Raw genomic sequence first — 49,870 nt, 5'->3', positions numbered from 1 at the left:
TCGCAGCTCGGACTGCGTACGTGGTCGTGGCGCTGCCGTGGAGTATCTGGCCCATAGTGCCTCCCGGAATGAAGGATCAGCTTGACTGATTCCCCCACACTCCGGGACAGAACACCTAGACTGGTGCCACAATTCCGCTCGGGCGGATCGCTCTAACTTCGGCCGTCCCTGGAGATCGCCCATGCGCCTGCCCGTCCTGTTTTCCGCCCTGGCCCTTGCCGTCGCCCTGCCCGGCGCGGCCCTGGCACAGACCCCGCCGCCGGCGGTGGTCCAGACCACAGGCGTTTCGGTCGCCGATGCCAAGGCCTGGCTGGCGGGTCTGGGCGGCAATGTCAGGGAACCGGTTCTGCGCGACGGGGTGACCAGTCTGCACATTGCGGACGAGCCCCTGCCCTGGAACCTGACCTTCTACGCCTGCGGCCCGAGCCTGTGCGACGACATCCAGTACAGCGCCATCTTCTCGGGCCCGATCACCCCCGACCAGATCAACGCCTGGAACCGCGACAACCGCTTCCTCAAGGCCTACTTCATGCCGGCCGGGCCGGGGAGCGCGGCAGGCGCGGTAGTGCAGTACGATGTCGTCCTGACCAACACCGGGACCGAACAGCTGCGGGAGCCGACGGTGATCTGGCTACAGATGCTGCGGACATTCGCCCAAGGGCTGGCGGCAGCGCCCGCCCAATAGCCGGAAAAAAGGCCGCGGATCGCTCCGCGGCCCCTTCGTTTCTTCCAAGGCGCTCAAGCAGCGAGCGACCGCGTCGCGCGCGATGGCGGCCTAGACGAGGCTGCCGTCGATGTCCTTGCAGGCCTGGATCAGGCCCTGGACCGACTCCACCGACTTGGCGAACATCGCCTTCTCGTCGTCATTGGTGGTGAATTCGATGACCTTTTCGACGCCGCCGGCGCCGATCAGGGCGGGGACGCCGACATAGAGATCCTTCAGGCCGTACTCACCCGACAGCCAGACGGCGCAGGGCAGGACGCGCTTCTGGTCCAGCAGATAGGAACGGGCCATGGCGATGGCGCTCTCGGCCGGGGCGTAGAAGGCCGAGCCGGTCTTGAGCAGGGCGACGATCTCGCCGCCCCCCTTGCGGGTGCGGTCGACGATGGCGTCCAGCTCGGCCTGGGTCAGCATGCCGGCCTTGACGGCGTCGGGCAGGGGCAGGCCGCCGACGGTCGAGTGACGCACCATGGGGACCATGTCGTCGCCGTGGCCGCCCAGGGTCCAGGCGTGGATGTCCTGGATGGAGACGCCGGTCTTCTCGGCGAGGAAATACGCGAACCGGGCCGAGTCGAGCACGCCGGCCATGCCGACGACCTTCTCCTTCGGCAGGCCCGAGAATTTCTGCAGGGCCCAGACCATGGCGTCGAGCGGGTTGGTGATGCAGATGACGAAGGCGTCCGGGGCGTGGGCCTTGATGCCCTCACCGACGGCCTTCATGACCTTCAGATTGATGCCGATCAGGTCGTCGCGGCTCATGCCCGGCTTGCGCGGCACGCCGGCGGTGACGATGCAGATGTCGGCGCCCGCGATGTCGGCATAGTCATTGGCGCCCTTGAGAGCGACGTCGGTGCCGAACACGGCCGTGGCCTCGGCGATGTCCAGCGCCTTGCCCTGGGGCGTGCCCTCGGCAATGTCGAACAGGATGATGTCGCCCAGCGCTTCGCGCGCTGCCACGTGGGCCAGGGTGCCGCCGATCATGCCGGCGCCGATAAGGGCGATCTTCGCGCGAGCCATCAGGTGTCTCCGTTGGCCTGTCGCGCCGGGCGCTGTTTGAGGCCGTGTATGGGTGGGGGAGGGAAAGCGATGGCGGCGGTCTAGACCCGCTCGCTTTCCCCTGCAACCGTCACCCTGCGTCCGCCGGAGCCGTCATGGCCAGTCTGCCCGAAATCATCGCCCCCGAGGCCGTGCCAGACGACCTGATCACGGTCGTGGATGAGGCGACGGTGCGCGCCGAGGTCGCGGCCTGGCGGGCGAAGGTGCTGAAGCCGCCCGGTCTGTGGGACCGGGCCACGCGCGGGACCCAGGACCGGATCAACCGGATCATCCCCGAACGGGTCCACGCCATCATCACCTCGGGCGTCGAGGCGATGACGAAGGGAATCCTGTTCGGCTCGGACCTGATCCCGGCCCGGGCCATGGCGGACGGCTCGCTGGCGGCGCGGGAGTTGCGCGCGCGGGCCAGGATCAAGGCGTACCGCACCACCGCCAGCGTCGAGGGCGGGGTCGCAGGGGCGGGCGGTTTCGTGCTGGCGGCGGCGGACTTCCCGGCCCTGATGGCGATCAAGGTGCGGATGCTGGGCGAGGTCGTCGGCGCCTATGGCTGGGGCGGCGATACGGTACGCGAGCGGCTGTTCCTGCTGCACATCTTCCACCTGGCCTTCGCCAGCGCGCAGCGGCGGCCCGGGGCCCTGGCCGAGCTGGAGCGCTGGATCGCGGACGTCGACCAGCCCGACGCCATCACCGAATACGACTGGCGGCGCTTCCAGATCGAGTACCGGGATTACATCGACCTGGCCAAACTGGCCCAGCTGATCCCGGTCGTCGGTGCCCCGATCGGGGCGGTGGTCAACTGGCGACTGGTGGACCGGCTGGGCGAGACGGCGATGATGGCCTGCCGGATGCGGTGGCTGGGGGAGAGTTGACGTTCCGGTTTTGTTCGTATTTGTTGGGCTGACGGATCAGCCAGAGGAAGGATTTCCACATGATCGGCTATGTGACGCTGGGCACGAATGACCTCGAGCGGGCTGCCCAATTCTATGACGCCGTCGCGGCGGAACTGGGAACGTCGCGGATGATGGAGTGGCCGGGGGCGATCGCCTGGGGCACGCCGGGCGGCGGGGCCGGGATCGGGCTGACGAAGCCGTTCGACGGCCAGGCGGCCAGCGTCGGCAATGGGGTGATGGTGGCGCTGGAGGCGTCTTCACGCGAACAGGTCCATCGGCTGTATGACATCGCCCTGGCCCACGGCGGGACCTGTGAGGGCCCGCCCGGACCGCGCGGGGACAGTTTCTATGCCGCCTATTTCCGTGATCCGGACGGCAATAAGCTGAATGCCTTCCTGATGACGCAGGGCGCAGCGGCCTGATCCGGCGCGTCGATAGATTTTTCTGTTCCTGCAAACAGGGTTTATCGATTTTCCCTCCGGAGGCGAAAGGTCTAGGGTCCTAGCGAACACGCGCAGACGCAGCGCGCCCAGCTTCAGGAGACCATCATGGACGGAAACGCCGGCGGACCCGCCCCCCTCAATGATCCGAAAAAGACCTCGGCGGCACAGCGCTCGCTGATCGGACGGACCAACCGTGACTGGTGGCCGAACCAGATCGCCGTGGACATCCTGCACCAGCAGGGCCGGACCGGCGATCCGATGGGCGAGGGCTTCAGCTATGCCGAGGCGTTCAAGGCGCTGGACCATGCCGCGGTGAAACGCGACCTGACCGCCCTGATGACCGACAGCCAGCCCTGGTGGCCGGCGGACTATGGCCACTACGGCCCCTTCTTCATCCGCATGGCCTGGCACTCGGCCGGCACCTATCGCACGGGCGACGGCCGCGGTGGTGCGGGCGCGGGCCAGCAGCGGTTCGCCCCGCTGAACTCCTGGCCGGACAACGGCAACCTCGACAAGGCGCGGCGCCTGCTGTGGCCGATCAAGCAGAAATACGGGGCCAGCCTGTCCTGGGCCGATCTGATGATCCTGGCCAGCAATGTCGCCATCGAATCGATGGGCGGGCCGGTGTTCGGCTTCGGCGGCGGCCGGGCCGACGTCTGGGAACCCGAGAAGGACGTCTACTGGGGCACGGAGGCGAACTGGGTCGCCGCCGAGGAAACCCGCATCCAGCCCGACAAGGGACTGGAGCTGGAAAGCCCGCTGGCCGCCATCCAGATGGGTCTGATCTATGTGAACCCCGAAGGCCCCGGCGGCGTGCCGGAGGCCCTGCTGTCGGCCCGCGACATCCGCGAGACCTTTGCCCGCATGGGCATGAATGACGAAGAGACCGTCGCCCTGACGGTCGGCGGCCACACCTTCGGCAAGGCCCACGGCGCGGGCGACGCCTCCAAGGTCGGGGTCGAGCCCGAGGGTGCGGACATCGCAAAACAGGGCATGGGCTGGATCTCGACCCATGAGAGCGGGATGGGTGACGACACCATCACCTCGGGCATCGAGGGCGCCTGGACGCCGACGCCGATCCAGTGGGACATGTCCTATTTCGACATGCTGCTGGACCATGAATACGAACTGGTCCGGAGCCCGGCGGGTGCCAAACAGTGGCAGCCGGTCGGCAATCCGCCGGAGACTCTCGCCCCGGCCGCCCATACGCCGGGCAAGCGGGTTCCGACGATGATGACCACCGCCGACATGGCGTTCAAATTCGACCCCGAATACCGCAAGGTGATGGATCGTTTCCGGGCGGATCCCGCCTATTTCGGCGACGCCTTCGCCCGCGCCTGGTTCAAGCTTTGCCACCGCGACATGGGGCCCAAGGCCCGCTACCTCGGGCCGGACGTGCCGGCGGAGGACCTGATCTGGCAGGACCCGATCCCGGCCCATCAGGGACCCTTGATCGGCACGGCCGATATCAAGGCGCTGAAGGACCATATCGCAGCCTCCGGCCTGTCGGTCTCCGAACTGGTGAAGACGGCCTGGGCCTCGGCGTCGACCTATCGCGGCTCGGACCATCGCGGCGGGGCCAACGGCGGCCGCCTGCGTATGGAGCCGCAGCGCAGCTGGGACGTCAACGAACCGGGCGCGCTGTCGAAGGTCCTGCAGACCTATGAGCGGATCAAGGCAGACTCCGGCCTCAACGTCTCGATCGCCGACCTGATCGTGCTGGGCGGCTCGGTCGGGGTGGAACAGGCGGCGAAGGCCGGCGGTCATGCGATCGAGGTTCCCTTCACCCCGGGCCGCACCGACGCCTCGGCCGAACAGACGGACGTTGCGGGCTTCGCCGTGCTGGAGCCCCGTGCCGACGGCTTCCGCAACTATCTGCAGGTCCGCTTCAATGTGCCGACCGAGGAGCTGCTGGTTGACCGGGCCCAGCTGCTGGGCCTGAACGCGCCCGAGATGACGGTGCTGGTCGGTGGCCTGCGCGTTCTGGGTGCCAACCACGGCGGATCGAAGCATGGCGTGCTCACGGACCGTCCGGGACAGCTGACCAACGACTTCTTCGTCCATCTGCTGGACATGCGGACGGCCTGGAACCCGGCCGACGACAGCAGCGACGAGACCTTCGTCGGTTCGGACCGCCAGTCCGGTGCGGCGCGCTGGACGGCGACCCGCGCCGATCTGGTGTTCGGCTCCAACTCGCAGCTGCGGGCCCTGTCGGAAGTCTATGCCTCGGCCGATGCTGGCGCGAAATTCGTCAAGGATTTCGTGGCCGCATGGACCAAGGTCATGAACGCCGACCGCTTCGACCTGGCCTGAGAGAGAGCATCCGGGGCGTATGGCGGCCTGAGCTGAATGGAAGGTTCATCACGACGGACACAACGAAGGCACAACGAGCACGACGGGAGCGGTGGTGGATCACCCAGCGCCGCTTCTTCCGGGGTCATGAGATCGCGGCTTCGCCGCCTTGATTGATCCATGCCCTGGACAAGCGCCGGGATCGTTACCCCGGACCCCGTTGTGACTTTCGTTGTGATCGTTGTGATGAACCTGCTTCCCTTTACGGCATAAGGCCGTCTGATTGACTTTGGCCAAACGATAGCAGGTGCCTATATGTCGGCCGTGCTCCCCACCCTGCGACAGCTCCAGTATCTCAAGCTTCTGGCCGAGCATGCCTCGTTCAGCCGCGCGGCAGAGGCGGCCCATGTCAGCCAGCCGGCCCTGTCGGCCGGGGTTCAGGAGCTGGAGAAGATTCTCGGCGCGCCGGTGGTCGAGCGGACCCGCGGCAACATCCAGCTGACCGCGGTCGGGGCCGAGGCCGTCCGACGCGGCGAGGACGTCCTGGCCCGAACCGAGGACCTGGTCGAGGCGGCGCGCAATGCGGGCAAGCCGCTGTCGGGCCGGTTCCGGCTGGGCGTGATCCCGACGGTCGCCCCCTTTCTCCTGCCCGCGAGACTGCCGGGCGTGAAGGCGGCCTGGCCGGCCCTGCGGCTGTTCATACGCGAGGACCTGACACCGCGGCTGATCGCCGGGCTGAAGTCGGGCCAGCTGGACGCGGCGGTGATCGCCCTGCCCTATTCAGCCCCGGGCATCGACCACGCCCGGATCGGCGATGACGAAATCATGGCCGCAGCCCCCGCCGGTCACCCCCTGGCGGGAACCGGGCCGATTCCGGCCGGGTCGCTGAAGGCCGAGGACCTGATCCTGCTGGAGGACGGCCACTGCCTGCGCGACCATGCCCTGGCCGCGTTCGGAATCGAGCCGCCGCGGGGTGAGGACGTCTTCGCCGCAACCAGCCTGCACACCCTGGTGCAGATGGTCTCGGCCGGGCTGGGCGTCAGCTTCCTGCCCGAGATGGCGGTGCGCGCCGGGCTGGCGGACCTGCCCGGGGTCGTGGTCCGGCCGATCACGGCCCGTGCCCCTCGCCGCGAGATCGTGGTGGCCTGGCGTGCCGGCTCGAGCCGGTCGGCCGAGGCGAGGCTGCTGGCGGATGCCCTCAGGCAGGACTGAGCGTCCGCTTCATTACGACTCCGTAAGGTGCACCGGATTTCGGCCCTGATAGGGTTCGCGCGCCCGCACATGCCGGGCGATCCGGAGCCCTGCCCCATGAAGTCCCGCCTGTTCGCCGCCGCCTCGATCGCCGCCCTGATGATGGCACTGCCCGCCTGCGCCTCCGTCGGAGATGGCTCGAATGCGGCCGGGCCTGCGGCGGCGGTCAGTGAGATGGGGCAGGCCAGTGAAACGGCCGACGCGGTCGTCGTCCCGCCGCTGGGCTTCCAGGAGCGGACCCTGGCGAACGGCCTCCGGGTCTTCACGGCGCGGGACACCTCGACCTCGAACGTCACCGTCCAGGTCTGGTACAAGGTCGGCTCCAAGGACGATCCGCAGGACCGCTCGGGCTTCGCCCACCTGTTCGAACATCTGATGTTCAAGGCGACCGAGAATTTCCCGGACGAGACCTTTGACCGGCTGACCGAGGACGTGGGCGGCAACAACAATGCCTTCACCTCGGACGATGTCACCGCCTATCACGAGACCGTGCCGGCCAATCACCTTGAACGGCTGATCTTCGCCGAGGCCGACCGGCTGGGGTCGCTGGTGGTCAATGAAGCCGTGTTCGAGAGCGAGCGCGACGTGGTCAAGGAGGAGTACCGCCAGGGCGTTCTGGCCAGCCCCTATGGCCGGCTGTTCAGCCTGTTCGTGCCGGCGACCGTCTATCAGGACCATCCCTACCGCCGCTCGACCATCGGCTCGATCGAGGACCTCGACGCCGCGACCATCGAGGACGTGCGCCGCTTCCACGCCACCTACTATCGCCCGGACAATGCCTATCTGATCGTGTCGGGCAATTTCGACCAGGGTCAGCTGGACGGCTGGATCGACCGCTATTTCGGACCCCTGACCAATCCGGACCGCGCCCTGCCCGCCAATGATGTGCGCGAGCCCGAGCCGACCGGCCCGCGCGAGGCCACCTTCCACGCCCCGAACGTGCCCCTGCCCGCCGTGGTGCTGGCCTGGCCGACCGTACGCTATGACCATCCCGACCGGGCGGCCCTGACCGTGCTGGACGGCATATTGTCGACCGGGGAGTCCAGCCGCCTGTACCGGTCGCTGGTTTATGATCAGCAGCTGACGGCCCAGACCAGTTCGAGTCTGGACGCCAGCCAGCAGGCCGGGGCCCTGACCGCCTATGCCATCATGGCTGAAGGCCGGACGCCCGAGGAAGGCCTGGCGGCCCTGCGCGCCGAAGCGGCCCGCCTGCGTGACGCGCCGGTCACCGAAGCCGAACTGGCCGAGGCCAAAAACGAACTCGTCGCCTCGGCCCTGCGCCAGCGCGAGACGGTCGAGGACCGCGCCAATGCGCTGGGCTGGTCACTGATCAACACCGGAAACGCCGCGGCGGCCGACCGCGAGATCGCCGACCTCCAGGGCGTGACCGCCGCCGACATCCAGCGGGTGGCGCGACGCTATCTGACGGACCAGCGCAGCATCGCCATCCGCTATCTGAACGCCGATTACGCCAACCCCGCGACCGTGCAGGCCGTCAATGTCACGGCCCCGGTCACGGTCGCCGACCTGGCACCGGTCGGCCGGATCTTCGAACTGCTGCCCGAGGACCAGCGCGAGCCCCTGCCGCAGCCCGGTGCCGCCGTCGAGCCGGCCACCCCGGCCATCCAGTCCTTCACCCTGGCCAACGGTCTGGAGGTCTTCGTCGCCCGCAAGCCGGGCCTGCCGCTGGTCTCGGCCCGCCTCAGCCTGCCCGCCGGTTCAGCCCATGACCCCTCGGGCAAGGCGGGGGTGGCCAATATGACCGCCGCCCTGCTGACCCAGGGCGCGGACGGCCGGTCGGCTCCCGAGATCGCGGCGCAGATCGAGCAGCTGGGGGCCGACATCGGCGCCTCCTCGGGCGCGGACTTCACCACCATCTACGCCAATGCCCCGGCCGACGTCTTCCCGCAGGCGATGGAGATCCTCGCCGACCTGGCCCGCCGCCCCGACTTTGCCGGAGAGGAACTCGAGCGCCAGCGCGATCAGGCGCTGGACGGTCTGCGCATCCAGCTCAGCTCGCCCGGCCCGGTCGGGTCGGCCGCCGTGGCGCGTGTGGTCTATGGCGATGCGCCCTATGGCGCACCCGGCGGAGGGACGCTGAGCTCCCTGCCGGCCCTGACCCGCGAGGATGTGGTCGCCTTCCACACCGGCCGCTATTCGCCCGTCGGAGCCAAGCTGGTCTTCTCGGGCGACATCACCGCCGATCAGGCCCGCGCCCTGGCCGAACAGACTTTCGGGGACTGGAATGCCTCGGCGGCCGCCCCCGCAATCGCGGCCCGCGCCGGCGCGGCGCCACCGCCCCGCGTGGTGGTCATCGACCAGCCCGGTGCCGGTCAGGCCGCCGTATTCGTCGCCCGGCGCAGCATCGCGCGCGATAATGCGGACTATTTCCCCCTGACCCTGGGCAACACCCTGCTGGGCGGCAGCTTCACCTCGCGCCTCAACCAGGAGATCCGCATCAAGCGCGGCCTCAGCTACGGCACCCGTTCTGGCCTGGGCGTGCGGCTGGATACCGGGGCCTTCACCGCCTCGGCCCAGACCCGTAATGATGCGGCCGTCGAGGTCGCCGGCCTGATCCTGGCCGAACTGACCCGGCTGGCCACGACCCTGCCGACCGGGAGCGAAATGACCACCCGTCAGGCCATCCTGACCGGCGCCTTCGGCAGTTCGCTGGAGACGGTCGACGGCCTGGGGTCCCTGGTCGCCGGTCTGGCGCTCTACGACCTGCCCATGAGCGATCTGGCGGCCTATGCGGGCCGGGTGCGGGCGATCACCCCCGAACAGGTCCAGGCCGCCTTCGCCGAACACCTGCCGGCGTCCGAAGCCAGCCTGGTGATCGTGGGCGATGCCGCCACCTTCATCGAGGCGCTGCGGGCCAGTTATCCGAACGTCGAGGTTATTCCCCTGACCGGGCTGAACCTCGACTCGGCAACCCTGCAGTAGGGCTCAGACCGCCAGGCAAACGACCTGGGCCACCCGGAGCTCGCGGCGCAGGTCGTCGGCGACGAGGCCGTAGTTATCGACCGTGATGAAACGCCGGGTCAGGGGCTCGTCGGCCTTCTGCACGCCCCGGATCGCGGGGCCGAAGGTGTCGGGCGCGGTGGTGTAGATCCGGCCCCGTCGCGGGCTTTCGGCGATGGTCACCCCGATGGCCCGGCCCTGACGGTCCAGAACCGGCGCACCGGACAGGCCGGCCAGGGTGCCGCCCAGGCCGTCGGTACGGCCGACCTCGGCCCAGGCCAGCACCGGCTCGTCACGCTGTCCCCGACCCCGGACCTGCAGCGTCTCGCGGCCGAGCAGGCGGGAGGCGACCTCGCCGGCCTGCGCCTGGGGGAAGCCCGGATGGAACCCCCGCTGGCCGGAGCGCAGCTCATGCGTGGCCAGCACCGGGACAGCGTCGGGTCCGCCACGGGTCAGCAGGACCGCAATGTCGGCGCGGGAGGCCAGCCGGACATCGGCGGCGACGGCCCGGCCGCCGCCGACCAGAATGGCCGGGCGACGGCAGCCCTCGACCACATGGCGGGCGGTCACCCAATAGCCGTCACGCGAGATCGAAAAGGCCGTTCCCGAGCTGGGCTGGAAGGGAATATCCGGCGCATTGACCGTGACGGCCGGATCGAACGGGGTGATCGGACCCAGCAGCGCACCCTCGACCTCGTCCGGCGGAGGCGGTGCCGGAGGCGCGTCAGCATTCTCCCTCAGCCGCAAGGACCAGATGACGAGGGCCGCGACGACTGCGGAATAGAGGATCCAGTCGGGAATACGCATCAGCTTCGAGGGTCGAAAGCCAGGGTGCGGGTGGCCCGGTCATCGGGTTGGGGCGAAGCAGGCATGATCGTCGCTCCGGACCTCTCCGCTCTGCGCACGCGACCCATCTCCCTCATCCGGCAACCCTATCCCGTCAGGGCGGCGGCGAGGATCAGGGCGGTCGCGAGCTTGGCACCGACCAGGAGAACGGCCGCCGCGATCTCACCCTCGCGGATTCGCTGGGGCAGGCCGGTCAGGAGCATGTCGACCAGCCGAAACGCCAGCAGTTGCAGCACCACGGTCGCGACGCCCCACAGGACGATATCCTTGATCGAGGTCGAGACGCTGAGGCTGACCGCCAGCGGGATCGCCAGGCCCAGGAGCACGCCGGAAAAGGCTACGGCCGCCGCGGCATTGCCGTCGCGGATCAGGGATATCTCCCTCCACGGCGTAAACAGGGCGTAGAGCGTCGCGCCCGCAGCCAGCAGGGCCAGCGTCACGCCCAGGTGCGCCAGGGTCGTTGGAAACCCGGTCGCAAAGGCCTGGACCTCGGCGCTTTCGAGCAGGGTGGTGAGGGACGAGGAGTCCATGATTGTCCGGTTGCAAGAGCCCCGGAACGATTGCCCGGTTTTCGCCCCAATCCGCAAGAGGAGCCAGGACACAGTTGGTGAAGAAGTGTGTCGGAAGGAGTGGCTAGTGGTTAGTGGTTAGTGGCTGGCCGGCGGTTGCGCAGCCGCGCGGACCGCGCCGCCCTTCCGCCGTCAGAGCAGCGGCAATCACTAACCACTAACCACTAGCCACTCCCTTCAGGCGGCTTCCGCCGCCGCCTTGCGTGCCACCGAGGCCCGGACCTTTTCGCTTTCGGACTTGAGCTGGCCGCAGGCGGCGAGGATGTCGCGGCCGCGGGGGGTGCGGATCGGGCTGGCATAGCCGGCCTTGTTGAGGATGGCCGCAAACCGCTCGATCGTCTTCCAGTCCGAACACTCATAGTCCGTGCCGGGCCAGGGGTTGAACGGGATCAGATTGACCTTGGCCGGAATGCCCTCGATCAGCTTGACCAGGGCGCTGGCCTCTTCGGGGCTGTCGTTGACGCCCTTCAGCATGACGTATTCGAAGGTCACCCGCCGGGCATTGGAGATGCCCGGATAGGCGCGGATGCCCGCCATCAGCTCGGCCAGGTCGTATTTCCTGTTCAGCGGCACCAGCACGTCGCGCAGGGGGTCGTTGGTGGCGTGCAGGCTGATCGCCAGCATGGCCTGGGTGCGGGTACCCAGCGGCTCCAGCATCGGCACCACGCCCGAGGTCGAGACAGTGATCCGCCGCCGCGACAGGGCGATGCCCTCATTGTCCGAGATGATGTCGATGGCGTCGGCGACATGGTCCAGATTGTAGAGTGGCTCGCCCATGCCCATGAAGACGATGTTCGACAGGCGACGGTCTTCCTTGGGCGACGGCCACTCCTCGAGGTCGTCGCGGGCCACCTGGACCTGGGCCACGATCTCGGCGGCGGTCAGGTTGCGGACCAGCTTCTGGGTGCCGGTGTGGCAGAAGGTGCAGTTCAGGGTGCAGCCGACCTGCGAGGACACGCACAGGGCCCCGGCGCGGCCGACGTCCGGGATGTAGACGGTTTCGATCTCGATACCCGGCGCGGTGCGGATCAGCCATTTGCGGGTGCCGTCCTGCGAGACCTGGCGTTCGACGATCTCGGGCCGGGCCAGGGTGAAGGCGGCGGCCAGTTTCGCCTGGGTATCCTTGGCCACATTGCTCATGGCGGCGAAGTCGGTAACGCCGAAATGGTGGATCCAGCCCCAGACCTGCGAGGCGCGCATCTTGGCCTTTTCCGGCGGGCAGATGTCGGCGTCGATCAATGCTTGACGCAGGCCCGCGCGCGTCAGACCGGAGAGGTTGACGAGGGCCGCCGGCTTGGCGGCGGACGTGCGGGAAAGGTCGAGCGTCAGGCTCAAGGCAGCATCCTGTCGGCGCGGGAGGGGCGGCTTATACCACAGATCGGGCAGGATTTAAGGCTGACATCCTGATCCTTCTCCCATTGGGAGAAGGTGGCGCGCAGCGCCGGATGTGGGTCGGCTGTGAGAAGCGGCGAAGCCGCCCTCCGGCGGTCGACCCACACCCTTTCGCGCAAGGACGACGGCTCCGCCGTCGTGCGCTCAAGCCCTCTCCCAATGGGAGAGGGTCAGTGTTCGGCGCCCTCCACCACATCGATCCGGTCGTCATCCAGACCGAAATGGTGGCCGATTTCGTGGATCAGGACGTGGGCGATGATCTCGGACAGGCCGACGTCGCCCCGTTCGCACCATTCGTCGAGGATGGGGCGGCGATAGAGGAAGATACGCGAGGGTTCGGCCGCGGGACCGAGCGAGTCCCGGCCGCCCAGATCGACGCCGTGATAGAGGCCGGTCAGTTCGAACGGGTCCTCCATGCCGAAGCCGGCCAGAATCTCCTCGTCGGCGAAGTCATCGATCCGGATCACAACCTCGCCCGCCAGCGACCGGAACGGTTCGGGCAGGGCGTCGAAGGCCTCGCGCGCCAGCCGGGCGAAGTCGTCGAGGGAGGGGGCGGATTGGTCGGTCCAGGTGGGGGGCATCGGGCCAGACTGAGTGGTTGGTGGTTAGTGGCTAGTGGTTGGCCGGCGCCTGCGGAGCTGATGAGGCGGCGTCACCCTTCCGCAGGCCGTGAAGCTGCAATCACCAATCACTAGCCACTAACCACTCGCCACTCCAACCCCTCGCCTCACGCCCCTCATGCGGTATGGTTACCGAATCACGTCGCGGGAGCTGACACGACACCATGGCCGAGGCCGACATCGCCTATGTCGCGACCGCGGGTGCCGCGGGGCTGGCCCTGGCCCTCAGCGCCTGGGCCGCGCGGCTGCGTGGGCGGTTGGCCGCGCGCAATCAGGTGGCGGAGACGGCCCTGGCGGCGGCTTTGGTTGATCTGGCCGATCGCGACGGGGCACTGGCGGCCTTTGAGGATGTGCGTCTGGCCCTGACGCCCGATGGACAGACCCGGCGGCTGGGGTCGCCCCAGGCCTGGGCAGCCCTGACCCGTGAACTCGGCGGCGACGAAGACCACGCGCGTGACCCCGGCCTGGTCGTGCTGGACGCCGCGCGGCGGGCGGCGGGACCGCGGCTGGATGCCCTGATCGACCAGGGTGAGGCCTTTGACGCCGTGCTGGAAGGGTCCGGCGGGGCCTGGTCGGTCGAGGGCCGGTCCTCGGCGGGGGCGGCCTGGCTGAGGCTGTCGCGGCTCGGGCTGGTCGGCACGGCCACCGAGAGCGGTCTGAGCCTGCTGGCGGATTCCTATCCGGCGCCGACCTGGATCACCGACGCAGCCGGTCGGCTGGCCTGGGCCAACAAGGCCTGGCTGACCGAGATGAAGGCCGACAGCGTCGAACAGGCGCGCGAAAAGGGACTGAGCTTCGACCGTGGCGCCGACGCCATTGTCGCCGAGGCCGGCCGGACCCACCGGCATCAGGACGGCTTCCGCTGGACGACCGGTGGCGGACGGCGCCGCGCCTGGCGGATTGTCGCCGAGCCGGTCCAGGGCGGGGCCGGGACCGTTCTGGCCTTCGCCCTCGACATGACCGAGGCCGAAGAGACGCGCGACACCCTGCGTCGCCATGTCGAGGCCCATGACGAGACGCTGAACCATCTGGCCGACGCCGTGGCCATCTTCGGCCCGTCCAAGCGGCTGGCCTTCCACAACACCGCCTTCCAGACGCTGTTCAACATAGACCCCGCCTGGCTGGATGAGCGCCCGACCCATGCCGAACTGCTGGACCGGCTACGCCAGCGCCGGCTGCTGCCCGAGGTCATCGACTACGCCGGATGGAAGGCGAAGGAGCTGGACTTCTACGGCGCCCCGGCGGCCGCGCCGGACGACAGCTGGTCCCTGCCGGACGGCCGGACCCTCAGGGTCGTGCGCCAACCCCATCCGCTGGGCGGGGTGCTGCTGCTGTTCTCGGACATCACCGACGAGCTGAAGCTGCGCAGCCGGTTCAATGCCCAGATCCAGGTCCAGACCGCGACCCTCGACAAGCTCAATGACGCCGTGGCCGTGTTCGGCTCGGACGGGCGGCTGCGGCTGCACAATGAGGCCTTTGACGCCTTCTGGGGCGTGACGGGCGAGGCCCTGGCGGCAGCCGGAGATTTCGACGCGGTCGCGGCCCTGTGCCAGTCAACCATGCCGGATCCTGCCCTTTGGCTGGGGCTGAAGGCGCGGGTCGCCGACCCGGATCCCGAAAGCCGGGTGCCGATCGCCGGTGAGGGCAAGACCACCGACGGCCGCATCGCCTCCTGGCTGACGCGCCCCCTGCCGGACGGGGCGACCCTGGTGGCCTTTTCCGACATCACCGCCCGGCGCGGTCTCGAACAGGCCCTGGCCGCCAAGGCCCAGGCGCTGGAGGAATCGACGGCGCTGAAGCGCGAGTTTGTGGGCAGTGTCTCCTATGAGCTGCGCACCCCCCTGACCACCATCGTCGGCTATTCGGAGCTGCTGGAGATGCAGGCCGACCTGCCCGATCGCAGCCGCCAGCATGCCGGTGCCATCCGCGTCGCCGCCAGCCAGCTGGCCAGTTCGATCGATGATGTGCTGGACATGGCCCAGATCGACGCCGGCGAGATGGAGTTGCAGCTCGGCGATGTGCGGGTGCACGATCTGCTGGAGGCCGCCGCCGGGCGTATCCAGGCCCGGATCGAGTCGCGCGGGGCTCGCCTGACGGTCGACAGCCCCGACGGTCTGCGGGCCATCCGTGCCGACGCCCAGAGGATCGGTCAGGCCCTCGATCATCTTCTGGATAACGCCGCCCGTGCCGTATCGGAGGGCGGGGCGGTGACCCTGGCCGCCGAGGCCTCGGCAACGGAGATCCGCATCCGGGTCGAGGACACGGGTCGGGGCATCCCCTATCACCTGCAGGCCCACGTCTTCGACCGGTTCGTCCGGCGCGAGCGGGGCGGACCGGGCGTCGGCCTGGCCCTGGTCAAGGCCCTCGTCGAACTGCACGGCGGCTGGGCCGAGGTCGTGAGCGAACCCGGCAAGGGCGCGGCCTTCATCCTGCACCTGCCGCTGGAGGCCGCAGGCGTGGCGGCGGCACCGGAGTTGCGGCTGGGGTGAGGGCTTGGGGCTTGGGGCTTGGGGCTTGGGGCTTGGGGCTTAGGGCTTAGGGCTTAGGGCTTAGGGCTTAGGGAAGTCTCAACCCGCAAGAGCCGTAGTGCCTTTCGAAATGTTTGGCTGGCCATTGTCCCTGACCCAAGCCCTAAGCCCTAAGCCCTAAGCCCCAAGACCTGCTTCCTGGACCCACCATGGCCAAACCCCTCAAGACCGCCCTGATCTACGATTTCGACGGCACCCTGGCGCGCGGGAACATGCAGGAGGTCACCTTCATTCCGTCGATCGGCATGGGGATCGGCGACTTCTGGGGGGCGGCGGACAGGCTGACGCGCGAAGCCGACGGCGACAACATCCTGATGTATATGCAGCTGATGCTGAAACAGGCGCGCGAGAACAATGCGCCGATCACGCGCAAGCTGCTGGCCGAGCACGGCGAGGATGTGAAACTGTTCGACGGCCTGAAATCCGACCTGACCGGTACGGGCTGGTTCGAACGCATCAATGCCATGGGCGAGCGATACGGGCTGGATATCGAGCACTACATCATCTCGGCAGGCCTCGAGGAGATGATCGAGGGCTGTCCGATCCGGCCGGAGTTCCGGCACGTCTTTGCCTCCAAATTCGTCTACGACGACCACGGCGTCGCGATCTGGCCGGCGGTCGGTGTGAACTATACGACCAAGACCCAGTATCTGTTCCGCATCAACAAGGGTGTGCTGAACCACTGGGAGCACGAGAAGATCAACCGGTTCATGGCCGACGACGACCGGCCGGTGCCGTTCGAACGGATGATCTTCCTCGGCGACGGCGACACCGATGTGCCGACCATGAAGATGATGCACACCAAGGGTGGCTATTCGATCGCGGTCTATGACCCGCGCAACTCCGAGCGCGACCAGCAGAAGATCTATGGTCTCATTTCGGAGGACCGGGTCAATTTCGTCGCCGCCGCCGACTATCGCGAAGGCTCGGCCCTGGACCTGATCGTCAAGGGCCTGATCGGCCGGATCGCCATCACGGCCGGGACGGTTCCGGACGTTCTCTGATCAGGAAGCCGGCGGTCAGATCGCGTTCAGCGGCAGTTTGAGGAACCGTTTGCCCGAGGGCCCGGGCGGCGGCAGGATCCACGGGTGGGTGCCAATGCCGTCCCCGGACGTCGGCTGTTCGCGGGACTGATCCTGATCGTCGCCGTCTATGTGGCGATCAAGGCGCTGACGGCAGTCTAGCGCCCGCCCGCCCGCAACCACGCCGCCCGGGCATCTGAGAGGCGCGAGGGGACCAGACCCCGCAGGGAGGCCTGGCCGATGCGTTTGAGTCCGGCCTCGATACCCTTCTGCCAGGCCACCTGCGCCTCGATCGCAAGGCCTTGATCGATATCGATGACCACGACCACCTTCGGAAGGAGCAGGTCCCGGTCCAGCCGGATACGGCCGCCCTGGGCCGACCGATCGATCATCACGCAAGGCGTCTCGAAGCCGGGCGCGAGCACCAGACCCCGCTCATTGGTGGGCGAGCGCAGCTCGAAACGACGGTCCGGAGGAGTGTTCATTCGCCCATAGAGCCCGGCAGATGGTTTCGATCCAGTTTCACCATGACATCGGCCTTCACGCCACCGTCCAGCATGCGCCGGGTGATGCGTTCGAAATACTGGATGAAACCGGCCAGACGCACGCGTTCGGCGGGAGGCAGGTCGGCGGGCGCGATGCCCAGCAGATCGGCCTCCTGCTGGCATCGCCAGTCCAGCACCACATCGAACGACGGTGCGTGAAGGAACAGGACCGCATCGAACCGGGCGACGAAATCGGCATAAGGCCCGCCGACGAAGCCGTTGACGGCGCGCCGCCAGCGGCCGTCCGGATCTTGATCCGTCTCGAGGGCGTTGACGGGGACGGCCAGGGCCGCGGCCTCTTCCGGCAGGGCCCCGAGACACCAGGCGTCGATCAGGATCGCCGAGGGCCGGCCCCGGAAGACGCGCCAGTCAGCGACCGGCCGCCGGTCGTCGCCGCGCTTGTCGAAATCGGGGATGAAGGTCTCGTCGTCCGGCCCGGCCGCGGACAGGGTGTCGATCAACTGTTGCAGCAGGCCGAGGTCATGCGTTCCCGGCGGACCCCGGGTGACGAACAGCGGATGGACCTCGCGCGCCATGGCCTCGCGTTCGGCGCGGGTCAGATAGACGTCGTCGATCGAGATCTGGGCCGCCCCGAACCGGTCGGCAGCGGCACGGGCCAAAGTGGTCTTGCCGGAGCCCTGCGCCCCGACGATGGCGATCAGAGGTGGGCGATCGTCCGGACCGTCGGCGATCAGCCGGCCGATCCGATCGACGAGGTCAGGATTGGCCTGGCCCATGGCCGCGGCTCAGTGCTGGCTTTCGGGCAGGCGCACGATCAGGCCGTCCAGATCGTCGGTGACCCGGATCTGGCAGGACAGGCGGCTGTTCGGCTGGACGTTGTCAGCGAAGTCCAGCATCGACTCCTCCATGGCCGAGGGCCGCCCGGTTTCGGCGGCGAAGGCCTGGTCGACATAGACATGGCAGGTGGCGCAGGCGCAGGCACCGCCGCAGTCGGCGTCAATGCCGGGGACATTGTTGCGAACCGCGCCCTCCATGACGGAAAGGCCGGTCTTGACCTCGACGACATGTTCGCGGCCGTCGTGTTCGATGTAGGTGATCTTCGCCATGTCGCGCCTATAGCGGTCCATTCTTCGCCGCGAAAGCGGCAACCGGTTGGCATTCAGGGTTCATCACGGCGAACACAACGGAGGCACAACGCGCACGACGGCAGTGGCGCAGGACCCGTCGTGTTCGTCGTGGAAACGCTGTGCCCGTTGTGATGAACCCGCTTCGCGGGCTACGCCGCTTCCGTCTTCTTCCGCCCCGGAGCGACCATCAGCTTCTTGGTCTTGGCGATCGCCTCGGCCGGGTTCAGGCCCTTGGGGCAGACCTGGGCGCAGTTCATGATGGTGTGGCAGCGGTAGAGTTTGAACGGATCCTCGAGGTCGTCGAGCCGCTTGTCCGTGGCGTCATCGCGGCTGTCCGCGATCCAGCGGTAGGACTGCAGCAGGGCCGCGGGGCCGAGGTATTCCGTCTGGTTCCACCAGTAGCTCGGGCAGGAGGTCGAGCAGCAGGCGCACAGGATGCATTCGTACAGGCCGTCCAGCTTGGCGCGGTCTTCCGGCAGCTGGATTCGCTCCTTCTCCGGGTCCGGTTCGTCGGACTGGAGATACGGCTGGATCGAGTCGTACTGGGCATAGAACAGGGTCAGGTCCGTCACCAGATCCTTGACCACCGGCTGGTGCGGCAGGGGGGCGATGGAAATGGTCGAGGAGGAACACTCCTCCCAGCCCTTGGTGCAGGCCAGGGTATTGCGGCCGTCGATGTTCATCGAGCAGGAGCCGCAGATGCCCTCGCGGCACGAGCGCCGGAAGGTCAGGGTCGGGTCGATCTCGTTCTTGATGTGGATCAGGGCGTCCAGCAGCATCGGGCCGTGATCGTCAGCCGAGATCTCGAACGTGTCCCAGCGCGGGTCGGCGTCGACCTCGGGGTCATAGCGATAGACCTTGTAGGTCTTGACGTTCTTCGCGCCCTTGGCGGCCTTGTGGACCTTGCCGCGCGTGGGCCTGGAGCCCTTGGGGAGAGTCAGCTGGACCATCAGTACACCCGTGTCTTGGGCTCAATGTAATCGATGTCTTTCGACATCGTGTAGTTGTGGACCGGACGGTAGTCGATCTTCACCGCCTCACCCGGCGTCTTCCAGGACAGGGTGTGTTTCATCCACTCGGCGTCGTTGCGGTCCGGATAGTCCTCGCGGGCGTGGGCTCCGCGGCTCTCGGTCCGGTTCAGGGCGCTCTCGATGGTCACCAGGGCCTGGTCGATCAGATTGTCGTATTCGAGGGTCTCGACCAGATCGGTGTTCCAGATCAGGCCGCGATCCGTGGTCTTGATGTCGGCGCCGGCGGCGTGGATGGCGCGCAGCTTGGCCGTCCCCTCCTCCAGCGTCTTGCCGGTGCGGAAGACCGCCGCGTCGGACTGCATGGCACGCTGCATGTCGATGCGCAGCTTCGACGTCGGGGTCGAGCCACTGGCGTGGCGGAAGCGGTCGAGGCGGGCCAGGTGGCCGTCCGTGGTCGAGGCCGGGGCGTCCGGCACCTTCGAGGCCTTGTCCACCACCTCGCCGCAGCGCAGGCCGGCGGCGCGACCGAAGACGACCAGATCGGTCAGGCTGTTGGAGCCGAGACGGTTGGCCCCGTGCACCGAAACGCAGGCCGCCTCGCCCACCGCCATCAGGCCGGGGACGACGGTATCGGCATTGTCGCCGACCTTGGTCAGGACCTCGCCGTGATAGTTCGTCGGGATGCCGCCCATATTGTAGTGGACGGTGGGCAGGACCGGGATCGGGGCCTTGGTCACATCGACGCCGGCGAAGATTTTCGCGCTCTCGGAAATGCCCGGCAGCCGCTCGTGCAACACGGCCGGATCGAGATGGTCGAGGTGCAGGTGGATGTGGTCCCTGTTCGGGCCCACGCCACGGCCCTCACGGATTTCGATGGTCATGGAGCGTGAAACCATGTCGCGCGGGGCCAGGTCCTTCACGGTCGGCGCATAGCGCTCCATGAAGCGCTCGCCCTCGGAATTGGTCAGATAGCCGCCCTCGCCGCGGGCCCCCTCGGTGATCAGGCAGCCGGCGCCGTAGATGCCGGTCGGGTGGAACTGGACGAATTCCATGTCCTGCAGCGGCAGGCCGGCGCGCAGCACCATGGCATTGCCGTCGCCGGTGCAGGTGTGGGCGCTGGTGGCCGAGAAATAGGCACGGCCGTAGCCGCCGGTGGCCAGGATCACCAGTTTGGCGCGGAAGCGGTGCAGGGTGCCGTCATCGAGCTTGAGCGCGGTCACGCCGGTGCAGGCACCGTCCTGCATGATCAGGTCCAGGGCGAAATACTCGATGAAGAACTCGACCTCGCGGCGCACCGACTGGCCGTAGAGGGTGTGCAGGATGGCGTGACCGGTGCGGTCGGCGGCGGCGCAGGTGCGCTGCACCGGGCCCTCGCCGAAATTGCGGGTCATGCCGCCGAAGGCACGCTGGTAGATCTTGCCCTCTTCGGTGCGCGAGAAGGGCACGCCCCAGTGCTCCAGCTCGTAAACCGCCTTGGGCGCGTTGCGGACCAGATATTCGATGGCGTCCTGGTCACCCAGCCAGTCCGACCCCTTGACGGTGTCGTACATGTGCCACTGCCAGGAATCCTCGCCCATATTGCCGAGCGAGGCGGAGATACCACCCTGGGCCGCGACCGTATGGGAGCGGGTCGGGAAGACCTTGGAAACACAGGCGACCTTCAGCCCCTGCTGGGCCGCGCCGAGGGCGGCACGAAGGCCCGAGCCGCCCGCGCCGACGACGACGACGTCATAGGCGTGATCGACAAATTCATAAGCAGCCATAAGCCGTCAGATCCCGAAGCCGGCAGGCAGGGGCGCGGAGCCCAGGGCCAGCCGTACGATAAAGAAGACACCCGCCGCCGCGATGACGAGGCAGAACAGGCCGATCAGGCCCAGCAGCGCACCGCGGGAGCCCGGCTTGTGGATATAGTCGTCGACGATGACCTTCAGCCCCATCTGCATATGCCAGACGCTGACCAGAAGGGTGACGGCCAGAAGGACGGCGTTCACCGGCGCGCGGAACCAGTCGAGGGCGGCGTCATAGCCGGCACCCGACAGGGTGTAGCCGGTCCACAGACCCCAGAGGGTCAGGGGCACCAGGATCAGGGACGACAGGCGTTCGGCGGTCCATTCCCCGGCCCCGTGGCGCTCGGAGACCTTGACGCCCTTGATGTAGGTCTTGGTGGCGCGGCTCACAGTCCGACCCTCCCCGAGGCGAACAGGACGGCCCAGAAGCCGACAGCGATGACGACGCCGCCGATCATCGAGGCCCAGGACAGGGCGTCGGCGGTCTTCGGCGACAGGCCACGGCCGGCATCCCAGATCAGGTGGCGAACGCCACCGGCCAGGTGCAGGCACAGGGCGAGGGTCAGGCCGAACCAGACGAACAGGCCGAGCGGCGCGCTCATCCAGCCGGTGAAGGTGGCATAGGCTTCAGGCCCGAACGCCAGGGCCAGCAGCCAGGCGAAAACCACCACCGCCCCGACCGACAGGGCCCCGCCCGTCATGCGGTTGAGGATCGAGGCCGCCATGGTCACATGCCAGCGCCAGACCTGCAGATGCGGCGACAGCGGGCGGACACGGCCGTTGGGCTGGACCAGGAAACGGCCGGTCGCATCGCCGGTCGGGTCGCTGGAGGCGTCACCCGGAAGAGGAGAGGTCGACATATTGCGAATGGTTCTCAGAAACCTGAGCGAATTCAGCCGCTCGAAACGTGTGATCAGGGTTTAGTCAGCGAGGCGGCGGGGGTCAACGAAGCGCTGGCCTGTGCGACATATGTAGCCAACAATTCGCATTGGGGATGCAGGCCCTTTGTCATTCGGACCGTTTCGCGGCAGTCTGGACCCATGTCGGGCTTGTTCCTCCTCGCCTTCGCCGGCCTGCTGACCCAGGAGTCCGCGCCGCAGCCGTCCACCCGGGCCACCTACCAGCCGCCGGTGGTCCGCCCGTTCGAGCCCGGCCGTGATTTCGGGGGTGAACAGGCGCAGGGCGACAGGGCCGCCGAGCTGTTCCGCCGGCCTCTGGAAGCGCCGGTCCGGGTCGAAGCCTATGCCCGGTCCTATGAGTTTACGCCGGACGATACGGAGGTCGCCTATGAACAGGGCGTCGCCTCCGCCGAGAGCCGCGCCGATCAGGGTGCCGGGCGGCTGGACGGAGCCTGGCAGCTTGTGGATGGGTCGGGACAGCGGCTCTACGACCTGATCCTGATCGATCCCGGATCCGGGTCCATCGAGGGCGGCTGGCGCGGCCCGGGAGGGCGGGGGGCGGCGACCTCGGACGGCGTGACCCTGACACTGGAGGGTGTCGGCACGTTGAGGCTGGAGCCAGCCGGAAATGGCTGGCGCGGGGCGTGGACGGTCGGCGGCGAGACCGGTCCGGCGAGCCTTATCCGCCCGAACTGAGCCGGATGCGCGACACGGCCGCCTGGAGACCGCCGGCGCCGTAGGGCACGGCGGTGCCTCGCCCCCAGACCGGATCAGGCCACTGGCCGTCGTCGTGACGGCGCCCGACGACATGGACATGCAGCTGGGCCGTGACATTGCCGAGGGCGGCGACGTTCAGCTTCTGCACCGGCCGTCCGGCCGCCTGACCCAGTTCACGCACCCTCTCTCCGGCAAGGACGACCTCGTCCATCAGGACCGCGCGTTCGGCGGCGGTCAGATCCTCGATCTCGTGCAGACCGGCGCGACGCGGGATCAGGATCAGCCATGGAAAACGGGCGTCGTCCTGCAACCGCACCTGACACAGGGGCCAGTCGCAGACGATTACGGAACCGGCCTCGAAGGCGGGATCGGCTTTGAACGGCGCGGTCATCCCCTTCGGTCGCCCGGCGGCGGCGACGGGTCAAGCGGTACGGTTCAGTTCAGCGCATAGGCCACGCAGACGCGGTCGGTCAGTTCGCCCATCGGCGGCTGGAACGCCAGCCGGGCAGCCTCGATCTGGGCCCCGGAAGCGGCCCTGGCGGGCTAGTGACCGTCCAGACGGTCACCGAGCCGGCGGAACTGTTCGGTCATGACGCCGTCGATGGCATCCGCCATGGCCCCGGTTCCGGGCCCGTTGACCACAAAGGTCCAGCGCAGCACCCGCTCGCCGCCTTCGGCCGGATCGGCCCAGGTCATGGTCAGGACAGCGTCGGCGCCCATGCCCTGCAAGGGGCCGAACGGTGCGTCGAAACGCACCATGCGGCGCCCGGGCCAGACCATGACGACCTCGGCGTGCTTCACCCCGCCGCCCGGCAAGGATTCGCACCAGCAGCCGCCGGGAATCATGTCCAGCCGGATGTTGGCGGCGTCGCCGGAATAGGTGTGATCGCTGCTCCACCAGCCCGACGGCATGGCCACAGTCTCCAGCACCGTGTCCGGCCCGGCCCGGACGGGCCGCTCGAAGCCGAGGGTGAAGCCGTTGTCCGTCCGCGCCCGGACCTCGGCCGAGACACCGGTCGCGAACAGGGCCAGCACAAGGCCGGTCGACAGGATCTTGAGCATCGATGGTCCTCCCTGACCAAATGGGCGGTCGTCAGGCTGACCCTGTCAAGCCGGGGCGAAGGTCAGGGGCGCGCCCCAGAATTGGCTGACCAGATCGGATTGCGGCCCCGCCTTGCCGCTGGTCAGGAAATCACGCCGCCCCGAGCCGCCGAGATCATACTCGGGGTGACGCTCGAAATAGCGGGCGAGGGCGTCGGCGACGGCGGTCGGCTGGTGGATCACCGGTGTGCCGGGCGGCAGGGCGGCGGCGAACAGGTCGGCCACGATCTCATAGTGGGTGCAGCCGAGAATGGCCTGGTCCGGATGACGACCGATGCGGCGGCGCAGGGCATCGACATGGTCGTCGACCACCACCTTGAGCTCCTCGGCCGGGGCCCCGAGCTCGATCAGGCCGGCGAGGCCCGGGCAGGGCTCGGAGAAGACGGCCAGATCCTCGCGCCGCTTGTCGATCTCGATCTCATAGACCCGGCTCATGGCCGTGGCGGCCGTGCAGAAGACGCCGGTCACATCGATGGCCTCGACCTTGTCACCATGACGCTCGGCCTCATAGTCCCAGGGCATGCCGGTCGCGGCCTCGATGGTCGGGACGATAATGCCCAGGACATTGATCGGTCGACCGTGCCGGGCGCGGGCCTCGGGCACCCAGGTCTGCTGCAGGCGACGCAGGGCAATGGCCGAGGCGGTATTGCAGGCCAGGACGATGACATTGGCCCCGGACTCGAACAACCGCTCACAGCCGGCGCGGGTCAGGTCGACGATCTCCTCGCCCCCGCGCCCGCCATAGGGGGCGTTGGCCTGGTCGGCCAGATAGACGAAATCCCGGTCTGGGAACCGTCGCGTCAGTTCGCGGTGGACCGTGAGGCCGCCCACGCCGGAGTCGAAAACGCCAATCGCCATGGCGCGCGCTTTAGACGCACCACCGGCCGACGTCCACCGGAGAAGATTACAGGCCTGTCATGTGACAGTCGGGCCGGGAAGGGCCTACGGTTCGCGCAACCTCACTACGGACGGAGTTTCCCGATGCACAGACGCCAGCTTCTTGTCGCCGGGGGCAGTTTGTTTGCCCTGTCGGCCTGCGCTTCCACCGGCTTTTCGATGGGCCGGGGCACGCCGGCCGCCACGCTCGCTGCCGATGCCGCCGCCGCGCGCGCGGTCCTGCCGGTGCAGGCGCCACGCGCCGAGCTGCTGCAGGTCTGGACCGGTCCCTATGAGGGCGTGCCGCCCTGGGACCGGGTCACAGCGGCCAAGCTCCGGACCGCCCTGATCGAGGGGATCGAACTGCAGCGCGCCGAGATCGAGGCGATCGCCAACAATCCCGAACCCCCGACCTTCGCCAACACCATGGTCGCCCTGCAGATGGCCGGCGATCCGCTGGACCGCGCCGGGGCCCTTTACGGCGTGATGACCTCCAACATCGGGTCGGACGACTACAATGCCGTCGATACCGAGCTGTCGCCCCTGCTGTCGGCCGCCGGTGACGAGATCACCTTCAACGAAAAACTGTTCACCCGCATCAAGGCGGTCGCTGACGGAGCCGCCGCCGCGGGCCTGACCGCCGAACAGACGCGGATCGCCACGCGCAGTCGCGACAGCTTCATCCGCAACGGCGCGGCCCTGGACGCCGCCGGCAAGGCCGAGCTGGGCCGGATCAACACGGCCCTGTCCAATGCCTTCACCAGCTTCGGCCAGAAGGTGGTCGCCGACGAGAACGCCTGGACAGTGATCCCGACCGAAGCCGGCGTGTCCGGACTGCCGGCCTCGAACAAGGCCGCTGCGGCCGCCGCCGCCCGGGCGCGCAACGTCCAGGGCTGGGCCATCGTCAACACCCGCTCGAGCGTCGACCCCTTCCTGAGCTTCGCCGACGACCGGGCCCTGCGCGAACAGGTCTGGCGCAAATTCGTCAACCGCGGCGACAATGGCGACGCCAATGACACCAATGCGATCATCGCCGAGATCGTGAAACTGCGTCAGGAACGGGCGCGCCTGCTCGGCTTCGGCAACCATGCCGAATGGCGGATGCAGGACACCATGGCCCGGACCCCGGCCGCGGCCAATGCGCTGATGATGCGGGTCTGGCCCGCCGCCGTGGCCCGCGTCGCCGAGGAGGTGGCCGACATGCGCGCCATCGCCGGTCATGACATCGAGCCGTGGGACTACCTCTACTATGCGGAGAAGGTCCGGAAGGCGAAATACGACCTCGATCAGAATGAGCTGAAGCCCTATTTCGAGCTCAACAACGTCAAGCGCGGGGCCTTCTACATGGCCGGCCGGCTTTACGGCTTCGACTTCAAACTGGTGCCGGCCGGCAGCGTTCCGGGCTTCCACCCGGACGTCGAGGTGTTCGAGGTCACCAACAAGTCCGACGGCAGCCATGTCGGCCTGTTCTATTCCGATGACTTCTCGCGGCCGGGCAAGCGGTCGGGGGCCTGGGCGACCACCTACCGCTCCTTCTCGCGCTATGACGGCGTCAAGAATGTGCTGTCGTCGAACAACAACAATTTCACCAAGGCCGAGGGCGGCCAGCCGATCCTGATCTCGCTGGACGATGCCGAGACCCTGTTCCACGAGTTCGGCCACGCCCTGCACTCGCTGTCGGCGGCCTATACCTATCCGGCGCTGGGCGGCACGCCGCGCGACTATGTGGAATATCCGTCCCAGGTGCATGAGCACTGGGTGCTGAGCCGGCCGATCCTCGACGGCTTCATGCGCCACTACCAGACCGGCGAGGCCATGCCGCAGGCGCTGGTGGACAAGGTCGAGGCCGCGGCCACCTTCAACCAGGGCTATGCGACGGTCAGCTATCTGTCCTCGGCCCTGGTCGACATGGACCTGCACACCCGGACCACGCCGCCGACCGATATCGACGCCTTCGAGCGCGAGAGCCTGGCCCGCTACGGCATGCCGAAGGAGATCGTGATGCGGCACCGCCTGCCGCAGTTCAATCACCTGTTCACCTCGGACGCCTATTCGGCGGGCTATTACTCCTACCTCTGGTCGGAGGTCATGGACGCCGACACCTGGGCCTATTTCGAGGAGTCGGGCGACGTCTTCAATCCGGACATCGCCCGCCGTTACAAGGCGATCATCCTGGCCGAGGGCAATACCACCGACCGCGCCGAGGCCTATCGCCGCTTCCGCGGCCGCGACCCGGACGTGACGGCGCTGCTCAAGGTGCGGGGTTTCCCGGTTTCCTGACCGGGGCCCTGTAGATCGCCGCGCGGTCGCTCAGGCAGTGAGCGACCGCGTCGCGAGCGTTAGCGACAACAACAAGGCGGCCGGCGGAGCAATCCGCCGGCCTTTTTGTCTTTACGGCGTAACGCTCAGAGGACGACCGGCAGGCGGCTGAGCGCATAGTCTACCTGAACGGAGCCCGGCAGCTGCCGAACAGCCTCCTCGCGGAAGGCGGCACGGCAGAAGGCGCGGTCGCTGATACGGCTGCCCGGGCGTTTGACGCCCCGGCAGGCCCGTTTGGCCGCGGTCGTGACCCGGGCGTCGAAGGCGTCTGCACCGGCAACGCTGGACAGATCCAGGTCGCCCCACTGGACACGGGCCTCCCGGGCGGAGGCGGTGCCGGCGGCAAGGCTGACGGCGAGGACGGCGGCGAGAGACGCGAGGGTCTTCATGGTGATCTCCTGGGGAGGTCTGCGTCGCGCCTGGTGGCGACGGCCCGGGAGATACGGACCGGCTGTTTCAGGCCCGTGTGCCTTCCGCGGCGAAATAGCGACGCCGCATGAATTCGCGGAAACCTGAACGGTGATCACACGAGCACGGATTGAAACGGTATCATTTTGTGATACCATGTCCGCGTGAAAGGCAAGCACGCCAGAACCCTTGAGGCCGTCTTCGCCAACCCGGTGCGGGCGAACGTCCTTTGGGCCGACGTCGAGTCACTGTTCGCAGCGGCCGGTGCCGAAATCAGCGAAGGTCGCGGTTCCCGCGTCCGGGTCAGTCTGGACGGTGTCGACGCCGTCTTCCATCGTCCGCATCCACAGAAGGAAACGGACAAGGGCGCACTGAAATCCGTGCGTCGCTTTCTGACAGAGGCGGGCTACGCGCCCGATCCCAAACCATGACCACCATGACCCACGACGGCTATCTGGCCACCGTCGAGCTGGACGAGGAAGCCGGCCTGTTCCACGGCGAGGTGATCAACACCCGGGACGTGCTGACCTTTCAGGGGCGGACGCTGGACGAGCTGAAGGCGGCCTTTGCCGACACGGTCGCGGACTATGTCGACTGGTGCCGCGAACGGGGCAAGACCCCCGACAAGCCCTTCTCGGGCACCTTCTCCGTCCGGGTCGCGCCCGACATCCACCGCCGGGCGGCAGCGGCGGCGGCGCGCGAGGGCAAGAGCCTGAACGGGTTCGTGTCCGATGCGCTGGAACGCGCGGCGGCGGGCTAGGGTCGCCCCGCCTTGTCTTCGCCCCCCTTTTCCGCCATAAGCCGCCCCTTCCGACGCAAGTGAACCTCGCGTCTCCACCTGCACGACCCCGGTTCCCGCGCTCAAGCAGCGTAGCGTTAGCGCTTCAGGGATGCCCGGACGAGGCAGGCGAGAACCCTCCGCCGACGTGATCGTCGCCGGAGGCGATTTCGCTATGGAGACCGTCTCACCCGTCGGATGTGGTGGCCCGCAGGGCTGACGAGGTTTGTATGTTCGAGGCTCTGAACGAGCGACTGACAGGCGTCTTCGACCGGATCACCGGGCGCGGCGCCCTGTCCGAAAAGGACGTGACGGAGGCGATGCGCGAAGTGCGCGTGGCCCTGCTCGAGGCCGACGTCGCCCTGCCCGTGGTCAAGGACTTCATCGCCTTCGCCACCGAACGCGCCACCGGCGAGGAAGTCATCCGTTCGGTCAAGCCGGCCGATCAGGTCATCAAGATCGTCTATGACGGCCTGGTCGAGATGCTGGGCGGCGATGAGCCGACCCCGATCAACCTCAATGCCACCCCGCCCGCCGTCATCCTGATGGCCGGCCTGCAGGGCTCGGGCAAGACCACGACCTCGGCCAAGCTGGCGCTGCGGCTGACGAAATTCGAGCGCAAGAAGGTCATGATGGCCTCGCTGGACACGCGTCGTCCGGCGGCCATGGAGCAGCTGCAGACCCTCGGCAAACAGATCGAGGTCGCCACCCTGCCGATCGTGGCCGGCGAGTCGCCGATCCAGATCACCAAACGCGCCCTGCAGTCCGCGAAGCTCCAGGGCTTCGACGTCCTGATCCTCGACACCGCCGGCCGGATCACGCTGGACGAAGCCCTGATGGCCGAGGTGGCCGAGGTCGCCGCCGTGTCGAAGCCGGTCGAGACCCTGCTGGTCGCCGACAGCCTGACCGGTCAGGACGCGGTGCGCACGGCCAAGGCCTTCCACGACCGCCTGCCGCTGACCGGCCTCGTCCTGACCCGCGCGGATGGCGACGGGCGCGGCGGGGCCATGCTGTCGATGCGCGCCGTCACCGGCCTGCCGATCAAATACATCGGCGCGGGCGAGAAGGTCGATGCGCTGGAAGTGTTCGACGCCCGCCGCGTTGCCGGACGGATCCTGGGTCAGGGGGACATCGTCGCCCTGGTCGAGAAGGCGTCGCAGGAGCTGGACGCCTCCAAGGCCGAGGCTATGGCCCGCAAACTGGCCAAGGGCCAGTTCGACCTGAACGACCTCGCCGCCCAGCTGCAGCAGATGAAGCGGATGGGCGGTCTGCAGGGCATCATGGGCATGCTGCCCGGCGTGGCCAAGATGAAGGCCCAGATGGCCGACAGCGGCGTCGACGACCGGATGATCGCCCGTCAGGAAGCCATCATCTCCTCGATGACCAAGGCCGAGCGCAAGAAGCCCGACCTGCTCAACGCCAGCCGCAAGAAGCGCGTTGCCGCCGGTGCCGGGGTCGAGGTCCAGGACATCAACCGCCTGCTCAAACAGCACCGCCAGATGGCCGACATGGTCAAGTCCATGTCGCGTGGCGGCGGCAAGGGCATGAAGCAGATGGCCGCCATGATGGGCGGCCTCGGCGGCGGCCAGATTCCAGGCATGGGGGGCGGCCCCGACCTGGCCCGCCTCAAGGCGATGGGGGGCGGCCGCATGCCCGAGCCCAGCGCCGACGAAATGAAAGCCCTTCAGGACCGCCTCGCGGGCCTGGGTGGCGGACAACTTCCGGGGGGCCTTCCGGGTCTTCCGGGCTTCCCTCCCAAGAAATAATCCGACCTAACGAAAGAGACTGAAAATGCTGAAGATTCGTCTGGCCCGCGGTGGTGCCAAGAAGCGCCCCTACTATTACATCGTCGTTGCTGACAGCCATGCACCGCGCGACGGCAAATTCATCGAGCGCGTCGGCACCTACAACCCGATGCTGCCGCGCGACGGCGAGCAGAAGCGCGTCAATCTGAAGACCGACCGGATCGCCGAATGGCTCGGCAAGGGCGCCCAGCCCACCGACCGCGTCGCCCGCTTCCTGAGCCAGGACGAAGCCCTCGCCGGCAAGGTCAAGTGGACCCAGGGCAACAACCCGAAGAAGGCCGAGCCGGGCAAGAAGGCCCAGGAACGCGCCGCCGAGCGCGCCCAGCGCGAAGCCGACCGCGCCGAGGCCGAAGCCGCTGCCAAGATCGAGGCCGCTGAAGCCGCCGTCCGCGCCAAGGAAGAAGCGGCCGCTGCCGCCGAAGCCGCGAAGAACGCGCCGCCGGCTCCGGAGCCCGAAGCTGTTGCCGAGGAAGCCCCGGCCGCTGAAGCGGAAGCCGTGACGGAAGAGGCCCCGGCCGAAGCCGCCGCCGAGGAAGCCCCGGCTGCCGAAGCGACCGAAGAAGAAAAGACCGAGGCCTGATCGGCCTCCCTCTCCCGATGGGAGAGGGCTTGAGCGCACGGCGCCCGCAAGGGCGTCGTCCTTGCGCGAAAGGGTGAGGGACGGTCGGCTGGCCTTCGGGATCCAGCCGACCCTCATCCGGCCCTTCGGGCCACCTTCTCCCGGCGGGAGAAGGAACACTGAGGTGCGCGATGACGACCGACAGCAAACTCATCCTCGTCGGCCAGGTTGCCGGCGGGTTCGGGGTCAAGGGCGAGGTGCGGGTCACGGCCTATACCGCCGAGCCGAAGACCCTGCTGTCCTTCGGCGTCCTGTTGCGCGCCGACGGTTCGACCGGCCTGACCCTGACCGGAGGGCGGGCGGAAAAGTCCGCCGTCGTCGGCCGGGCGAAGGAGATCGCCACCAAGGAGGAGGCCGACGCCCTGCGCGGGCTCAAGCTGTACATCCCGCGCGACAGGCTGCCCGAGCCGGATGAGGACGAATTCTACCTGACCGACCTCGTGGGCCTTGAGGCGCGCGATCCCGAGGGCCTGGTCCTCGGGACCGTGAAGTCGGTGCAGAATTTCGGTGCCGACGACATGCTGGAGATCGCCCCCGCGACCGGCGGCCCCACCTGGTACCTACCGTTCACGAAAGACGCTGTGCCCGAGCTGCACATCGCCGACGGCTGGCTGCTGGCGGTGAAGCCGAACGAGATCGGCGAGCGCGAGCCGGACTAGGCCTCCTCGTCCGCCGCCATGCCCATCATGTGGAAGCCGGCGTCGACGTGGATGACCTCACCCGTGGTCGAGAGGCCGAGGTCGGAGCACAGCCACAGGGCGGCACCGGCGACGCCCTCCATCGAGGTGTCCTCCTTCATCGCCGACATGGCGCGGCCCTGGGCGATCATGCCGCGACCACCCGAGATGCCGGCCAGCGACAGGGTGCGCATGGCCCCCGCCGAGATGGCGTTGACGCGGATGCCGCGGGGCCCGAGGTCGCGGGCGATGTAGCGGGTCGCGGCTTCCAGACCGGCCTTGGCCACGCCCATGGTGTTGTAGTTGGGCACGGCCCGCTCGGAGCCGAGGAAGGTCATGGTCACCATCGAGCCGCCGTTGGGCATCAGTTTCGAGGCCCGTTTGGCCACGTCGACGAAGCTGAACACCGAGATGTTCATGGCCAGCAGGAAGCTGTCGCGGGTGGTGTTGTCGACGAAGGAGCCCTGCAGCTCATTCTTGTTGGCGAAGGCCACCGAATGGACGACGAAATCGATCGTGCCAAAGGCCTTTTCCAGCTCTGCGAAGGCCCGGTCCATGGAAGCGTCGTCGGTGACGTCGGCCTGGATCAGCAGCTTGGCGCCGACGCTCTCGGCCAGCGGCCGCACGCGGCGCTCCAGCCCCTCGCCCATATAGGTGAAGGCCAGTTCGGCGCCCTGGGCCGCCAGCTGGGAGGCGATGCCCCAGGCGATGGAGTTCGAATTGGCGACCCCCATTATCAGGCCCTTCTTGCCCTTCATGAGGTCGCCGGTGGGCATGTTCCAAGCGGATTCGGCGGCCATAACTGGAATCTCCGTGTGGTTCCGGCGCTGGTGCGCCGCGGCGCGCTAGCGCCGAAATCGGTCGGGCAAAAACAGGGTGAAGGCGATCAGCGAGAAACCAACCACGCCGACCCAGGTCGGAAAGTTCAGAAAGACTGCCAGACCCGCCAGAACGAGGCCAGCCGCGTTTAGCACTCGATCAAGATAACGCATCTCAGACCTTCGAAAGGATCAGCGTCCCGTTCGTCCCGCCGAACCCGAACGAGTTGGACATGACGTGCTTCAGCTCGCCGTCGTGGCGTTTGCGCAGGATCGGCATGCCCTCGAACTCCGGGTCGAGGGTTTCGATGTGGGCGCTCTCGGCGGCGAAGCCGTGCTTCATCATCAGCAGGCAGTAGATGGCTTCCTGGGCGCCGGCCGCCCCGAGGGAGTGGCCCGTCAGCGACTTGGTCGAGGAGATCATCGGCATCTGGTCGCCGAAGACATTGCGGACCGCCCCCATCTCCTTGGAGTCACCGACCGGCGTCGAGGTGCCGTGCGGATTGAGGTAGTCGATCCGGGGATTGCCGGCCATTTCCAGCGCGATCTTCATGCAGCGCTCGGCGCCCTCCCCCGAGGGGGCGACCATGTCATAGCCGTCGGAATTGGCCCCGTAGCCGGTGACCTCGGCATAGATGGTCGCGCCGCGCGCCACGGCCCGCTCATACTCTTCCAGCACCACGATGCCGGCCCCGCCGGCGATGACGAAGCCGTCGCGGTCCTTGTCATAGGCCCGGCTGGCGCGGCCCGGCGTCTCGTTGAAGTTCGAGGACATGGCGCCCATGGCGTCGAACATGTTGGACATGGACCAGTCGATGTCCTCGCAGCCGCCGGCGAAGACCACATCCTGCTTGCCCCAGGCGATCTGTTCGGCGGCCGCACCGATGCAGTGGGCGCTGGTCGCGCAGGCCGAGGAGATCGAATAGTTGATCCCCTTGAGCTGGAACCAGGTCGCCAGCACGGCCGAGGGGCCCGAGGCCATTGCCTTGGGCACGGCGAACGGCCCGATCCGCTTGGGCGAGTTTTTCTCGACCGTGGTGGCGGCGGCCTGGAGGATGACCTGGGTCGAGGGGCCGCCCTCGCCGACGATCAGGCCGATGCGCTCGGACTGGATCTCCTCGGCGGTCAGGCCGGAGTCCTTCAGCGCCTCCTCGAAGGCGATATGGCCCCAGGCGGTGCCGTTGGCGAGGAAGCGGGCGGCGCGGCGGTCGACATGCGGCGCCCAGTCCTCCGCCGTAACGCCCAACGCCGGCGGGGCCCAGACCTGGGAGCGGAAGCCGTACTGGATATGGTCCGGCGCGGCGACGACGCCGGAGCGGGCCTCGCGCAGGGAGGCGGAGACCTCATCCTGGCCGGTGCCGATGGAGGAGACGATGCCCAGACCGGTGACGACGACACGCCGCATGAGAGTTTCCTTCCAGGTTCCGAATTCGCCGCGTTGGCCGCGGTCTGAAGCTGACGATGGGATCAGGCGTCGACCGGCGTTGTCGCGCCGAACAGGCCGACCCGCATGTCGGTTGCCGTATAGATGGGGACGCCGTCGGCTTCGAGAACCCCGTCGGCGATCCCCATGACCAGTCGCCGGTTGATGACCCGCTTGAGGTCGATCTTGTAGACGACCTTCCTGATGTCCGGCGTGACCTGGCCGGTGAATTTGACCTCGCCGACGCCCAGGGCACGGCCCTTGCCGGGGCCGCCGATCCAGCCGAGGTAGAAGCCGACCAGCTGCCACATGGCGTCGAGGCCGAGGCAGCCGGGCATGACCGGATCGCCGATGAAATGGCACTGGAAGAACCAGAGGTCCGGATGGATATCCAGCTCGGCCTCGATATAGCCCTTGCCGTGGGCCCCGCCGTCCGCATTGATGGAGACGATCCGGTCCAGCATCAGCATGGGCGGAGCCGGCAGGCGGGCGTTGCCATCGCCGAACAGCTCGCCCCGGCCCGAGGCCAGCAGGGCCTCATAGTCGAAGGACGACGGATATTGCGACTGGCTCAAGGGCGCTCTCCAGCGGGTGTTGCCGCCGGGTTACACGACCGGAACCGGCGGCTCAACTTTTTAGCGGGCCGAACCGGCAGCCCCGGCTAACGACCGCGCCCCGCCGGGCGGGCGGCGTTGCACAGGGCGCGCGACTGGGTGCCGAAGACATCGCTCTGGCGCACGAAACCGCGCATCCGGCGCACCCGCACCTCACACCAGCCGTCCTCGCAGTCCTCCATCGCCACGAGCGCATGGGGAGCCAGCCGGGCCCGCACGCCCGCCGTCGCGGAAGGGCCGGAGCGGATCGGAATCTCGGCGCCCGAGGTGTTCAGGGCGCTGCGGCGACTGGACACCACGCTGCGATGGACCCAGGCGACGCCGCCCTCGGGGTCGCAGATCTTTCGCCATTCCTCGGTCTCGGCAATCACCTGCACGGGCAGGCCGGAGACCTGGTATTCCCACAGGATCCGGTAATCGAGGCCGGGGCCGAAGCGGGCCCGGACCTCATCCGATTTCAGCGACAGCCAGCGCGGGACCGGCTGGCCGCTGGGGGTGGGCCGACCGTCCGGCATGGTCTGGCCGGCCCCGGCCAGGGCGGCGGCGGCCAGGACGGTGCCGAGAACGGCGAGCCTATGGATGCGGGAGCGAGCCTTGCCAGACACCGGATGCGCCAATATGCCGAAACGATTGAAACCGAAGGCCGCCAATGTCCGCGCCCAGACTTAAGGTCGTGTTAACCAGACGGCTGCCTGACGCCGTCGAAACACGCATGCGCGAACTGTTCGACACCGAACTGAATCTGACCGACAGACCCATGGACCGCGCGGCGCTGGAGGCGGCGGTGCAGCGGGCCGATGTGCTGGTTCCGACCATCACCGACACCATCGACGCCGCCCTGATCGCAGCGGCCGGCGACCAGCTGAAGATGATCGCCAATTTCGGCGCGGGTGTGGATCACATTGATATCGACGCGGCTGTGGGCCGCGGCCTGATCGTGACCAATACGCCGGGCGTCCTGACCGAGGACACGGCGGATCTGGCCATGGCCCTGATCCTCGCGGTCAGCCGCCGCATCGTCGAGGGAGCCCAGGTCGTGGCCGAGGGGCGGTTCGCAGGCTGGTCCCCGACCTGGATGACCGGCCGGAAACTGTGGGGCAAGCGGCTCGGCATCGTCGGCATGGGCCGGATCGGCCAGGCCCTGGCCCGGCGCGCGAAAGCCTTCGGGATGCAGGTCCACTATCACAACCGCAAACCCGTCCCCGCCCTGATCGCCGAGGAGCTGGGCGCGACCTGGTGGGACGATCTGGACCAGATGCTGGCGCGGATGGACCTGATTTCCCTGAACTGTCCGGCGACCAGGGAGACCCACCACCTGCTGTCGGCCGAACGGCTGGCGCGGTTGCAGCCGCACGCCATCCTGATCAACACCGCCCGCGGCGAACTGATCGACGAGGCGGCCCTGTCAGACGCCGTGGCACGCCGGGCGATCGCCGGGGTCGGACTGGACGTCTATGAGCATGAGCCGGTCATCCACCCGGGCCTGCTGGGCCACGCCAATGTGGTCCTGCTGCCGCATCTGGGGTCGGCCACGCTGGAGGCGCGGCAGGATATGGGCGACCGGGTCATCACCAATATCCAGACCTTCCGGAACGGACACCGCCCGCCCGACCGGGTGATACCGGCCATGCTCTGAGTCCCTGTGCTTGACGCTCGACGGAACCTTGGGTTGGTAGGCGGCTGGCAGCGTCGGGAGGGCATGATGGCTATCAGGAGTTTTGCGGCAGGGCGGGGGACGTTGTCGCGCCGGGGTCTGCTGGCGAGCGCCGGCGGTCTCGGGATTGCGGCGGCGGCGGGACCCGTGGCGGCGTATCAGATCACGCCACACACCCTGGAGGACCTTTACGCCAAGGATGGGGTCAAGGGTGTGGCCCTGTCGCCGTCGGGCGAGCGGATCGGCATCATCCGCGAGATCCATCAAGGCGGGGCCAGGCGCTCGGTTCTCGACGTGCTGGACGCCGCCAATCCGTCCGCACCGCCCAAGCGCGCGCCGCTGGGGGATGTCGACTGCGAGTCGATGGTATGGGCCAGCGACGAACGTCTGCTGGTTCGCATCGCCCTCGGCGGGCGGACCATCACGGAGCGGACCTCGGCCCGGTCGCTGGGGTCGAGCACCGCCGCGGCCGTCATTTCCCGGCGGATGGTGTCGATCGATCCCGACACCGGCGGCGGCGTGGTCCTGTTCGACAATGAACCGCAGCGGATGCGGACCATGCGCAACCTCGGCTCCGTCGTCGACCTGCTGCACGACGACCCCGAGCATGTGCTGATGATGGCTCCGACCCAGGCGCGGCGCATCAACGCCCTGTACAAGGTCAATGTCATCACCGGCCGGGCCGAGGAGTTCGAGCGCGGAGATTTCGATACCATCGGCTGGGAGACCCGCGATGGCGTGCCGGTGCTGCGCTATGACATCAACGCTGCCGGCAATACCCTCGAGATCATGGCCCGGGCCCCCGGTGAGCGTCAGTGGCGCTTCGTCCGCCGGATGCGGATCGCCGAGGTGCTCGACTTTGAATATGTCGCGCCGACTGAACAGGGCGACGTGATCCTGGTATCCGCCCGGCAGGAGGGCGAGGACGTTCAGTCGATCCGCGAATTCAACCTGAGGACCGGCACCTATGGCGCGCCGATCGCCTCGCGGCCCCGTTCCGATGTTTCAGGCGGCCTGACCGACGATCGCGGTGCCTATCTGGGCGCCGCCTACTGGAACGACCGGCTGGAGTATGATTTCGCCGTCCCGGCGCTGGCCCCACACCACCGGGCCATGAACCGCTTCTTCGACAATAGCTGCAATGTGCGTCTGATCGATATCGACCGGACCCTCAACCGCTTCCTGTCCTATGTCAGCGGACCCAATGAGCCCGGTGCCTGGTATCTGTATGACCGGGCTGCGCGCAGCTTCGTCAACCTGACGCCCCGTACAGCCTTGCAGACCGAGCGACTGGGCCGGACCGAGGCGCTGGATGTCACGACCCGCGACGGTGCCTCCATCCGCGCCTATCTGACAGCGCCGCCCGGAGGAGCGCCCGGCCCGCTGATCGTCCTGCCGCACGGCGGACCCGAGCTTCGCGACGTCATGAACTGGGACCGGACCGTCCAGGCCCTGGTGACCGAGGGCTGGTGGGTGCTGCAGCCCAATTTCCGCGGGTCCGGCGGCTACGGCCTGGCCTTCGCCAGCGAGGGCTGGGGGCGTTGGGGCGACCGGATGCAGGAAGACGTCGAGGACGCCGTCGACCATGCGATCAAGACCCGCGGGCTGGACCCTGGCAAGGTCGGCATCATGGGCACCAGCTACGGCGGCTATGCCGCACTCATGGGCGCCGTGCGGCGGCCGGACCTGTACAAGGCAGCCATCTCGATCTGCGGCGACAGCGACCTTCCCGAACTGCTGGCCAATGAGAAGCGGGACGACAACTCGCCGGAGAATGTCGCCTATCAATTCTGGTCCACGCGGATCGGTGACCCCGAGGAAGATGCGGCGGCCCTGGCGCTCGCCTCGCCCCGTCGGAGGGCCTCGGAAATCGCCTGCCCGGTCATGCTGGTGCACGGCGTGGACGACCCCATCGTTCCGGTCTTCCAGTCGCGGCGCATGAAGGAGGCGCTGGAACGGGCCGGGAAATCCGTCGATTACATCGAGATCCGCGATGCCGGCCACGCTGACTGGGAAGACGGCGTCGAACTGGACCTGATGACCCAGTATATCGAGCTTTTCCGGCGGGTCTTCGCCTAGGGTCCGGCGCAAACCGGACAGTCAGGGTCGGCCGCCACCGTCACCGTACGGGCCGTGCCGGCAAGGCCGTCGTAGATCAGCAAACGGCCCGCGAGCGGCTGTCCGGCGCCGGCGATCAGCTTGATCGCCTCAAGCGCGACCATCGACCCGACCACGCCTGCCAGCGCCCCGATCACACCGACGCGGGCGCAGGTTTCGGCTTCCGGCGGTGCGCCGGGCACGAGACAGCGGTAGCAGGGTCGGCCGGTAAAGACGCCGACCTGACCGTTCCAACGACCCAGGGCCCCCGAAACCAGAGGGATGCGGGCCGCCACGCAGGCCGCATTGACCGCGAACCGGGTCTCGAAATCGTCGGTGCCATCAACGACGACATCACAGCCTTCGACCAGCCGTGCCGCCGTCGCGACGGTCAGCCGCCCGGCGAACGGTTCGACCCGGACATGGGGGTTGAGGGCCGTGAGGGTTTCCGCCCCGGCATCGACCTTGGGGCGACCGATGTCGGCGACATCGAAGGCAATCTGGCGCTGGAGATTGGACAGGGCGACGGTGTCGTCGTCGATCAGGCGCAGGGTGCCGATTCCAGCCGCCGCGAGATAGAGGGCTGCGGGCGCGCCGACGCCGCCAAGACCGATCAGGCCCACGCGCGCGGACTTCAGCCGCTGTTGCCCGGGCCCGCCGACCTCGGCCAGCACCAGATGACGGGCGTAGCGTTCAATCTCGTCGTCAGAAAAGGTCACGCCTCCAGTTAGGGCGTGCGCAGCGGAAGGTCCACGCCGGTCGCCGTAGATGGAGGCCCGCAAGCCCGGCCCAATCCCTGGCCTCCTGCCCTTTCCGGCTTGCCGAGGCGCATTTCGGTCTCCATCTGAAAAGGATGATGAATGCGAATCCCAATTTTCCTGACTGGCACGGCACCACTATCCTGGCGGTGCGCAAGAACGGCCGAACCGTCATCGCCGGCGACGGCCAGGTGTCGATGGGTCCGACCATCGTCAAGGGCGCCGCGCGCAAGGTGCGGGTGCTGGCGGGCGGCAAGGTGCTGGCGGGCTTCGCCGGGGCCACGGCCGATGCCTTCACCCTGATCGAGCGGCTGGAAGCCAAGCTGGAGCAGTATCCGGACCAGCTGGCCCGGGCCTGTGTCGACCTGGCCAAGGACTGGCGCACGGACCGCTATCTGCGCCGGCTCGAGGCCATGCTGCTGGTGGCCGACAAGGGCGCCATCTTCACCGTCACCGGTGTCGGCGATGTGCTGGAACCCGAACACGGCGTGGCGGCGGTCGGCTCGGGCGGCAATTTCGCCCTGTCAGCCGCCCGTGCGCTGATCGACCACACCGACATGGACGCCGAAACCATCGCCCGCCGCGCCATGGAGATCGCGGCAGAGATCTGTGTCTATACGAACGGCAATCTGACGGTTGAGACGTTGGGGTAGCCCCCCGCCGCCGGTCGGTTCATCACAAAGAACACCAAGGATGCACGAAGGACACGAAGAGACCGAGCCCTTGCCGGCAGCCACCGAACGTGTTGGCCGCGCGGTGTTGGACGCCGCCTTTGCTGTTCACAAGGCGCTTGGCCCGGGTCTGCTGGAATCCGTCTACGAAGCCTGTCTTGCGGAAGAGCTGCAGCAGGCCGGATTGGCGGTCGAGCGTCAGGCGGCCTTGCCGATCACCTACGGCAAGGTTCACATGGATGTCGGTTATCGCCTCGATCTTCTGGTCGAACGGGCTGTCGTGGTGGAGATCAAATCGATCGACGCCCTTGCGTCGATCCATACAGCCCAGGTCCTGACCTATCTCCGCTTCTCCGACGTGCGCCTCGGTTACCTGATCAATTTCAATACTGTCATGCTCAAAAACGGCCTGCGGCGCCTCGTGCTCTGACCCCTTCGTGTTCTTTGTGACCTTCTTCGTGTCCTTCGTGATGAACCAGCCCTCCCCAACGGGAGGGCGCTGCCCCATCTGCATCCCATGACCGACCTCTCCCCCCGCGAAATCGTCTCCGAACTCGACCGGTTCATCGTCGGCCAGGACGATGCCAAGCGCGCCGTGGCCGTGGCGCTCAGGAACCGCTGGCGGCGCAGGCGGGTGCCGGATGACCTGCGCGACGAGGTCACGCCCAAGAACATCCTGATGATCGGGCCGACCGGCGTGGGCAAGACCGAGATCGCCCGGCGGCTGGCCCGGCTGGCCGGCTCGCCCTTCCTCAAGGTCGAGGCGACCAAATTCACCGAGGTCGGCTATGTCGGCCGCGACGTCGACTCCATCATGCGCGACCTCGTCGAGGCGGCCCTCGTCATGGTGCGCGACCGGCGGCGTGGCGAGGTCAAGACGAAGGCCGAGGCGGCGGCCGAGGAACGGATTCTCGACGCCCTTGTCGGTCCCGGCTCGCAGCCCGCGACCCGCGACAGTTTCCGAAAAAAGCTGCGCGCCGGGGAGATGGACGACAAGGAGATCGAGCTCCAGCTGGCCGACACCGCTTCGCCCATGCAGGGCCTGGACATCCCCGGTGGCGGCAATGTCGGCATGATCAATCTGTCGGAGATGCTGGGCAAGCTCGGTGGCGGTCGGACGAAGACGGTCAGGCTGCGGGTTCACGACGCCCTGGCCCCCCTGGTCGCCGAGGAGAGCGACAGGCTGCTGGATCAGGAAAGCCTGACCACCGAGGCGCTGATGCTGGCCGCGAATGAGGGCATCGTCTTCATCGACGAGATCGACAAGGTCGCCGGCCGGTCCGACCGCTCCGGCGGCGATGTCAGCCGTGAAGGGGTGCAGCGCGACCTGCTGCCGCTGATCGAGGGCACCACCGTCTCCACGAAATACGGGCCGGTGAAGTCCGACCATGTGCTGTTCATCGCCTCCGGCGCCTTCCACGTGGCCAAGCCTTCGGACCTGCTGCCGGAGCTTCAGGGCCGGCTGCCGATCCGGGTCGAGCTGAAGGCCCTGACGCGGGACGATTTCGTGCGCATCCTGACCGAGCCGGAAGCCAATCTGATCCGCCAGAACCAGGCCCTGCTGGCGACCGAGGATGTGACCCTGACCTTCTCCGCAGATGCGGTCGAGGCGCTGGCAGACGCCGCCGTGGCGGCCAATGGCGCGGTCGAGAACATCGGCGCACGGCGACTGGTCACCGTGCTGGAGCGGGTGCTGGAGGAAACCAGTTTCAGGGCCTCCGACCTGTCGGGCCAGACCGTTGCCTTCGACGGCGACCGGGTGCGGAATCTGGTCGCCGAATTGTCGCGCGACGCCGACCTGAGCCGTTTCATCCTCTAGACGGGCAACCCGGTACAGGTTTCACTCGTAACTGGGCACCAGACGCCACAGGGAACCCGCCATGAGACCATTCCGATCCGCCTTGATCGCCGCTGCCCTGATGACGGTGGCCGCTCCGGCGGCCGCCCAGTCGCGCAATATCGTGCTGGACCAGTTTGACGGCCGCTGGTTCGAGATCGCACGCAGTCCGAACGACGCCCAGAAGGACTGCCGACGCGCCCAGATCGACTTCAATCCGCAGAGCCAGGCCAACCGCTATTCCATCCTCGTGACCTGCACCCGCCGCGCCGACGGCGTGGTCGAGACCCTGCGTGCCAATGCCCGCGTCACCGATCCGGGCAACAATGCCCGCTTCCGCTTCACCCTGACGGGCCTGCTGGGTGCGGGCGGGCTGGCAGGGCAGAACTACTGGGTCTGGGACCATGCGCCCGACTACAGCTGGGCCATTCTGGCCCTCCCGAACAAGTCCGACTGGTGGGTCTGGCACCGCAACCAGAGCCCCGCCGAGGCCGACCGCGCCCGCCTGATCGCCCGCGCCCGCGCCCTGGGCCTCGACACCGGGACGGTGGTCCACACCGGGCGGTAGGGCGGCCGCGGGCTGTCGCGTTTTCGTCAGTCGCTTGAATTCGGAACATATGCCGAACATAAGAGCGACATGGCCGCCACGACGCTCCAGATCGATCTCGTTTTCAGCCGGCCGCAGACCACGCTGGCGGTGACGCGCGGCGCGGCACGGCTGATGGTCGACCTCGGCTATGCCCCCCTGCTGGAGGTCGGCCTGCCCAATGGCCGCCGCGCCGACGTCATGGCCCTGGGGCCACGCGGCGACATCGTCATCTGTGAGGTGAAGTCGGGGGTCGAGGACTATCGCGTCGACCGCAAATGGGGCGAATATGGCCCGTTCTGCGACGCCTTCTATTTCGCCGTGGCACCCGGGTTTCCGGATGGCATCCTGCCCGACGAGCCCGGCCTGATCGTCGCTGACGGCTTCGGCGGGGCGGTGGTGCGCGAGGCGCCGGCGACGCCCCTGGCCCCGGCGCGACGCAAGGCCCTGCTGGTGGCCTTCGCCCGGCTGGGCGCGATGCGGACCCTGCGCGAACCGTCGGCCGGCTGAACCCTATTCGACCACCGGGCCGCTTTCGCCGCTGGAGGTGATGGCGGCGGCCGAGGCCGCACAGCCGGTCAGGGCACGATCGCCGACCGTGACCATGGCCGTCAGCGGATAGGTGCGGTCGCTCATCCCGTCCGAGCATTCGGTGGCGATCAGGGTGACCTTGAACGCGGTCCCGTCAGCGGTCTCCGCCGCCCAGGTCGCCGTTGTGCCCCGGACCACCGGCTCGGGCTGACGCGCGCGCTGCCCGGGAGGTTCGGTGCTCGTATAGACCATCTCCGTTCCCGTGAGCTCGACGCTCCAGAACGGCTCGGTCCCGATGGCGCGCAGCGGCCCGGCCAGTTCGACACCCCCCAGAACGACTGCGGGCGCGGGCGGCCCGGGCGACGGTGCAGGCGCCTCAGCCGGCGAACAGCCGGCAAGGACAAGGAGGGACAGGGCGGCATACAGACGGCGCATGGCGGGACTCCGGGTTCACCGACAGCAAGCGCGGACGAAAGTCCCGGGTCAAGCCCGGACCCGGATATCAGCGGTCAGGGCTGGCCGTCAGCCGTGGGAACCGCGGCCATGAGCACGCCGTCGGTCGGCAGGGCCGAGGTTTTGTGGATGAACCCATAGGTCGGATAGACAGAGGTGCCGAGGTCATTGATGGGGTTGTACCAGACCTTGACCGCCGTCCAATCGCCGTCCTGCGAAACGTCCACGACGGTCACGTTTTCCTCGACCCGCCCGCGGCTGCCGCCCCAGTTGGCGTGGGTGACACGGATCACCCGATCGGTGAGGATTTCCGAAACCACGGCCACATGCCCGCGGGTCATCCGGCCGCTGGGCTGGAAGGCCAGCACCGATCCGGTTTCCGGACGGTCGCCTGTACGGAACCGTCCCTGGGCCTGACTCCACCAGGTCAGGGCGTCGCCGAAGATGTTGATGCCCGAATACATGCGGGCGAAGGTCACACACTGCCAGTAAGGCTCATCGGCCTTCGCGGCGGGGGCAGAGCCCAGCGCAGAGAAGCCGAGCGTCGCTGCAAACACAGCGGCTGTGAGCCGTTTCAACATACTGGCGTGGTTCCCGGCCCGTTTCAGACCGGTAGTCCTTAGACGATAGTTTCCGGGGGTTGAAGTCCCCTGTCGGGCGAGTCCGTGCGCGCTAACGTCGCGGCGGCTCGCGCGGCCCGCCGGTCTGCAAAACCCCTCAAAGCCTTGCGGGCCGGGCGTTCTACGAGGTGGTAGGTGACCATGGCCGCGACCGGAATCGCCGCGACCAGCCCCAGCCACACAAGCAGGTGAAACTGTTTGTCATCGGCCCCGGTCAGCCGCGCCGCGGCATTGGTGGTCAGCAGCAGCACCGGCGCGCAGACCATATAGATCGAATAGCTGATCTCGCCGAGATAGACCCCGAGTTTCGAGCCGAGCAGGCCGGCGCGGCTGTTTTCCAGCGAGCCCAGCCCCAGGATCAGACCCCCGGCCGCAAGGACGGTGATCGCGTCCCACAGGCCCAGCGAGGCGCTGACCAGCACGACCACCCCACTGATGAGGGCCACCGGCCCGGCGAAGGGCACGCCGCCGCGGCGATGGATCAGATAGAGGGCGCAGCCGAGGGCGAAACACGGCACGATCCGCAGCGCCCCCCAGCGGAAGGTCGCCTCGGTCAGGGCATAGCCCGCCAGGAACTCGAAGGCGGCATAGAGGCCGAGCGCAAAGCCCGCCGCCAGCACGGTCGCCAGCACCGGCCGGTCCCTGAACCGCCAGGCGACGAAGGCGAAGGCGGGGAAGCCGAGATAGGCCGCCCATTCCGCCGAGATCGACCAGGACGGATGGTTGAAGGCCGAGCTGGGGGCCAGACCCCAGGCGTGGGTCAGGGTCAGATTGGCCGGCAGCGCCCGCCAGTCTGTCAGACTGCCGTCGATGCTCAGCCCGGCGACGCCGGCGGCGAGGCCGAGGCCGATCATGCCGAACAGGGTGACCAGATGCAGGGGATAGACCCGCGCCAGCCGCGCCCACAGGAAGCCGCCGTAACGGAACCGCTTTTCGCCCGCCGCCTCGAGATAGACGTGGCTGAGGATGAAGCCGGAGAGAATGAAGAAGGTCTCGACACCCAGATAGCCCTTGGTCACGGCCACCGGGACGAAGCCGACATCGAGGTGCGGCCAGGCCGTGTAGAGCACCACCCACAGGGCTGCGAGAAACCGCAGGGTGGTCAGGGCGCGCAGGTCGGGGGGCGTCGGAACGGGCGTCATGCCCCACAGACTAGCCGTCTGCGGTACAGGAACGGTTAAACCCCGCCGGAACCGGGCTTCAGGCCTCGCATTGCGGGGGCCTGGCCTCACCCGGCGTGTACATCTCGCAGGACCGGTCGATCTCGTCCTGGATCAGTTCGCAGGCATTGGCGACATTGCAGGGCGGACGGGTGGCAGGGCTGACGGCGATGCAGCGGTCGACCAGACGCTGCGCCGCCTCTTCCCCGATGTCGTTCAGACAGGACACGGGGGCACCGGCAGGCGTGATGACGACCGCGGGATCAACCTCCTCCTGCGGCGGGGCGTCGGCCGGCATCTCGGGGGCCGGCGGGACCGGGGCGGCCGCCGGCTCACCGACGGGCGTCTCGGCCGGCGGGCTGCAGGCCCCGGCGAGCGTGCCGACGGCCAGCAGGGCGAGGACGGTCCGGCGCATCTGGGCTCTCCGATCAGGGTTCAGGCGAAAGGATTGGCACGCTTTTGCCCCGCTTGAAAGCCGGTCAGGCCGCCGATCAGCGCCCCAGGGCGGCCCGCTGCAGGGCGAACAGTTCGGCGCAGCCGCCCTCGGCCAGCTGGAACAGCCGGTCAAACTCGGTCCGCGAGAAGCCGCGCTTCTCGCCCGTGGCCTGGATCTCGACGATCGCGCCGGCGCCGGTCAGGACGAAGTTGGAATCGGCCTCGGCCTCGGAGTCTTCCTCATAGTCGAGGTCCAGCACCGGCTGGTCGTTGCAGACGCCGCACGACACCGCCGCGACCTGGTCGAGGATGGGATCGGTCTTCAGCACGCCCTCGGCGCGCAGATAGTCGAACGCCGAAGCCATCGCGACCCAGGCGCCGGTGATGGCCGCCGTGCGGGTGCCGCCGTCGGCCTGGATGACGTCGCAGTCCAGCGTCACCTGACGCTCGCCCAGGGCCTTGAGATCGACGACGGCGCGCAGGGAGCGGCCGATCAGCCGCTGGATTTCCTGGGTCCGGCCGCTCTGTTTGCCGGCGGCGGCCTCGCGGCGGCCGCGGGTGTGGGTGGCGCGGGGCAGCATGCCGTATTCAGCGGTGACCCAGCCCTGACCGGTATTGCGCATCCAGCCGGGCACCTTTTCCTCGACGGAAGCCGTCACCAGCACCTTTGTGTGGCCGAAGGTGACCAGGCAGGAGCCCTCGGCATAGCGGTTGACGCCGGTCTCCAGCGTCACGAGGCGGAGCTGGTCAGGGGTGCGGGCGGACGGACGGGCGGTGGTCATGCGGGATTTCCTTGGACGGGGCGGCGGCGCTGCTTATCCTGAAACCGTGAGCCTGTATGCCCCCAACCCTTCGCCGTTCAGCGGCAGCCCGGCCGGTCTGGCCGCAATGGACGAGCGCGCCCGCGATATCTTCCGGCGCATTGTCGAAACCTATCTGGAAACCGGCGACCCGGTCGGCTCGCGGACCCTGTCCCAGACGGGCATCGCCCTCTCGCCGGCCTCGATCCGCAACACGATGCAGGACCTCGCCATGGCGGGGCTGCTGGGCGCGCCGCACACCTCGGCGGGGCGGATTCCGACCCACGCCGGCCTGCGGCTGTTCGTGGACGGCCTGTTGGAGATCGGCGACCTCGGGACCGAGGAGCGGCGCGAGATCGACGCCCGGCTGGCGGGACGGGGCCGCAGTTTCGACGAGGCGCTGAACGAGGCCTCCAGCCTGCTGTCCGGCCTCGCCGGCGGGGCCAGTATCGTCGCCAGTCCGGTGCGCGAGGCCGGGGTCAAACACGTCGAATTCGTCGCCCTCGGCCACGATCAGGCTCTGGCGGTGCTGGTCGGCGACGACGGCTCGGTCGAGAACCGCCTGATGCCGCTCAAGGCCGGGGTGACGCCCTCGACCCTGGCCGAGGCCTCAAACTTCCTCAACGCCCGGCTCAAGGGCCGACCCCTGCACGAGGCGCGCACCGAGATGCGCACCGAACTGGACGCCGCCCGCCGCGAACTGGACGCCGCCGCCGCCCGTCTGGTCGAGGACGGCATGGCCGCCTGGTCGGGCGGGGCCGAGCGCGAACGGTCACTGATCGTGCGCGGCCGGGCCAATCTGCTGCACGACCGCGAGACCGCCGAGGATCTGGAGAAGGTCCGCGTCCTGTTCGACGACCTGGAGCAGAAGGAACAGCTGATCGGCCTGCTGGACGGGGTCTCGACGGCCCAGGGCGTGCGCATCTTCATCGGGGCGGAAACAAGACTCTTTTCGCTTTCGGGTTCCGCCGTGATCGCGGCACCCTATATGACGGGCCGCCAGCGGGTTCTGGGCGCCATCGGCGTGATCGGACCCGCGCGACTGAACTATGCCCGCATCATACCGTTGGTGGACTATACCGCCCGGGTGCTGGGGCGAATGCTGGACGGACAAGAGACTTGAGCGACACACACGACGACCTCCCCCAATCCGAAGAGCTGGCCGCCGACATTGCGGAGGCCGAGGCCGAGGCTGGTCTGGATGACGGCCTGGGTCCGATCGACGCCCTGATCGCCGAGCGCGACCAGTGGAAGGACCGCGCCCTGCGCGCCGTCGCCGAGGCCGAGAACACGAAGAAGCGGGCCGAGACCCAGTCCAACGACGCCCGCGCCTACGCCATCCAGCGCTTCGCCCGCGACCTGCTGGGCGTGGCCGACAATCTGGAGCGGGCCCTGCAGGCGGCCCCCAAGGACGCCGACGCCGGCGAGGCCGGTCTGGTCACCGGGCTGGAGCTGACCCAGAAGTCGCTGCTGCAGGCCTTCGAGAGCAACAACCTCAAGCGCGTCGCCCCCGAGCCGGGCGAGGCCTTCGATCCGCACCTGCATCAAGCCATGATGGAACAGGTGTCCGACACGGTTCAGGGCGGACAGGTGATCCAGACGCTGCAGGCCGGCTACGCCCTGTTCGGCCGCACCGTGCGCCCGGCCATGGTGGTCGTCGCGGCCAAGGGCTCCGGCGCGGCGGCGGGCAATGCAGCCTATGCCGCGGCGGGCACCACCGGCGGGAATTTCGACCAGAAGGCCTGAGCGACCGGCCGTCGACGGAAACTGGTTCATCACAACGGACACAACGCAGGCCACAACGGGACCGCGGACGCGTCGTCGACCCTTGGCGTCTCGCGCACATCGTATGGTCGCGGTCTGCGCCGCCTTGATCCGATCGACGCCTCGGCGTCGATCCGGTGTTATCTCACTGTATCGCTGACGAGTTCGGTTCTTTCGGCCTCCCGAGACCCGTTGTGCCCGTTGTGGCCTGCGTTGTGTCCGTTGTGATGAACCTTCCGACCGTTGGGCGGCAGAGCCTCAATTTTTCAGCCGGTCATTGAAGATGGCCAGCATCCGGCTCCACCCGTCCGCCGCATCCGCCGCCCGATAGCTGTCGCGATAGTCGGCATGGAAGGCATGCGGGGCGTCCGGATAGACGTGGATGCCGCCGGCGGTCTGGCCGGCGCGTTGCAGGGCCTCGCGCATGGCCTCGACGCTGGTCAGGGGGATGCCGCGGTCCTGTCCGCCGTAGAGCCCCAGCACCGGACATTTCAGATCGTCGGCCAGATCGACGGGCCAGGGCCGGCCGGCGGCCGCCTGTTCCGGCGTGGCCGTGGCCGCAGGGGCGAGGCGGCCGTACCAGGCCACGCCCGCATCCAGCACGGCGAAGCGGGCACAGGCCTGCCAGACCACCTTGCCGCCCCAGCAGAAGCCGGTGATCCCGACCTTGTCGCCATTGGCCCACAGCTGCTGGCTGGTCCAGTCAAGGGTCGCCGAAATGTCGCCCATGACCTGCTCATAGCCGGCCGCGCCGACGATCTGCTGGATCCGCGACATGTCCGTGAGGCCGGCCGGGTCCTCGACCCGGCTGAAGAAGGCGGGGGCGACGGCGGCGAAGCCGGCCCTGGCCAGCCGCCGGCACAGGTCGCGGATGTATTCGTGGACGCCGAAAATCTCGGATGCGACCACCACCACAGGCCAGGGTCCCTCCCCGGCGGGCCGGGCGACGAAGATCGGCAGGGCGAAGCCGTCGGGGGCTTCAACGGTCACCTGTTCCTGGGTCAGGCCCTCCCCGCCCGTCGTGATCGGCGCAGCCTGTCTGGCCAGGGCCGCCGGGGCATAGCCGGCAAAGGCCAGGCCACCGGCCAAACCGGTCGCCAGGGCGCGGCGGCTGAAGCGAAAGTCCTTGGGCTCAGGCCCCTCGGGGCGGATCAGGTTCGGCATCGAGCGGCTCCGGTCTTGCGAAGGCGCGAGACTGACCGCGCGACCGGCCGCCGTCGAGTCACGATTGTCGTGACCCTAACGCGCCCGGCGGAGCGTCAGATTGAGCCGGCCACCGCCGGGAACCAGAGTCGAGGAGCCGGCGATGACCCGGTCGATCCCGTGCCGCGCCAGTCGCGCCGGGCCGGTCAGGGCGCAGACATCGCCCGAGGCCAGCCGCACCGTCCGCGTCGGCCCGCCGTCGGCCGCGCCGATCCTGAACACGGCGGCATCACCCAGCGAGACGGACAGCACAGGCGCGCTGTGGTCCTGTTCGTCGCGGTCCTGATGCAGACCCATCCTCGCCTCGCCCCGGTAGAGGTTGACCAGACAGGCGTCCGGCGGTTCGGGCCAGCCGGTCAGGTCGCTCCAGAGCGTCAGCAGGGTCTCCGGCATGGACGGCCAGGGCGCACCGGTCTCCGGATGGGTCGGCTGGTAGCGGTAACCCGCCCGGTCCGAGACCCACCCCAACGGGCCGAGATTGGTCATCTCGACCGAAAACGGCCGCCCGCCGGGCGTCACGGGCCGGAAAAAGGGTGACTGTTCGACGGCCGCCAGCACCCCTGCCAACAACGCCGACTGTGCCGTTGCGGAAAGGGCTCCCGGCCAGAGTCGGAAACCCTCCATACCCGTATCGATCGCGCGCGCGGAAAACATGCTCCAAGGTAGGAGCGGCCCCTCCGGCGCTCAAGCCGCGCGCGCTGGCGCAACTGGCGGCCCTTGACGGTTGAATCGTGCGTCAGCGCTCTTTGGGACTTGCGGCGAGTGGGGTGTTTCCCATATCGGCCTCAACCGTCCTGAAACCCCACCCCGTGTGGGGCTTTGCGGCCGGAAATATATCAACCGACCAACGACCCTGACACCGGGGGCGGTCACGCGCGGCGCTTCGCTCTAAAAGGCCGCCGCATCGCCCGCTGAAATGGAGTGAAAGACCACCAATGGCCAAGATCATCGGCATCGACCTGGGCACCACCAATTCGTGCGTGGCCGTCATGGACGGCAAGAACCCCAAGGTCATCGAGAACGCCGAGGGCAACCGCACCACGCCCTCCGTCATCGCCATCCAGGACGGCGGCGAGACCCTGGTGGGTCAGCCGGCCCGCCGCCAGGCGGTGACCAATCCGACCAACACCTTCTTCGCCATCAAGCGCCTGATCGGCCGCTCGTTCGATGATCCGGTGGTAGCCAAGGACAAGAACATGGTCCCCTATGAGATCGTCAAGGGACCGACCGGCGACGCCTGGGTGCGCGCCAACGGCAAGGACTAT

54 protein-coding genes (1 of these 54 only partly in view) are annotated in these 49,870 nt (G+C 68.1%); 25 read left to right on the top strand and 29 right to left on the bottom strand.

The window, feature by feature from the left end; all coding sequences use genetic code 11:
- The first annotated feature begins 181 nt into the window (after positions 1-181).
- On the top strand, positions 182-685 hold the full coding sequence (locus tag Q0053_RS11670; RefSeq protein WP_298100323.1) for a YbjN domain-containing protein: 504 nt from the start codon (positions 182-184) through the stop codon (positions 683-685).
- Positions 686-775: 90 nt separating this feature from the next.
- Here the strand turns inward: Q0053_RS11670 and mdh are convergent, their stop codons facing one another.
- The gene (gene mdh, locus Q0053_RS11665; RefSeq protein ID WP_298100321.1) at positions 776-1,738 is read right to left on the bottom strand and encodes a malate dehydrogenase; all 963 of its coding nucleotides are present in this window, start codon (positions 1,736-1,738) and stop codon (positions 776-778) included.
- A gap of 134 nt (positions 1,739-1,872) precedes the next feature.
- Between mdh and Q0053_RS11660 the strand changes: the two genes are divergently transcribed.
- The 5 genes from Q0053_RS11660 to Q0053_RS11640 all read left to right on the top strand — a co-directional run bounded on the left by Q0053_RS11660 (position 1,873) and on the right by Q0053_RS11640 (position 9,596).
- Positions 1,873-2,646 carry an EcsC family protein gene (locus Q0053_RS11660; protein WP_298100319.1) on the top strand — a complete coding sequence of 258 codons (774 nt, stop codon included), beginning with the start codon at positions 1,873-1,875 and terminating at the stop codon, positions 2,644-2,646.
- A 59-nt stretch (positions 2,647-2,705) separates the two neighbouring features.
- Positions 2,706-3,089 carry a VOC family protein gene (locus Q0053_RS11655; protein ID WP_298100317.1) on the top strand — a complete coding sequence of 128 codons (384 nt, stop codon included), beginning with the start codon at positions 2,706-2,708 and terminating at the stop codon, positions 3,087-3,089.
- Positions 3,090-3,215: 126 nt separating this feature from the next.
- Positions 3,216-5,423 (top strand): catalase/peroxidase HPI, encoded by a 2,208-nt coding sequence (gene katG, locus Q0053_RS11650; RefSeq protein ID WP_298100315.1) that lies wholly within the window; start codon positions 3,216-3,218, stop codon positions 5,421-5,423.
- A 303-nt stretch (positions 5,424-5,726) separates the two neighbouring features.
- Positions 5,727-6,614: a hydrogen peroxide-inducible genes activator gene (locus tag Q0053_RS11645; RefSeq protein WP_298100331.1), complete on the top strand. Its 888-nt coding sequence runs from the start codon at positions 5,727-5,729 to the stop codon at positions 6,612-6,614.
- A gap of 96 nt (positions 6,615-6,710) precedes the next feature.
- Positions 6,711-9,596, top strand: a complete 2,886-nt coding sequence (locus tag Q0053_RS11640; RefSeq protein WP_298100313.1) for a pitrilysin family protein — start codon at positions 6,711-6,713, stop codon at positions 9,594-9,596.
- Between the two features lie 3 nt (positions 9,597-9,599).
- Here the strand turns inward: Q0053_RS11640 and Q0053_RS11635 are convergent, their stop codons facing one another.
- From Q0053_RS11635 to Q0053_RS11620, 4 genes are all read right to left on the bottom strand, one after another.
- On the bottom strand, positions 9,600-10,421 hold the full coding sequence (locus Q0053_RS11635; RefSeq protein ID WP_298100311.1) for a serine protease: 822 nt from the start codon (positions 10,419-10,421) through the stop codon (positions 9,600-9,602).
- Positions 10,422-10,546: 125 nt separating this feature from the next.
- Complete coding sequence (locus tag Q0053_RS11630; protein ID WP_298100309.1) at positions 10,547-10,990, bottom strand: DUF350 domain-containing protein; 444 nt, start codon at positions 10,988-10,990, stop codon at positions 10,547-10,549.
- Positions 10,991-11,206: 216 nt separating this feature from the next.
- A complete protein-coding gene (gene rlmN / locus Q0053_RS11625; protein ID WP_298100307.1) occupies positions 11,207-12,364 on the bottom strand; it encodes a 23S rRNA (adenine(2503)-C(2))-methyltransferase RlmN in 1,158 nt (385 codons plus the stop codon).
- 227 nt (positions 12,365-12,591) lie between these two features.
- Entirely contained in the window at positions 12,592-13,002 is a 411-nt protein-coding gene (locus Q0053_RS11620) for a metallopeptidase family protein (protein WP_298100304.1), read from the bottom strand.
- A gap of 203 nt (positions 13,003-13,205) precedes the next feature.
- On the opposite strand from Q0053_RS11620, the gene Q0053_RS11615 reads away from it, so the two are divergent.
- Together Q0053_RS11615 and Q0053_RS11610 are read left to right on the top strand one after the other, a co-directional pair.
- Complete coding sequence (locus tag Q0053_RS11615) at positions 13,206-15,530, top strand: ATP-binding protein (protein ID WP_298100302.1); 2,325 nt, start codon at positions 13,206-13,208, stop codon at positions 15,528-15,530.
- A 188-nt stretch (positions 15,531-15,718) separates the two neighbouring features.
- Positions 15,719-16,573 carry an HAD family hydrolase gene (locus Q0053_RS11610; protein ID WP_298100300.1) on the top strand — a complete coding sequence of 285 codons (855 nt, stop codon included), beginning with the start codon at positions 15,719-15,721 and terminating at the stop codon, positions 16,571-16,573.
- 176 nt (positions 16,574-16,749) lie between these two features.
- Here the strand turns inward: Q0053_RS11610 and Q0053_RS11605 are convergent, their stop codons facing one another.
- From Q0053_RS11605 to sdhC, 7 genes are all read right to left on the bottom strand, one after another.
- Positions 16,750-17,076 (bottom strand): PilZ domain-containing protein, encoded by a 327-nt coding sequence (locus Q0053_RS11605; protein WP_298100298.1) that lies wholly within the window; start codon positions 17,074-17,076, stop codon positions 16,750-16,752.
- Positions 17,073-17,873, bottom strand: coding sequence for a kinase (locus Q0053_RS11600; RefSeq protein WP_298100296.1), 801 nt, complete (start codon positions 17,871-17,873; stop codon positions 17,073-17,075). Before Q0053_RS11600 ends, Q0053_RS11605 begins: the two co-directional genes overlap by 4 nt.
- Before the next feature lie 9 nt (positions 17,874-17,882).
- Positions 17,883-18,203, bottom strand: coding sequence for a 2Fe-2S iron-sulfur cluster-binding protein (locus tag Q0053_RS11595; RefSeq protein WP_298100294.1), 321 nt, complete (start codon positions 18,201-18,203; stop codon positions 17,883-17,885).
- A 170-nt stretch (positions 18,204-18,373) separates the two neighbouring features.
- A complete protein-coding gene (locus Q0053_RS11590; RefSeq protein ID WP_298100292.1) occupies positions 18,374-19,174 on the bottom strand; it encodes a succinate dehydrogenase iron-sulfur subunit in 801 nt (266 codons plus the stop codon).
- Positions 19,174-20,958, bottom strand: coding sequence for a succinate dehydrogenase flavoprotein subunit (gene sdhA / locus Q0053_RS11585; protein WP_298100291.1), 1,785 nt, complete (start codon positions 20,956-20,958; stop codon positions 19,174-19,176). Before sdhA ends, Q0053_RS11590 begins: the two co-directional genes overlap by 1 nt.
- Before the next feature lie 6 nt (positions 20,959-20,964).
- Positions 20,965-21,372: a succinate dehydrogenase, hydrophobic membrane anchor protein gene (sdhD, locus tag Q0053_RS11580; RefSeq protein WP_298100289.1), complete on the bottom strand. Its 408-nt coding sequence runs from the start codon at positions 21,370-21,372 to the stop codon at positions 20,965-20,967.
- The gene (sdhC, locus tag Q0053_RS11575; RefSeq protein ID WP_298100287.1) at positions 21,369-21,842 is read right to left on the bottom strand and encodes a succinate dehydrogenase, cytochrome b556 subunit; all 474 of its coding nucleotides are present in this window, start codon (positions 21,840-21,842) and stop codon (positions 21,369-21,371) included. Before sdhC ends, sdhD begins: the two co-directional genes overlap by 4 nt.
- Positions 21,843-22,022: 180 nt before the next feature.
- Here sdhC and Q0053_RS11570 point away from each other — a divergent pair, with 180 nt between their 5' ends.
- Positions 22,023-22,577: a hypothetical protein gene (locus Q0053_RS11570; protein WP_298100285.1), complete on the top strand. Its 555-nt coding sequence runs from the start codon at positions 22,023-22,025 to the stop codon at positions 22,575-22,577.
- Here the strand turns inward: Q0053_RS11570 and Q0053_RS11565 are convergent.
- The 3 genes from Q0053_RS11565 to Q0053_RS11555 all read right to left on the bottom strand — a co-directional run bounded on the left by Q0053_RS11565 (position 22,561) and on the right by Q0053_RS11555 (position 24,557).
- Entirely contained in the window at positions 22,561-22,989 is a 429-nt protein-coding gene (locus Q0053_RS11565; protein WP_298100284.1) for an HIT domain-containing protein, read from the bottom strand. The two genes, Q0053_RS11570 and Q0053_RS11565, sit on opposite strands and share 17 nt — an antisense overlap.
- A gap of 152 nt (positions 22,990-23,141) precedes the next feature.
- Positions 23,142-23,660: an ATPase gene (locus tag Q0053_RS11560; protein WP_298100282.1), complete on the bottom strand. Its 519-nt coding sequence runs from the start codon at positions 23,658-23,660 to the stop codon at positions 23,142-23,144.
- A 45-nt stretch (positions 23,661-23,705) separates the two neighbouring features.
- Positions 23,706-24,557 carry a glutamate racemase gene (locus Q0053_RS11555; protein WP_298100280.1) on the bottom strand — a complete coding sequence of 284 codons (852 nt, stop codon included), beginning with the start codon at positions 24,555-24,557 and terminating at the stop codon, positions 23,706-23,708.
- Between the two features lie 123 nt (positions 24,558-24,680).
- Between Q0053_RS11555 and Q0053_RS11550 the strand changes: the two genes are divergently transcribed.
- Positions 24,681-26,855 (top strand): M3 family metallopeptidase, encoded by a 2,175-nt coding sequence (locus Q0053_RS11550; protein ID WP_298100278.1) that lies wholly within the window; start codon positions 24,681-24,683, stop codon positions 26,853-26,855.
- A 125-nt stretch (positions 26,856-26,980) separates the two neighbouring features.
- Here the strand turns inward: Q0053_RS11550 and Q0053_RS11545 are convergent, their stop codons facing one another.
- Positions 26,981-27,283 (bottom strand): UrcA family protein, encoded by a 303-nt coding sequence (locus tag Q0053_RS11545; protein WP_298100276.1) that lies wholly within the window; start codon positions 27,281-27,283, stop codon positions 26,981-26,983.
- A gap of 183 nt (positions 27,284-27,466) precedes the next feature.
- Between Q0053_RS11545 and Q0053_RS11540 the strand changes: the two genes are divergently transcribed.
- The 5 genes from Q0053_RS11540 (at position 27,467) to rimM (ending at position 31,163) form a co-directional block, all read left to right on the top strand.
- Positions 27,467-27,733 carry a type II toxin-antitoxin system HicA family toxin gene (locus Q0053_RS11540; RefSeq protein WP_298100274.1) on the top strand — a complete coding sequence of 89 codons (267 nt, stop codon included), beginning with the start codon at positions 27,467-27,469 and terminating at the stop codon, positions 27,731-27,733.
- Positions 27,730-28,062, top strand: a complete 333-nt coding sequence (locus tag Q0053_RS11535; RefSeq protein ID WP_298100272.1) for a type II toxin-antitoxin system HicB family antitoxin — start codon at positions 27,730-27,732, stop codon at positions 28,060-28,062. The genes Q0053_RS11540 and Q0053_RS11535 overlap by 4 nt, the downstream gene beginning before the upstream one ends.
- Positions 28,063-28,310: 248 nt before the next feature.
- Positions 28,311-29,846, top strand: a complete 1,536-nt coding sequence (ffh, locus tag Q0053_RS11530; protein WP_298100270.1) for a signal recognition particle protein — start codon at positions 28,311-28,313, stop codon at positions 29,844-29,846.
- Positions 29,847-29,871: 25 nt separating this feature from the next.
- Positions 29,872-30,465 carry a 30S ribosomal protein S16 gene (rpsP, locus tag Q0053_RS11525; protein WP_298100269.1) on the top strand — a complete coding sequence of 198 codons (594 nt, stop codon included), beginning with the start codon at positions 29,872-29,874 and terminating at the stop codon, positions 30,463-30,465.
- A 170-nt stretch (positions 30,466-30,635) separates the two neighbouring features.
- On the top strand, positions 30,636-31,163 hold the full coding sequence (rimM, locus tag Q0053_RS11520) for a ribosome maturation factor RimM (protein WP_298100267.1): 528 nt from the start codon (positions 30,636-30,638) through the stop codon (positions 31,161-31,163).
- On the opposite strand, the gene Q0053_RS11515 is transcribed toward rimM, so the two are convergent.
- The 5 genes from Q0053_RS11515 to Q0053_RS11495 all read right to left on the bottom strand — a co-directional run bounded on the left by Q0053_RS11515 (position 31,160) and on the right by Q0053_RS11495 (position 34,641).
- Positions 31,160-31,981: an enoyl-ACP reductase gene (locus Q0053_RS11515; protein WP_298100265.1), complete on the bottom strand. Its 822-nt coding sequence runs from the start codon at positions 31,979-31,981 to the stop codon at positions 31,160-31,162. The genes rimM and Q0053_RS11515 overlap by 4 nt on opposite strands.
- A gap of 45 nt (positions 31,982-32,026) precedes the next feature.
- Positions 32,027-32,173: a hypothetical protein gene (locus tag Q0053_RS11510; protein WP_298100263.1), complete on the bottom strand. Its 147-nt coding sequence runs from the start codon at positions 32,171-32,173 to the stop codon at positions 32,027-32,029.
- A gap of 1 nt (position 32,174) precedes the next feature.
- Complete coding sequence (gene fabB, locus Q0053_RS11505) at positions 32,175-33,404, bottom strand: beta-ketoacyl-ACP synthase I (protein ID WP_298100261.1); 1,230 nt, start codon at positions 33,402-33,404, stop codon at positions 32,175-32,177.
- A gap of 62 nt (positions 33,405-33,466) precedes the next feature.
- A complete protein-coding gene (fabA, locus tag Q0053_RS11500; RefSeq protein ID WP_298100259.1) occupies positions 33,467-33,997 on the bottom strand; it encodes a 3-hydroxyacyl-[acyl-carrier-protein] dehydratase FabA in 531 nt (176 codons plus the stop codon).
- An 86-nt stretch (positions 33,998-34,083) separates the two neighbouring features.
- Positions 34,084-34,641, bottom strand: a complete 558-nt coding sequence (locus Q0053_RS11495) for an SH3 domain-containing protein (protein WP_298100256.1) — start codon at positions 34,639-34,641, stop codon at positions 34,084-34,086.
- A gap of 44 nt (positions 34,642-34,685) precedes the next feature.
- Between Q0053_RS11495 and Q0053_RS11490 the strand changes: the two genes are divergently transcribed.
- Both Q0053_RS11490 and Q0053_RS11485 read left to right on the top strand, forming a co-directional pair.
- On the top strand, positions 34,686-35,672 hold the full coding sequence (locus Q0053_RS11490; RefSeq protein ID WP_298100254.1) for a D-glycerate dehydrogenase: 987 nt from the start codon (positions 34,686-34,688) through the stop codon (positions 35,670-35,672).
- Between the two features lie 66 nt (positions 35,673-35,738).
- Positions 35,739-37,769: an alpha/beta fold hydrolase gene (locus Q0053_RS11485; protein WP_298100252.1), complete on the top strand. Its 2,031-nt coding sequence runs from the start codon at positions 35,739-35,741 to the stop codon at positions 37,767-37,769.
- Here the strand turns inward: Q0053_RS11485 and Q0053_RS11480 are convergent.
- Positions 37,766-38,506, bottom strand: a complete 741-nt coding sequence (locus tag Q0053_RS11480; protein ID WP_298100250.1) for a molybdopterin-synthase adenylyltransferase MoeB — start codon at positions 38,504-38,506, stop codon at positions 37,766-37,768. The two genes, Q0053_RS11485 and Q0053_RS11480, sit on opposite strands and share 4 nt — an antisense overlap.
- Positions 38,507-38,640: 134 nt before the next feature.
- Here Q0053_RS11480 and hslV point away from each other — a divergent pair, with 134 nt between their 5' ends.
- The 5 genes from hslV (at position 38,641) to mmcB (ending at position 42,149) form a co-directional block, all read left to right on the top strand.
- Positions 38,641-39,198 carry an ATP-dependent protease subunit HslV gene (gene hslV, locus Q0053_RS11475; RefSeq protein ID WP_298100248.1) on the top strand — a complete coding sequence of 186 codons (558 nt, stop codon included), beginning with the start codon at positions 38,641-38,643 and terminating at the stop codon, positions 39,196-39,198.
- A gap of 70 nt (positions 39,199-39,268) precedes the next feature.
- On the top strand, positions 39,269-39,646 hold the full coding sequence (locus tag Q0053_RS11470; protein WP_298100246.1) for a GxxExxY protein: 378 nt from the start codon (positions 39,269-39,271) through the stop codon (positions 39,644-39,646).
- Between the two features lie 87 nt (positions 39,647-39,733).
- Positions 39,734-41,035: an ATP-dependent protease ATPase subunit HslU gene (gene hslU / locus Q0053_RS11465; protein ID WP_298100244.1), complete on the top strand. Its 1,302-nt coding sequence runs from the start codon at positions 39,734-39,736 to the stop codon at positions 41,033-41,035.
- A 61-nt stretch (positions 41,036-41,096) separates the two neighbouring features.
- Positions 41,097-41,621 (top strand): lipocalin family protein, encoded by a 525-nt coding sequence (locus Q0053_RS11460; RefSeq protein WP_298100243.1) that lies wholly within the window; start codon positions 41,097-41,099, stop codon positions 41,619-41,621.
- A gap of 69 nt (positions 41,622-41,690) precedes the next feature.
- Positions 41,691-42,149, top strand: coding sequence for a DNA repair putative endonuclease MmcB (gene mmcB / locus Q0053_RS11455; protein WP_298100241.1), 459 nt, complete (start codon positions 41,691-41,693; stop codon positions 42,147-42,149).
- A 3-nt stretch (positions 42,150-42,152) separates the two neighbouring features.
- On the opposite strand, the gene Q0053_RS11450 is transcribed toward mmcB, so the two are convergent.
- From Q0053_RS11450 to rph, 5 genes are all read right to left on the bottom strand, one after another.
- On the bottom strand, positions 42,153-42,605 hold the full coding sequence (locus Q0053_RS11450; RefSeq protein WP_298100239.1) for a hypothetical protein: 453 nt from the start codon (positions 42,603-42,605) through the stop codon (positions 42,153-42,155).
- A 74-nt stretch (positions 42,606-42,679) separates the two neighbouring features.
- On the bottom strand, positions 42,680-43,204 hold the full coding sequence (locus tag Q0053_RS11445) for a CHAP domain-containing protein (protein ID WP_298100236.1): 525 nt from the start codon (positions 43,202-43,204) through the stop codon (positions 42,680-42,682).
- A gap of 38 nt (positions 43,205-43,242) precedes the next feature.
- On the bottom strand, positions 43,243-44,385 hold the full coding sequence (locus Q0053_RS11440; protein ID WP_298100234.1) for an acyltransferase: 1,143 nt from the start codon (positions 44,383-44,385) through the stop codon (positions 43,243-43,245).
- Positions 44,386-44,443: 58 nt separating this feature from the next.
- Positions 44,444-44,818 carry a hypothetical protein gene (locus tag Q0053_RS11435; protein WP_298100232.1) on the bottom strand — a complete coding sequence of 125 codons (375 nt, stop codon included), beginning with the start codon at positions 44,816-44,818 and terminating at the stop codon, positions 44,444-44,446.
- Between the two features lie 76 nt (positions 44,819-44,894).
- Positions 44,895-45,620 carry a ribonuclease PH gene (gene rph / locus Q0053_RS11430; protein WP_298100230.1) on the bottom strand — a complete coding sequence of 242 codons (726 nt, stop codon included), beginning with the start codon at positions 45,618-45,620 and terminating at the stop codon, positions 44,895-44,897.
- Between the two features lie 106 nt (positions 45,621-45,726).
- Here rph and hrcA point away from each other — a divergent pair, with 106 nt between their 5' ends.
- A complete protein-coding gene (gene hrcA, locus Q0053_RS11425; protein WP_298100329.1) occupies positions 45,727-46,761 on the top strand; it encodes a heat-inducible transcriptional repressor HrcA in 1,035 nt (344 codons plus the stop codon).
- On the top strand, positions 46,758-47,384 hold the full coding sequence (gene grpE / locus Q0053_RS11420) for a nucleotide exchange factor GrpE (protein WP_298100229.1): 627 nt from the start codon (positions 46,758-46,760) through the stop codon (positions 47,382-47,384). The genes hrcA and grpE overlap by 4 nt, the downstream gene beginning before the upstream one ends.
- Before the next feature lie 276 nt (positions 47,385-47,660).
- On the opposite strand, the gene Q0053_RS11415 is transcribed toward grpE, so the two are convergent.
- Positions 47,661-48,566, bottom strand: a complete 906-nt coding sequence (locus tag Q0053_RS11415; protein ID WP_298100227.1) for a dienelactone hydrolase family protein — start codon at positions 48,564-48,566, stop codon at positions 47,661-47,663.
- Between the two features lie 75 nt (positions 48,567-48,641).
- Positions 48,642-49,259, bottom strand: coding sequence for an alpha-ketoglutarate-dependent dioxygenase AlkB (locus Q0053_RS11410; protein WP_298100225.1), 618 nt, complete (start codon positions 49,257-49,259; stop codon positions 48,642-48,644).
- A gap of 281 nt (positions 49,260-49,540) precedes the next feature.
- On the opposite strand from Q0053_RS11410, the gene dnaK reads away from it, so the two are divergent.
- Positions 49,541-49,870, top strand: partial view of a molecular chaperone DnaK gene (dnaK, locus tag Q0053_RS11405; RefSeq protein WP_298100223.1) — the 5' portion only. Its footprint extends 1,581 nt past the window's final position; the window shows 330 of its 1,911 coding nt (coding positions 1-330); its start codon is at positions 49,541-49,543; the stop codon falls past the right edge of the window.

Origin of the sequence: Brevundimonas sp. (genome assembly GCF_027487935.1) — a bacterium.
Taxonomy (GTDB): domain Bacteria; phylum Pseudomonadota; class Alphaproteobacteria; order Caulobacterales; family Caulobacteraceae; genus Brevundimonas.
The sequence above is the reverse complement of the archived record's forward strand: the minus strand, read 5'-3'. Positions and strand labels throughout refer to the sequence as shown.

Coding starts and splice junctions, on each gene's coding strand:
- Q0053_RS11595 (WP_298100294.1), bottom strand. CDS start 18,203: ATGGCGAAGATCACCTACATCGAACACGACGGCCGCGAACATGTCGTC.
- Q0053_RS11410 (WP_298100225.1), bottom strand. CDS start 49,259: ATGTTTTCCGCGCGCGCGATCGATACGGGTATGGAGGGTTTCCGACTC.
- Q0053_RS11620 (WP_298100304.1), bottom strand. CDS start 13,002: ATGCCCCCCACCTGGACCGACCAATCCGCCCCCTCCCTCGACGACTTC.
- Q0053_RS11555 (WP_298100280.1), bottom strand. CDS start 24,557: ATGGCGATTGGCGTTTTCGACTCCGGCGTGGGCGGCCTCACGGTCCAC.
- katG (WP_298100315.1), top strand. CDS start 3,216: ATGGACGGAAACGCCGGCGGACCCGCCCCCCTCAATGATCCGAAAAAG.
- rpsP (WP_298100269.1), top strand. CDS start 29,872: ATGCTGAAGATTCGTCTGGCCCGCGGTGGTGCCAAGAAGCGCCCCTAC.
- fabB (WP_298100261.1), bottom strand. CDS start 33,404: ATGCGGCGTGTCGTCGTCACCGGTCTGGGCATCGTCTCCTCCATCGGC.
- Q0053_RS11615 (WP_298100302.1), top strand. CDS start 13,206: ATGGCCGAGGCCGACATCGCCTATGTCGCGACCGCGGGTGCCGCGGGG.
- Q0053_RS11535 (WP_298100272.1), top strand. CDS start 27,730: ATGACCACCATGACCCACGACGGCTATCTGGCCACCGTCGAGCTGGAC.
- Q0053_RS11510 (WP_298100263.1), bottom strand. CDS start 32,173: ATGCGTTATCTTGATCGAGTGCTAAACGCGGCTGGCCTCGTTCTGGCG.
- Q0053_RS11610 (WP_298100300.1), top strand. CDS start 15,719: ATGGCCAAACCCCTCAAGACCGCCCTGATCTACGATTTCGACGGCACC.
- hslV (WP_298100248.1), top strand. CDS start 38,641: ATGATGAATGCGAATCCCAATTTTCCTGACTGGCACGGCACCACTATC.
- Q0053_RS11415 (WP_298100227.1), bottom strand. CDS start 48,566: ATGCCGAACCTGATCCGCCCCGAGGGGCCTGAGCCCAAGGACTTTCGC.
- Q0053_RS11630 (WP_298100309.1), bottom strand. CDS start 10,990: ATGGACTCCTCGTCCCTCACCACCCTGCTCGAAAGCGCCGAGGTCCAG.
- Q0053_RS11550 (WP_298100278.1), top strand. CDS start 24,681: ATGCACAGACGCCAGCTTCTTGTCGCCGGGGGCAGTTTGTTTGCCCTG.
- Q0053_RS11485 (WP_298100252.1), top strand. CDS start 35,739: ATGGCTATCAGGAGTTTTGCGGCAGGGCGGGGGACGTTGTCGCGCCGG.
- Q0053_RS11545 (WP_298100276.1), bottom strand. CDS start 27,283: ATGAAGACCCTCGCGTCTCTCGCCGCCGTCCTCGCCGTCAGCCTTGCC.
- hslU (WP_298100244.1), top strand. CDS start 39,734: ATGACCGACCTCTCCCCCCGCGAAATCGTCTCCGAACTCGACCGGTTC.
- sdhA (WP_298100291.1), bottom strand. CDS start 20,958: ATGGCTGCTTATGAATTTGTCGATCACGCCTATGACGTCGTCGTCGTC.
- Q0053_RS11490 (WP_298100254.1), top strand. CDS start 34,686: ATGTCCGCGCCCAGACTTAAGGTCGTGTTAACCAGACGGCTGCCTGAC.
- mdh (WP_298100321.1), bottom strand. CDS start 1,738: ATGGCTCGCGCGAAGATCGCCCTTATCGGCGCCGGCATGATCGGCGGC.
- Q0053_RS11660 (WP_298100319.1), top strand. CDS start 1,873: ATGGCCAGTCTGCCCGAAATCATCGCCCCCGAGGCCGTGCCAGACGAC.
- Q0053_RS11445 (WP_298100236.1), bottom strand. CDS start 43,204: ATGTTGAAACGGCTCACAGCCGCTGTGTTTGCAGCGACGCTCGGCTTC.
- hrcA (WP_298100329.1), top strand. CDS start 45,727: ATGGACGAGCGCGCCCGCGATATCTTCCGGCGCATTGTCGAAACCTAT.
- sdhC (WP_298100287.1), bottom strand. CDS start 21,842: ATGTCGACCTCTCCTCTTCCGGGTGACGCCTCCAGCGACCCGACCGGC.
- Q0053_RS11640 (WP_298100313.1), top strand. CDS start 6,711: ATGAAGTCCCGCCTGTTCGCCGCCGCCTCGATCGCCGCCCTGATGATG.
- Q0053_RS11655 (WP_298100317.1), top strand. CDS start 2,706: ATGATCGGCTATGTGACGCTGGGCACGAATGACCTCGAGCGGGCTGCC.
- Q0053_RS11670 (WP_298100323.1), top strand. CDS start 182: ATGCGCCTGCCCGTCCTGTTTTCCGCCCTGGCCCTTGCCGTCGCCCTG.
- ffh (WP_298100270.1), top strand. CDS start 28,311: ATGTTCGAGGCTCTGAACGAGCGACTGACAGGCGTCTTCGACCGGATC.
- Q0053_RS11570 (WP_298100285.1), top strand. CDS start 22,023: ATGTCGGGCTTGTTCCTCCTCGCCTTCGCCGGCCTGCTGACCCAGGAG.
- Q0053_RS11605 (WP_298100298.1), bottom strand. CDS start 17,076: ATGAACACTCCTCCGGACCGTCGTTTCGAGCTGCGCTCGCCCACCAAT.
- rimM (WP_298100267.1), top strand. CDS start 30,636: ATGACGACCGACAGCAAACTCATCCTCGTCGGCCAGGTTGCCGGCGGG.
- Q0053_RS11440 (WP_298100234.1), bottom strand. CDS start 44,385: ATGACGCCCGTTCCGACGCCCCCCGACCTGCGCGCCCTGACCACCCTG.
- Q0053_RS11515 (WP_298100265.1), bottom strand. CDS start 31,981: ATGGCCGCCGAATCCGCTTGGAACATGCCCACCGGCGACCTCATGAAG.
- Q0053_RS11560 (WP_298100282.1), bottom strand. CDS start 23,660: ATGCTCAAGATCCTGTCGACCGGCCTTGTGCTGGCCCTGTTCGCGACC.
- Q0053_RS11450 (WP_298100239.1), bottom strand. CDS start 42,605: ATGCGCCGTCTGTATGCCGCCCTGTCCCTCCTTGTCCTTGCCGGCTGT.
- Q0053_RS11635 (WP_298100311.1), bottom strand. CDS start 10,421: ATGCGTATTCCCGACTGGATCCTCTATTCCGCAGTCGTCGCGGCCCTC.
- rph (WP_298100230.1), bottom strand. CDS start 45,620: ATGACCACCGCCCGTCCGTCCGCCCGCACCCCTGACCAGCTCCGCCTC.
- Q0053_RS11590 (WP_298100292.1), bottom strand. CDS start 19,174: ATGGTCCAGCTGACTCTCCCCAAGGGCTCCAGGCCCACGCGCGGCAAG.
- Q0053_RS11435 (WP_298100232.1), bottom strand. CDS start 44,818: ATGCGCCGGACCGTCCTCGCCCTGCTGGCCGTCGGCACGCTCGCCGGG.
- mmcB (WP_298100241.1), top strand. CDS start 41,691: ATGGCCGCCACGACGCTCCAGATCGATCTCGTTTTCAGCCGGCCGCAG.
- Q0053_RS11600 (WP_298100296.1), bottom strand. CDS start 17,873: ATGGGCCAGGCCAATCCTGACCTCGTCGATCGGATCGGCCGGCTGATC.
- Q0053_RS11460 (WP_298100243.1), top strand. CDS start 41,097: ATGAGACCATTCCGATCCGCCTTGATCGCCGCTGCCCTGATGACGGTG.
- Q0053_RS11565 (WP_298100284.1), bottom strand. CDS start 22,989: ATGACCGCGCCGTTCAAAGCCGATCCCGCCTTCGAGGCCGGTTCCGTA.